Origin of the sequence: Streptantibioticus ferralitis (genome assembly GCF_029223525.1) — a bacterium.
Lineage (GTDB): Bacteria > Actinomycetota > Actinomycetes > Streptomycetales > Streptomycetaceae > Streptantibioticus_A > Streptantibioticus_A ferralitis.
Genome location: NZ_JARHTQ010000015.1, coordinates 1 through 57,671 on the forward strand (window position 1 = coordinate 1; position 57,671 = coordinate 57,671).

The following is a 57,671-nucleotide window of genomic DNA, read 5'->3' on the forward strand; positions in this document are numbered from 1 at the left end:
CCCGAGGGCGTCGGGGGGCCCCCCCGCCCGCGCGGGGCCGCGGCCGCCCCCCCCCGCGGGTGGCGGGCGGCGCCCCTCCCCGGTGAGCGCGCTCCCGCGCCGCGCGGGGGGCCGGCGCGCCCCCCCCCCCGGGGGGGGCGGCGGCGCCCCCCCGCGGGGGGGGGGCGGGGGGTAGAACAACGTCTCGGACGTCGAACATGCATACTTTAGCCCCACCGTGTCCCGATTTGTCGACGAGACCGTAACAGGGGTTAAGTGCCCTGCGGCAAGCGGGAATTCGGTGGTCATGAACCACGACACCACCCCCCTCGGCCCCCGCCCCCTCGTCCATCTCGAACGCACCCAGCGCCGCGTGATGACCGCACGCGAACTCCGCGCCCACGGCGTACCCGCGAACGTGCTCGCCGAGCGCTGCCGCCCCGGCGGCCCCTGGCAGCAGGTGCTCCCGCAGGTGTTCCTGCTGCACTCCGGCCCCGCCACCGGCGAGGAGCGGCTGCACGCCGCACTGCTGTACGCCGGCCAGCCGACGCCCGGCCTGGACCGCCGGGCAACGCAGGCCATGGTCACCGGGCTCGCGGCGCTCGCGCTGCACGGCTTCCGTGCCGTCCCCCCACTGTGCGCCCTCGACCAGATCGACGTCCTCATCCCCCGCCAGCGCCGACTGCGCGCGGTCGGCGATCTACGGATCCGCCGCGCCAACTCCCTGCCCCGGCCGGTGTCGATCCTCGGCCTGCCCTGCGCACCGGTGCCCCGGGCGGTCGCCGACGCCGTCGCGGGACTGGGCGACCCGGAGACCGTACGGGCACTGCTCACCGAGTCGGTGCGCGCCAGAGGCTGCGAAGCCGCCTCCGTCGTACGGGAGTTGAACAACGCACGGCTGCTCTGCCGGCCACACGTGGTGCGCGCGGTGGACGCGCTGCTCGCCGAGGGCCGGGCCATCGCGGAGAGCCGGCTCTACAAGATGGTCCGCCAGTACGGTCTGCCGGACCCGCTGTGGAACGTCGACCTACGGCTGCCCGGCGGCCCGCACCTGGGCAGCGTGGACGCCTACTGGCCGGACCACGCCGTCGCCCTTGAGCTGGACGCGCGGGCGCCCCGGCAGGACGACGAGGCGCTGTGGCGGCAGCACGCCCGCGCCCGCGAGCAACTGGAACGGCTGGGCATCGACGTGATCATCACGACCCCGAAGAAGCTGCGCGAGTCACTGGAGCAGCAGGCGGCCGTGGTCAGGACCGCGCTGCTGGGCGCCGACGACCGCAATCCGCACGCCTACGTGGCGGTCCTCCCACGGTGATCACGTCATGCTGTTGGCACGTTACATGCGCGTGGCAGGATGGCGTCAGTCTTACAAGACCGCGCATCGCACCCCATAAGGAGCTCACGTGCCGGGCACCAACCTCACCCGCGACGAGGCGCAGCAGCGCGCGCGCCTGATCGCTGTCGACTCCTACGAGATCGACTTGGACCTCCGCGGGGCACAGGAGGGAGGCACGTTCCGGTCGGAGACCGTCGTGCGCTTCGACTCCGCCGAGGAGGGCGCGGACTCGTTCATCGACCTGATCGCACCGAAGCTGCACCAGGTCGTACTGAACGGTAAGGAGCTGAATCCGGCCGAGGTCTTCCACGACAGCCGAATCGCCCTGCCGTCACTGGCCGCCGGGCGCAACGAACTGAAGGTCGTCGCCGACTGCGCCTACACCAACACCGGTGAGGGCCTGCACCGCTTCGTCGACCCGGTCGACCAGCGGGCCTACCTCTACACCCAGTTCGAGGTGCCGGACGCCCGCCGGGTGTTCGCCAACTTCGAGCAGCCGGACCTGAAGGCGACTTTCGCGTTCTCGGTCACCGCCCCCAAGGGCTGGGAGGTGATCAGCAACGCGCCGGTGAAGGCCACCGCCACCGGGCCGGACAGCGACACCGCCCAGCACGTCTTCGAGCCGACGCCGCGCATCTCCTCGTACATCACCGCGCTGATCGCGGGCCCGTACCACAGCGTGCACAGCAGCTGGGAAGACAAGGGCGGCCTGCGCGAAGCGCGGTCGGTCGAGGGCGGTGGCGGGCGACGGGAGGGCGAGCGGCGCAGCGTGCCGCTGGGCATCTACTGCCGTCCCTCGCTCGCCGAACACCTCGACGCGGACGCGATCTTCGAGGTCACCCGGCAGGGCTTCGACTGGTTCCAGGAGAAGTTCGACTTCCCGTACCCGTTCGCCAAGTACGACCAGCTGTTCGTGCCGGAGTTCAACGCGGGCGCGATGGAGAACGCGGGCGCGGTCACCATTCGCGACCAGTACGTCTTCCGCTCCAAGGTGACGGACGCGGCGTACGAGTCGCGGGCCGAGACGATCCTGCACGAGCTGGCCCACATGTGGTTCGGCGACCTGGTCACCATGGAGTGGTGGAACGACCTGTGGCTGAACGAGTCGTTCGCCACCTACACCTCGATCGCCTGCCAGGCGTACGCGCCGAACAGCCGCTGGCCGCACGCCTGGACGACGTTCGCCAACTCGATGAAGACCTGGGCCTACCGGCAGGACCAGCTGCCGTCCACCCACCCGATCATGGCGGAGATCCGCGACCTGGACGACGTCCTGGTCAACTTCGACGGCATCACCTACGCCAAGGGCGCCAGCGTGCTGAAGCAGCTGGTGGCCTACGTGGGGATGGAGGAGTTCTTCGAGGGCGTACGGGCGTACTTCAAGCGGCACGCCTGGGGCAACACCCGGCTGACCGATCTGCTGGGCGCGCTGGAGGAGACCAGCGGCCGCGATCTGAAGGCCTGGTCGAAGGCGTGGCTGGAGACCGCGGGGATCAACGTGCTGCGCCCGCAGATCGAACTGGACGCGCACGACGTCATCGCCGCCTTCCACATCAAGCAGGAGGCCCCGGCGCTGCCTGCGGGTGCCAAGGGTGAGCCGGTGCTCCGGCCGCACCGGATCGCGATCGGTGTGTACGAGATGCGGGACGGCAAGCTGGAGCGCACCGAGCGGATCGAGCTGGACGTCACCGGTGAGCTGACCGAGGTGCCGCAGATGGTGGGCCGCCACCGCCCGGCGGTCGTCCTGCTCAACGACGACGACCTGTCGTACGCCAAGGTCCGGCTGGACCCGGACTCGCTCGCCGTGGTCACCCGGCACATCGCGGACTTCAGCGAGTCGCTGCCGCGCGCACTGAGCTGGGCCTCGGCGTGGGACATGACCCGCGACGGGGAGCTCGCCACCCGCGACTACCTGGAGCTGGTGCTGCAGGGCGCCGCGAAGGAGTCCGACATCGGCGTGGTGCAGTCGCTGCACCGGCAGGTCAAGCTGGCGCTCGACCTGTACGCGGCCCCCGAGTGGCGGCCGACGGGGCTGGCCCGCTGGACCGAGGCCACCTTGGAGCAGCTGCGGGCGGCCGAGCCGGGCAGCGACCGCCAACTCGCCTGGGCACGGGCGTTCGCGGCCACCGCGCGCACCGACGAGCAGCTGGACCTGCTGGCCGGGCTGCTGGACGGTTCGCAGGTGATCGACGGCCTGGTGGTCGACGACGAGCTGCGCTGGGCGCTGCTTGAGCGGCTGGCGGCGACCGGTCGCGCGGACGAGGCGGCGATCGACGCCGAGCTGGCCCGGGATGCCACGGCGGCGGGCGAGCGGCACGCGGCCACGGCCCGGGCGGCCCGGCCCACGCCGGAGGCGAAGGCCGCCGCGTGGGCGTCGGTCGTGGAGTCGACTGCGTCTGATGCAAAGGCGGGGCTGCCGAACGCCGTCCAGGAGGCCGTGATCGGCGGGTTCGTGCAGACCGACCAGCGGGAGCTGCTGGCGCCGTACACGGAGAAGTACTTCGCGGCGGTCAAGCACGCCTGGGAGACCCGCTCGCACGAGATGGCGCAGCAGATCGTCGTCGGCCTGTACCCGACGCTCCAGGTGTCCCAGGAGACGCTGGACGCCACCGACGCCTGGCTGGCCTCCGCCGAGCCGAACGCCGCGCTGCGGCGGCTGGTCGTCGAGTCGCGCGCGGGCGTCGAGCGGGCGCTGCGGGCGCAGGCGGCGGACCGCGCGGCGGGCGCTGCCGCGCAGGGATAGCCGAAAGGGGTGCGGGGGTCAGCCCCCGCACCCCTTTCCGTCTGCCGAGGGTGCTAGCTCTTGGCCTTCTTGCGGCTCTTGTCCGTGACGATCACCAGGCCCGCGATCACCACGAACAGCAGCACGGGGACACCCACGTAGAGCCCGAGGGTCTGGCCGATGCTCAGGCCGGGACCCGGGTCCTCGCCATCGTCGTGGATGAGCGCGAAGGCAGGGGACGACATCAGCAGCATCAGCGTCGTACCGGCGGCTATCGCACCGGCGCGCAGGGCGTTCTTGTTGACCACGTTCCCAACGTAGCGAAGGTTCCTGAGCGCCGCGCGGCCGGGGTGCCCTAACGGTTCAGCCCGTCCCGTACCTCGTCCACCAGGGCGTACAGCCGCGCCGAGGCCGCCAGCTGGTCCAGGCTGACCGGGCGGCCCGCCGCGTCCGCCATCGGCAGCCGCCAGTTCGGGTACTGGTCGGACGTCCCCGGCAGATTCTGCGGGCGGCGGTCGCCGACCGCGTCCGGAAGCCAGATCCCGACCATCCGGGCTGGCGTGCGCAGCAGGAACCGGTGCACGGCCTTGACCGCGCCCTCCTCGTCCCCGGTCCCCTCCGGCAGCAGCCCGAGCCTGCGCAGCAGGGCCAGCCACTGCGCGATCTCGGCGGCGTCCTCGGCCTGCTCGACGGCGAGTGGCCGGGTCAGCAGGCCGAGCCGGTGGCGCAGGTCGACGTGCTCACCGGTGAGGCGGGCGGCGGTGCTGGGCAGGTCGTGGGTGGTGACGGTGGCCAGACAGGCGGAGCGCCACTGTTCGGGGGGCAGCGGCTGACCGTCGCCCTCGTGGTCGCGTTCGAACCAGAGCACCGAGGTGCCCAGGACCCCGCGTTCGGCGAGCGCCTCCCGTACCCCCGGCTCGACCGTGCCAAGGTCCTCGCCGATCACCACGGTTCCGGCGCGGTGCGCCTCCAGGGCGAGAACGCCGAGCATGGCCTCGGCGTCGTAGCGGACATAGGCGCCCTCCGTCGGCGGGCGGCCCTGAGGCACCCACCACAGCCGGAACAGGCCCATGATGTGGTCGATGCGCAGTCCGCCCGCGCGGCGCAGCACGCCACGCAGCAGATCGCGGTACGGCGCGTATCCGGTGGCGGCCAGTGCGTCCGGGCGCCACGGCGGCAGTGCCCAGTCCTGACCGTACGGATTGAACGCGTCCGGCGGCGCGCCGATCGACATGCCGGGTGCGAGCGCGTCCCGCAGCGCCCAGGCGTCCGCGCCGCAGGGGTGGACGCCGACCGCGAGATCATGGACGATCCCCGGCCGCATCCCGGCGTCGGCGGCGGCGGTCTGCGCCAGCTCCAGCTGACCGTCCGTCAACCACGCCAGCCAGCAGTGGAAATCGACCCGGTCGAGCACCTCGGTGCGGGCTCGCGCGGTCTGCGGTGAGCGCGGATCACGCAGCCCCGCGGGCCAGGAACGCCAGTCGGGGCCGTGGAGTTCGGCGAGCGCGCTCCAGGTGGCGTGATCGTCGAGGGCCTGGCCGCGCTCGGCCAGGAAGTCGCAGTACGCGGCGCGCCTACCGGGGGTGAGCGGCACCGTTCTGACGAGTTCGAGCGCGGCGCTCTTGAGCCGCCACACCGCGTCGCGGTCGATCGGTTCGCGCTCTTCCAGCACGGTTTCGCGGAGTTCGGCGGCGCGGGCGAGCAGTTCGGCGGCCCGCTCCCGCGCGGCCGGTGGCAGGTAGGCGTACTCGGGGACGTCCTCGACCCGCAGATAGACGGGATCCGGAAAGCGGCGCGAGGACGGCCGGTACGGCGAGGGATCCGCGCCGGGGACCGCGGAGTGCAGCGGGTTGACGGTGATGAATCCGGCGCCGAGCGCCCGCCCGGCCCAGGCCGCGAGGTCGGCGAGGTCACCGAGGTCCCCCATGCCCCAGGAACGGTCGGAGAGCAGTGAGTAGAGCTGCACCAGGAACCCGTAGCCACGGGCCTCGGGTCCGGGAATCCGCTCCGGTACGACGATCAGCGGGGCGACGGCGGAACGTCCCTCCGGCACCCGCACCCGCAGTGTGTGGTAGCCGAGCGGCAGCGTGTCCGTCTCGCCGGAGAGCTGCTCCCCCGTCTCCAGCTCCACCGTGTACAGCGTGCCGTCCGGCAGCTCCGGCAGCTCCGGCAGCCGGGAGCGCGGCGCCGAGCCTGCCCGTAGCACCAGGCAGGGCGGCAGCAGGCGGGTGCGCAGCCGCTGCTCATGGGCGGCGAGTGCCTGGTGCACCGCCTGCGGGGTGGCGGCGTCGACGCCGAGCGCGGCTAGTACCGCGACCACCGTCGCCTCGGGAACGCGGAGCACCCGGCCCGGCGCGGGCTCGTAGCTGGTGTCGACGCCACACAGCGCGGCGAGCCGCGCCAGCGGATGACAGTCGGCGTCCCGCGCTTCCCCGTTCGGTCCGCCCATCAGATCTCCATCGACCCCAGGCTCGCGCCGGTGGTCACCGCGGCCACCGGCTCACTGGTCAGCGCGGGCTCGGCGGGCAGCGGCGGCTCGCTGGTCAGCGGCACGTCCTCGGCCATCGCGGGCTCCGAGGTGAGCGGCTGCTCAGGGCAGCCACAGTCGCACTCGGAGAAGGCGGACAGGAGCAGATCGGCGGGAACGGCCACGGAGATCCTCCGGCGGTCGGTAGGGACAGCCGGAAATCCTCCGGCCGTCGGTAGGGGTGGACACGTCAGCCCTACCCACTGCACGCGGTGCCATCCGTCCCGAATTCGACCACTCCCCGCCCGCGCCATGGGGCGGCCGCCTCCACCTGCGCGGCGAGCGCCAGCAGCGGCCCCTCGGCGCCGTGCGCCGCGCCGAGCATCATGCCGATCGGCAGGCCCGACTCCGACCATCCCAGCGGCAGCGAGAGAGCGGGCAGACCGGAGATGTTCCACGGCCCGGTGAACGGCGTGAAGGCGATCTGCGCCGCGAAGTCGGCGGCCGGGTCGGCGTCGTCGCGCAACGCGCCGACCGGCTGCGGTAGTTGGGCCAGCGTCGGAGTGAGTACCGCGTCGTACGTCTCGACGGCGGTCGCGAACTTCCGGCCGATCGACTGCATCGCCATCAGCGCCCGTGCGTAGTCGAGCCCGCTCGCGGCCTGCCCCTGCGCGCGCAGCCAGCGCGTCATGGGCATCAGTTCCGCCTCCCGCTCGGCGGGCACCGGCGGCAGCGCGGCCAGTACGGCCCACACCGGGGTGAAGGCGTCCCGGTCCCCGGGGGCGAGCGGCTGCGGCACGTCCAGCACCTCATGGCCGAGTTCGGCGAGCAGCACGGAGGTCTTCTCGTAAGCATCGAGGATCCGCGGGTCAACGGTCACACCGGGGACGTCCGGCTGCGCCCAGCGGGCGATCCGCAGGCGGCGCGGGGCGCGGTCCAGCGCGTCGCACCAGTCGAGGAACGGGCGCCGCGGCGGCGCGAGGGGAGCCGGGTCACCCGGGATGTGCGCGGACATGACATCGAGCAGCGCGGCGGTGTCCCGTACGGTACGGGCCAGTGGCCCGGCCACCCCGAGCCCGCTGACATCACCGAGCGGCGCCGGGCTGACCCGGCCCCGGCTGGGCTTGAGGCCGACGATGCCGCAGCAGCTCGCCGGGATCCGAATGGAACCGCCGCCGTCCGAGCCCTGCGCGGCGGCGGCGAGCCCCGCGGCGACCGCGGCCGCCGCGCCGCCACTCGATCCGCCCGCGCCCCGGGTGAGGTCGTACGGGGTACGAGCGGGCGGCCCGACCCGGCTCTCGGTGTAGGCGGGCAGCCCGAACTCGGGTGTGTTGGTCTTGCCCAGCAGTACGGTCCCGGCTTCCTGGAGCAGTTCGCCGAGCCGGGTGGACGTGGTCGCCACCTGGTCCGCGAAGACGGCCGAGCCCGCGGTGAACCGCAGCCCGGAAACCGGCGTGAGGTCCTTCACCGGCACCGGCACCCCCAGCAGCGGCGGAAGCTCGCCACCGGCGGCCAACCGCCGCTCGGCGCGCCGGGCGTCGTCGAGCGCCCGCTCCGGAGTGACGGTGAGGTATGCGCCTACGGCGTCGTTCAGCCGGTCGATGCGGGTGAGGTAGTGCTGCGCCAGCTCGACCGGGGAGAGTTCCCCGTCCCGGATGGCCCGGGCCTGCTCCAGCATCGTCAACTCATGCGGTTGCGCCATGGGCTTGACGTTACGCCTCTTACCCGGAGGATTCCGGGGGTTTCGCCCCCGGACCCCGCGGCCATGCGTTTGACGTTACGCGTACCAACCAGATGATCCCGCGGGTTTCACCCCCGAACACCCTGGGTCAGTTCGGGGCATTGCCACCCCGGATCAGGACGAAGGGACGTAACCGACATAATGATCAGGCGCGTTGACAGCCCGCCGAGCCGGTGATGGGCTCGACGCCATCGTGTGAAACCGTCCCCCCTCCCTCACGCGTCCCGCAACGCGCTGCCCTCCTCACCCCCCGCTCTCCGCTTGGAGGAACCGTGCATCCCCGGCGCTTGAAGCCTGCCGTGGCGACGTTCATCGCCGCCGTCATCGGCAGTGTGCTCTCAGGTGCGCCCTGCGCGGTCGCCGCACCGGCGACCGGTCTCACACCGCTGACCACGCCGGACGGCGAAACCGCCACGGGGCAGCCGCCCTCGGTGTGGCCGAAGCCACAGTCGCTGCGCGCACAGGGCCAGTTCGCACCGGTCACCTCCACCGTCGCGCTGGTCGCCGACGCCCATGCCGACGGTTATGCGCTCGACTGCCTGCGGGAGGCCCTGCGCGCGGCGGGTGCGGGTGACATCCGCGACATCGCCCCTGGCGGGCCGCTCCCCGCGCACAGCCTGGTCGTCTACGCCGACGGCCCGGGCGCGGACTCCGCGCTGCGCACCCTCGGCGCGCCCGACCGCGGGGATCTGCCTTCCGGCGGCTACCGGCTCGCCGTCGGCCGAGCCGACGACCGCGACACCGTGGCGCTCTCCGGCGTCGGCCCCGACGGCCTCTTCCACGCCGCGCAGACCCTGCGCCAGCTCACCCGGACCAGCGGTTCGCAACACGGCTTCGCGGGCGTGGTCATCCGCGACTGGCCGTCCACCGCGGTGCGCGGTATCACCGAGGGCTTCTACGGTCAGCCGTGGACGAACGACCAGCGGCTCGCCCAGCTGGACTTCATGGGCCGCACCAAGCAGGACTTCTACCTCTACGCGCCCGGCGACGATCCGTACCGTACGACGCAGTGGCGTGAGCCCTACCCCGCCGCGGCGCGGGACGACTGGCGTGCGCTGGCGGCCCGCGCCCAGCGCAACCATGTCACCCTGGGCTGGGCGATCGCCCCCGGCCAGTCGCTGTGTTTCTCCTCCGATGACGACCTGAAGGCGCTCGCCCGCAAGGTGGACGCGATGTGGGCGCTGGGGGTGCGCGCCTTCCAACTGCAGTTCCAGGACGTGAGTTACACCGAGTGGCACTGCTCGTCGGACGCCGCCGCGTTCGGCAACGGCCCGGGCGCCGCCGCCCGCGCCCAGGCCAAGGTGGCGAACGCACTGGCCCAGCACCTGTCCTCGCGCTACGGCACCGGCGCACCGCCGCTGTCCGTACTGCCCACCGAGTACTACCAGGACGGCTCGACCTCCTACCGCAGCGCACTGGCCAACGCGCTCGCGCCGAGCGTCGAGGTCGCGTGGACCGGTGTCGGAGTGGTGCCCGCGAAGATCACCGGCGGCCAATTCGCCGACGCCCAGGCCGCGTTCCGGCATCCGCTGCTCACCATGGACAACTATCCGGTGAACGACTATGCGCAGGACCGTATCTTCCTCGGTCCCTACGCGGGTCGTGACCCAGCCGTGGCCGCCACCTCGGCGGGGCTGCTCGCCAACGCCATGCAGCAGCCGTCAGCCGGCCGCATCCCGTTGTTCACCGCCGCCGACTACGCCTGGAACCCCAATGGCTACCAGCCCCAGCAGTCCTGGCAGGCGGCCATCGACGAGCTCGCGGGCCAGGACCCGGCCACCCGCGCGGCGTTGAGCGCGCTGGCCGGGAACGACGCGTCGTCCCCACTGGACTCAGGCGGCGAGTCCGCCTATCTGCGGCCGTTGATCGACGCCTTCTGGAAGGCCTACGCGGGTACGGACGACTCCGCGTTGCAGACGGCGGCGAACCGGCTGCGTTCCGCCTTCGACACGATGCACCAGGCCCCGCAGCGGTTGGGCGGCCTCGCCGGAGGCGCCTTCGGCACCGAGGTGCGGCCCTGGCTACAGCAGTTGGGCCGGTACGGCCAGGCGGGCGCGGCCGCCGTCGACATGCTGCTGGCGCAACGGCGTGGTGACGGCGTGCAGGGCTGGCGGCAGCAACTCGTCGTACAGCGCGCGCAGAACGCCATCGCGCAGTCCACCGCCACCGTGGGCAGCGGCGTGCTGGGCCCGTTCCTGACGAAGGCGGTGGACACCGCCAACGCCTGGACGGGGGTGCGTGCCGACCGCCCTCAGGCGGTGACCTCGCTGGGCTCCGCGCGCTCCACCGATCCATCGCTGATGACCGACGGCAGCGACGCGACGTACTGGTGGAGCGACCGCCCGCCGCAGCCGGGCGACACCTTCGGCGTGGACCTCGGCTCGGCCCGCCGGGTGAGCCAGGTGAGGATCTCGATGGGCTCCGGCGACGACTCCCCCGCGGCTGAGGACTACCTGCGGGACGCGGTGCTGGAGTACTCGGCGGACGGCGGGACGTGGCAGTCCGCCGGTTCGTACCAGAACCAGCAGACCATCACGGCCGCGCTGCCGCACGGCGCGACCGCCCGCTATGTGCGGCTGCGGGCCGCATCCGCACAGCCGAACGCGGTGGCGGTGCGCAGCTTCGACGTCACCGCCGTCGGCGCGTTCCAGCCGAAGGTCGACGGACCCGCCGCCACCGACGGAACACCGCCGTCCGCCGTGGCCAGCGGCAATCCGACGGTCCCGTACCAGGCAGCCGGCACCGACGGCGGCGCGCTGACCATGGCCTTCGGATCGGCCCGCGCGCTGGACGGCCTCACCGTGCTGACCGCGCCCGGCAGCGGCGCGCAGGGCACTGTGGAGGCGGAGGTCGACGGTCGCGGCTGGCAGCGCATAGGACAACTCGGCGACGGCTGGACCGAGTTGGCCAGCCACGGGATACGCGCGGACGCGGTACGGATCAGCTGGGCGTCCGGTGCGACGCCGCCCGCCGTCTACGCGATGGTCCCGTGGTTCACCGACGCCCCCGCCGCACGGCTGACCGTCGACCAGCCCACCGCCGACGCGGACATCGGCGGCGGCCAGATCACCGTGGACGCGCAACTGTCCTCGCTGCGCCCGACGGACGTCCACGGCACGGTCGAGGTGAAGGCCTCGAAGGGGGTCAGCGTGCGGGCGCCCGGGCAGGTGGTGCTGCGGCGCGGGGAGTCGCAGACGGTGCCGCTGAGCGTGTCCGTCAACGCGGACGCCAAGGCCGGTCCCTACCAGATCCTGGTGTCGTACACCGCCGACGGCGGCACGGTGACGCAGCCGGTGACCGTGCACGCGTACCCGCGCACCAGCGGCCCTGACCTGGTGCGCGGCGCGCAGGCCAGCTCGTCCGGCGATGAGACGGCGCGGTTCCCGGCGTCGGCGGTGGCCGACGGCCGCCCGGACACCCGCTGGTCCTCCCCGGCGCAGGACGGCCAGTGGGTCCAGGTGGAGCTGTCCCGCCCGGCACGGATCGGTCGTGTCGTCCTGCGCTGGCAGGACGCCTACGCCAGCGCCTACCGGGTACTGGTGTCGTCCGACGGCCGGTCGTGGCGCACGCCGGCGGCGATCACCAACGGCCAGGGCGGCACGGAGACGGTGCGGATGGATGAGGCGGACACCCGCTTCATCCGCATCCAGTGCGACCAGCGGGCGACGCGGTACGGAATCTCGCTGTGGGAGCTGGAGGCGTACGCGGTCGAGGGCGCCCGGTAGCGCTGCCACCTGGGCCATTCGCCGGACGCACCCGGGCGCGTCGGCGATTGGCGCCGCCCGCGGTGTGCACCATCGGACAGCGTGCACCACCACGGCTATCTCTGGGTCGGCGACAAGGCCGTCTTCGATGACGACGGCCTGCGGCGGATGCCGGTGGCGCCGTGGCCGGCGGACGACCCGGAGGAGACGGTACGGCGCCAGGCCGCGTACCGGGCGTGGACGGAGGCATTCATCCGGTCCGAGGTGCCGCCGCTGGAAACGGCGCACTGGCTGATGAAGTCCCCATCCCTGATCCGGGGCACCTGGGACGACCCGGCGGCGGCAGCCGCCTGGCTGGGCGGGGTGCTGCGGGAGCAGGCGCCCCGGTTCGCCTCGGAGCACGACCGGGATCCGGCCCGGCTGGCGCGCCAAGTGGCCCGCGCCGCCGCCGCGTTGGCGTCCGGCGGCGACGTTTCTGTCGGCTGCTATCTGACCACGCCGACGTTCCTGTCGGTGGCGGTTGTGACGTGCTCACCCAACCGCGCCGAGCCGGATCTGCCGTGTCCTATTCCTCATCCGCCGGGTCCTCCACACCCTCCACGAAGTGATCGAACTCCCCCGCCTTGACCCCCAGGACGAAGGCGTCCCACTTGGCGGGCGTGGTCACGGCAACGACGTCCGGCTCCTCGGTCTCACGGATGTAGATCATGCCGTCTTCACCGGTGGTGACCTCTAGTGACACACATCCCCTTCCCCCTACAACTTCCGCGCGACGCCGCCATCGTTCTCGATGCGACCGGGGGCACGCAATGCCGTTCCCGGGAGACGGGTCCAATTTCCTGGTACGCACAACGGGTACGGGCGCATACCCGTACCGTGCGCGCGAAGGTGCACCTCGGCGGGGTTCACCGCACGCACGACAAAACCCCAGACCGCGCTCGGCTGCGGTCTGGGGCCCGTGGCCTTCCGGACACACGAAGGCCCGGATATCAGGCAGAGATGCCGTCGATCCGGGCCATGGCGTCGTCCGCGCCGTATGGCTGCAGATATGGCAGCCAGCGCGGGTCCCTATGGCCCGTGCCGATGATCCGCCAGGCCAGGCCGGACGGCGGCGCCGGTTGGTGGCGAAGCCGCCAACCGAGTTCGGCGACATGGCGGTCGGCCTTGACGTGGTTGCAGCGGCGGCAGGCCGCGACCACGTTGTCCCAGGAGTGCTGACCACCGCGGCTGCGCGGAATGACGTGGTCGACGCTGGTTGCGGCGCATCCGCAATAGGCGCATTTGCCGCCGTCCCGCGCGAAGAGCGCCCGACGGGTGAGAGGAACCGGCCCCCGAAAGGGGACGCGCACGAACTTGGTGAGTTTGACGACGCTGGGCGCCGGAAGGACGCGGGTCGCGCTGTGCATCAGGGCGCCGGACTCCTCGAGGCATACGGCCTTGTTGTTGAGTACGAGGATGAGCGCGCGGCGGAGCGGTACGACGCCGAGCGGCTCGTACGACGCGTTGAGGACAAGGACATGCGGCACGGATGCCTCCCTTATACGCCGGCGGCGCGTGGCTCGCGCCGGGACGATCTCTCCCAGTGTCGCCGCAAGCCTGGTCATGGCGCCACCATGACCGGGTAACGACCTCAGGGTGTTTTCCCGCACACTTCCTTACATCCGAGCATTACGGACAGCGCGCCAAGCGACCAGCGCTGATCAGGCACGATCAACGCGGCAGGATGACAGCATTCCCCCGTTAGGGTGGTTGTCCGGTCCACCTCAGCGTGGCGGACCGGCCCGCCTCCCGCAGTCGGGTGTGTCCCATACGGAAGGTGTCTGCTGTGCTCCGCCCCTGGTCCGTGATCGCGGCTGCCGACTCGACTCCCGGCACCGCAAGCTTCGACCATGCCCAGAAGTCGGCCACCAACGCCGCGACCTGGGTGGAGAACAACTGGGCAAGCTGGCTCACCACCGGACTGCAGATCGTGCTCATCGTGGTCATCGCGATGGTGCTGCGCGCCGCGGTCCGCCGCATGATCACCCAGCTGATAGCCCGGATGAACAAGCACACCGAGCACCGCCAGATCGGCGCGCTGGGCGGGCTGCTGGTCAACACCGAGCGCCGGCGGCAGCGCAGCGAGGCGATCGGCTCGGTGCTGCGCAGCGTCGCCTCGTTCCTGATCATGGGTACCGCGGCGCTGATGGTGCTCTCCCTGATGAAGATCGACCTCGCGCCGGTGCTGGCCAGCGTCAGTGTCGCGGGGGTGGCGGTCGGCTTCGGCGCGCGCAACCTGGTCACCGACTTCCTCTCCGGCGTGTTCATGATCCTGGAGGACCAGTACGGCGTCGGCGACGTGATCGACGCGGGCGTCGCCCAGGGCACGGTGATCGAGGTCGGCCTGCGGGTGACGAAGCTGCGCGGGGACAACGGTGAGATCTGGTACGTGCGCAACGGCGAGGTCAAGCGGATCGGCAACCTCAGCCAGGGCTGGGCGACGGCCGTGGTGGACGTCCAGGTCGGCTACCGCGAGAACCTGGACCGGGCACGTGAGGTGATCGCCCGGGCCGCGGAGGAGATGAGCAGGGAAGCGCCGTGGGACGAGACGCTCTGGGAGCCGGTGGAGGTGCTCGGCCTTGAGTCGGTCTCCGCGGACTCGGTGGTGATCCAGACCCAGGCGAAGACCATGCCGGGGAAGGCCACCACCGTCGCGCGCGAGTTGCGCTGGCGCATCAAGAAGGCGTTCGACGAGGCGGGCATCGTGATCATCGGCGGCGCGCCGATCGCCCTCACCGAGGAGGCGGCCACCGACCCGGCCGCCGCGGTCTCCGCCCCCTCGGCGCTGTCCAACCCGAACTCACCGCAGTCGACGGCCAGCGCACCGCTGCCACAGGAGCCGTCGGCGGGGACGCATCTGGAGAAGTGACCCAGGTCTTCCTTTGTGGCGCCCGGCGCGATGCCGGGCGCCACATGTCTTTCCGTAACGCTTCGGGTTGCCCGGTGCGCACCTCTTGACGGGGCAATCGGCGGGGCTTAACTTTCCAGTCACCGATAGGAAAGTTTCCTAATAGTGCGTCCACCTCAACCCGCAGTGGCCGTACCGTTGCGTTCGCCTACGATCACCAAGGACCCGCGAGGGAGGGGATCAGGACCGTGGCCGGGACTCCGGGAACACCGCGCGTGCTGCGCGCCATGAACGACCGGGCAGCGCTCGATCTGCTGCTGGAGCACGGCCCCCTCTCCCGCACCCGGATCGGCGAGCTCACCGGCCTGTCCAAGCCCACCGCCTCCCAGCTGCTCGCCCGGCTGGAGGCGGCGGGCCTGGTCGTCGCCACCGGCACGACCGCCGGCCGGCCCGGCCCGAGCGCCCAGCTCTACCGGGTGAACCCGGACGCCGGATACGTGGCCGCGCTCGACGTCACCCCGGACCGCATCCTCGCGGCCGTCGCCGACATCGGCGGTGAGCTGCGCGGGCAGCACACCATCGTGACCAAGGGGCGACGCGCCTCCAGGACCGTCAGCCAGGTCACCGAGGCGGTCGACGCGGCGGCCAGGGCGGCCGGCACCGTCCGGTCACGGCTCAACCGCGTGGTCATCGGCATCCCCGGTGCGTTCGACCCGGTCTCCGGCAAGCTGCGGTACGCGGGTCATGTGCCCGGGTGGCACTCCCCCACCCTGCTCGACGAACTGCGCGAGGCGCTCGGCGTGCCGCTCGCGGTGGAGAACGACGTCAACCTCGCCGCAGTGGCCGAGCAGCGGATCGGCGCCGCGGTCGGCTGCGAGGACTTCGTGCTGTTCTGGGCGGAGGAGGGGATCGGCGCGGCCATCGTGCTCGGCGGTCGGCTGCACCGCGGCGCCACCGGCGGCGCGGGCGAGGTTGGCTACATGCCGCTGCCCGGGGCGCCCGTACTGCACAACGTCAGCCGCGCCAACACCGGCGGCTTCCAGGAGCTGGCGGGCGGTGAGGCCGTCGTCAAGCTGGCCCGCCTCAACGGCCTCAAGGCCCGCACCCCGCAGGAGGCGGTCGCCAGAGCGGTCGCGGAGGTCGCCGACAACCCGGAGAACCAGGACGCGCTGGCGGTACTGGACGAGTTGGCGGTGCGCTTCGCCACCGGTCTCGCCTCGATCGTCGCCGTGCTCGACCCGCAGCTCGTCGTGCTCTCCGGCGGTGTGGCGACCGCGGGCGGCGAGGTACTGCGCTCCCGTATCGAGGACCAGCTCCGCCAACTGGCCATCCCACAGCCCCGGTTGCTGCTCTCCACACTGGAGGGCAATCCGGTGCTGGTGGGCGCGGTGTCGCGGGCGCTTTCCGCGGCCCGCGACGAGGTTTTCGACACCACGACCGGCTGACCGTTCTTCCGGGGCAAGCCCCCAGCCCCGGCATCTGCGGCGAGGCCCAAAAAGCGTCTCCCCCTACCCCCTTAGCCTCCGTCTGCCTCCCTGGAGGGCGATATGTCCAGACTTACCAGGCTATGCTCCTTCGTCGCGGCCGCCGCCTCGATATCGCTGCTGGCCGGTGCCTGCACCGGCCAGAGCGGTGGGCAGGCCGATGACGACCCCACCAAGGACGTCACCGTCAACTTCTGGCACGCATGGAGCCAGCCGAACGAGCTGAAGGCGATCAACAGCGATATCGCCGCCTTCGAGAAGGTCCACCCCAACATCCATGTGCATGTAGTGCCCAACGTCAACGACGACAAGATCAATCAGGCGCTGCGCACCGGCGGTTCGGACTCCCCCGACGTCGTCTCGTCGTTCACCACCGACAACGTGGGCAAGTTCTGCTCTTCCGGAGCGCTGGCCGATCTCGGTCCGCTCCTGAAGAAGTCCGGTATCGATCCGGCGAAGACCTTTCCCAAGCCGATGCTGGACTACACCGCGTACCAGGGCACCCGGTGCACCCTGCCGCTCCTCGGCGACGCGTACGGGCTGTACTACAACAAGGACGCCTTCAAGGCGGCCGGGATCTCCGCACCGCCCAGGACGATGTCGGAATTCAAGGCCGACGCCGTCAAGTTGACCAGGTCGCAGGGTGATTCGTACGCGCAGCTCGGCTTCATGCCGGACTTCCACGGATACGAGTCCACGCCCGCCCACTACGTCGCCCAGTGGAGCCCGACGTACTTCGACGCACAGGGCAGGTCGCAGACGGCGAAGGACCCCGCGTTCACGAAGATGTTCGCCTTCCAGAAGGATCTGGTGAACTCGCTGGGCGGCTTCACGAAGTTGGAGAAGTACCGCAACACCTTCGGTGATGAGTTCGGCGCCAAGAACCCGTTCCACACCGGCCAGGTCGCGATGGCCACAGACGGCGAATGGCGGCTCGGCATGGCCAGGGACGCCGGGGTGAAGTTCCCGATCGGCGTGGCGCCGATGCCCGTGCCGGACGACCAGGCGAACACCTACGGAAAGGGCTACATCACCGGAACCATCGTCGGCGTCGCCGCGCACAGCGCCAAGCAGAACGCGGCCTGGGAACTGGTGAAGTTCCTGACCACCGACACCAACGCGGTGGTCGACTTCTCGAACGCCATCCACAACGTGCCGTCCACCCTGGACGCGCTCAAGTCACCGAAACTGGTGAGCGACCCGAACTTCAAGACGTTCCTGGACATCGCGCAGAACCCGAACAGCAACACCACCCCGGCCAGCCCCAACGGCGGCCAGTACCAGGTCACGCTGCAGGACTTCGCGTACTCCTACGAGGCGGGGAAGGCCACCGATCTACCGACCGGTCTACGAGGTGTCGACCAGCAGGTGGACCGCGACATCGCCCAGACGAAGTAGGAACGGGCGGACAGCCCATGACCCCCCTGACGCTACGGGCCAAGCGCCGCCGGTCGGCGCTTGTGACCCTCGGTTTCCTCGCCCCGTGGATCATCGGTTTCAGCGTGTTCTTCGCGTATCCGCTGATCTCCACCGTCTACTTCTCGTTCATGCACTACGACGGATTCCGGCCGCCGACCTGGAACGGCACCAGGAACTGGAGTTACGTCTTCACCCAGTACCCGTTCTTCTGGCCGGCGTTGCGCAACACGATGTGGCTGGTCCTGGTGATGGTCACCACCCGCGTGGTCTTCGGACTGGGCATCGGGCTGCTCATCACCAAGATCAAAACCGGTACCGGGCTGTTCCGCACCGCGTTCTACCTGCCGTACCTCGCCCCGCCGGTCGCCGCGACCATGGCCTTCGCCTTCCTGCTCAACCCGGGCACCGGTCCGGTCAACCATCTGCTGGGTGACATCGGTCTGCCGCAGCCCGGCTGGTTCAACGACCCGTCCTGGTCGAAGCCGGCGCTCACGCTCCTCGCGCTGTGGGGCATCGGCGACCTGATGGTCATCTTCATGGCCGCGCTGCTCGATGTGCCCAAGGAGCAGTACGAGGCCGCCGAGTTGGACGGCGCGGGTCCCTGGCAGCGGTTCCGCTTCGTGACCCTGCCGAACATCTCGCCGATCGTGATGTTCGCGGTGGTCACCGGTGTCATCCAGACGATGCAGTACTACACACAGCCCATCGTCGCCGGAAAGGTCGCCAGCGGCATCATCGGCAACGCCGGGCAGCAGTTCGAGCCCGGCTACCCCGAGAAATCGACGTTGACGCTGCCGCAACTCGTCTACAACCTCGGCTTCCAGCGCTTCGACACCGGCTCCGCCTGTGTTATCGCGCTCATTCTGTTCGCGCTCGCCATGGCTTTCACCGCTTTGCTGATGCGCCGCCGTGGCGGCCTGATCCAGGCGGGAGACTGACCCGCGATGACCGATGTCCTCACCCCGCCCGCGACGGTTTCCCCGTCCCTTTCCGATCCGGCACGAGCAGTGCGCCGCAAGGCGGTTCTGCGGTGGATCGCGGTACATGCCCTCGGTGTCGCGGCGGCACTTTTCTTCGTGCTGCCGTTCGTCTTCGTTCTGTTCACGTCGCTGATGAGCGACAACCAGGCGCTGACCAGGGCGCTGTGGCCGCACCCGTTCGTGTGGCACAACTACGTCACCGTGTTCCGCACCCCGGGATTCCTGACCTGGTGGAAGAACAGCCTGATCTACGCGGGCGCGGGTACCGCCCTCACGGTGGTTTCCAGCATTCCGGTGGCGTACGCGCTCGCCAAGTTCCGCTTCCGCGGCCGGAACCTGTCGCTGATGATGGTGGTCGCGACGATGATGCTGCCACCGCAGGTCATCGTGGTGCCGATGTACCTGTTCTGGGCCAATCAACTGCACCTGACCGGCACACTGTGGCCGCTGATCATCCCGATGGCGTTCGGCGACGCGTTCACCATCTTCCTGCTGCGGCAGTTCCTGGTCACCATTCCCAACGAGTACGTGGACGCCGCACGCGTCGACGGCTGCGGCGAGTTGCGCACCCTGCTGCGGGTCGTGCTGCCCATGGCGAAACCGGCCGTTGCCGCGGTCGCCCTGTTCCAGTTCTTCTACTGCTGGAACGACTACTTCGGCCCGCAGATCTACGCCAGCGAGAATCCGGCCGCCTGGACGCTCAGTTATGGATTGGAGTCCTTCAAAGGCGCTCACCAGACCAGTTGGAACCTCACCATGGCGGCCACGATGCTCGTCATGGCTCCGGTGATCATCGTCTTCTTCTTCGCGCAGAAGGCGTTCGTCGAAGGCGTCACGCTGACAGGAGTGAAGGGCTGACCACGAACATGAAGCTCGCAGTCGTGGGGGGCGGTTCCACCTACACCCCCGAACTCATCGATGGATTCGCCCGGTTGCGCGACACCCTGCCGGTCAGCGAACTGGTGCTGATCGACCCGGCGGCCGAGCGTCTGGAACTCGTCGGCGGCCTCGCCCGCCGGATCCTCGCCAAACAGGGCCACCCGGCCCAGGTCAGCACCACCGACGACCTGGACACCGGGGTCGAGGGCGCCGACGCCGTACTGCTGCAACTGCGCGTCGGCGGCCAGGCCGCCCGCAACCAGGACGAGACCTGGCCGCTGGAGTGCGGCTGCGTCGGACAGGAGACCACCGGCGCGGGCGGCCTCGCCAAGGCGCTGCGTACGGTACCCGTGGTGCTCGACATCGCCGAACGGGTGCGGCGGGCCGCGCCCGACGCATGGATCATCGACTTCACCAACCCGGTCGGCATCGTCACCCGTGCCCTGCTCCAGGCCGGTCACAAGGCCGTCGGGCTGTGCAACGTGGCGATCGGGCTCCAGCGGAAGTTCGCCGCGCTGCTGGAGGTACCGCCCGAGCGGATCCACCTCGACCACGTGGGCCTCAACCACCTCACCTGGGAGCTGGGCGCCCGCCTCGGCGGCCCGGACGGCGAGGACGTCCTGCCCAAGCTGCTCGCCGAGCACGCCGACACCATCGCCGACGACCTGCGCCTGCCGCGCGCCGTACTCGACCGCCTCGGTGTGGTCCCCTCGTACTACCTGCGGTACTACTACGCGCACGACGAGGTGGTACGGGAGCTGGGCGGCAGGCCGTCACGCGCCGCCGAAGTGGCCGCGATGGAAAGGAAGTTGCTGGCGCTGTACGCCGACCCGGCGCTGGACGAGAAGCCGGAACTGCTCGCCAGGCGCGGCGGCGCCTTCTACTCGGAGGCGGCGGTGGCCCTCGCCTCCTCGCTGCTGCGCACCGTGTCCGTCCAACCGGGCGGCGACGTCCAGGTGGTCAACGCGTACAACAACGGCACGCTGCCGTTCCTCCCCGACCACGCGGTGATCGAGGTACCCGCGGCGGTCGGCCCCGCCGGCGTGCGCCCGCTCCCCGTGCCCGCCCTCGATCCGCTGTACGCCGGGCTGATCGCGGGCGTCACGGCGTACGAGGAGCTGGCGCTGGAAGCGGCGCTGCGCGGCGGCCGTGACCGGGTGTTCAAAGCGCTGCTGGCACACCCCCTGATCGGACAGTACGAGCACGCGGACGGGCTGACCGACCGCCTGATCGCGCACAACCGGGAGCACCTGGCGTGGGCCTGACCACCTCCGAGCCGTCCCTGCCGGGCGGCGTGCTCGCCATCGACGCGGGCAACAGCAAGACCGACGTGGCGATCGTCACCGCTGACGGCTCGGTGCTCGGCACCGCGCGCGGCGCAGGCTTCCACCCGCCGGACGTCGGCGTCGCCAGGGCCGTCGCGGGACTCGCCCCGCTGGTCGCCCTGGCGGCCCACGAGGCCGGACTGCCCCTGGACGAGCGCCCGCTGGTCACGCAGGTCTCCGCGTGCCTGGCCAACGCCGACTTCCCCGTGGAGGAGCAGCAGCTCGAAGTGGCCCTGCACGGCTACGGATGGGGCAGCCGCACCCGGGTGGCCAACGACACCTTCGCGATCCTGCGGGCGGGGGCGGTCGAGCCGCGGGGGGTCGCGGTGGTGTGCGGGGCGGGCATCAACTGCGTGGGGATGCTGCCGGACGGGCGGACCGCCCGCTTTCCGGCGATCGGCCGGATTTCCGGCGACTGGGGCGGTGGCGGGCATCTGGCGGAGGAGGCGCTGTGGTGGGCGGCGCGGGCCGAGGACGGGCGCGGTGAGCCGACCGCGCTGGCCGCGGCGCTGCCCGCGCACTTCGGTCTCGGGTCGATGTACGCGCTGATCGAGGCGCTCCATCTGAAGGAGGTCGCCGCGTCCCGCAAACACGAGTTGGCGCCGCTGCTGTTCCAGGTGGCGGCCGAGGGCGATGCGGTCGCGGCGCGGATCGTGGCGCGGCAGGCCGAGGAGGTCGTCGCCCTGGCGACGGTCGCGCTCGACCGGCTGGGGCTGCTGGCCGAGGAGGCGGTGGTCGTGCTGGGCGGCGGAGTGCTGGCGGCCCGCCATCCGCTGTTGATGGACGGCATCGTCCACCGTCTCACCGCCGCCGCGCCGAAGGCCGTACCACAGGTGGTCACCGCGCCCCCGGTGCTGGGCGCGGCCCTGCTGGGCCTGGACCACGTCGCGGCGCCGGCGCAAGCCCACGCCCGATTGCGGGAACACTACGCGGTGGACGTCAACCAGTTGACAGAAAACTGACCCAAGTCGGTCGAAATGCGGACAGAAACCCACCTGGTGTAGCTCGTTTGCTTGCGGTACCGCACCGGGAACCAATGAGGAGCAACCCGGCGTGATAGCACGGAGGAGGCGCGTCCGGGTTGCGGTCAGGGCAAGATCGTAAGAATCACTAGGTAGATGTCAGTCCTGGTGTCCATACTGGCTGGCTGAGAAGAGTTGTTCCCTCAGGGCCGAGAGGGGGCGATGCGCGGTCAGCGCCCATGGGGGAGGGTCAGGGTGACACATACGCCGACCAGCGGTAGCACGGTGTCGGGGCCCGCATGGCTGCCCGGACCTCGCCGGGCCGCATGGGCCGAGAGCGTCGACCGGCTGAGGGACGCGGCGACCACCGAACCGGGACGACTGCGGATCATCGGCGCGGTACTGGCCCTGCTGGTGCTGGTGTTCGGCGCTGTTACGGCATGGCAGATCAGCGCGCGGTCCACGGCTGCCCGGGATGTGGCCACCCGCAGCGAGCCGCTGAGCGCCGACGCCGCCGAGATCTACCGTTCACTGGCGGACGCCAACACCACGGCGGCGGGCGGCTTCCTGGTCAGCGGCCAGGAGCCGGCGGCGGTGCTGCGGCGCTACCAGAACGATGTGCACACCGCGGCCCAGCTGATAGCCAACGCGGCGGCGAACAGCCAGGGGTCGGCCGACACCCAGAACCAGGTGACGCTGCTCAACGAGCAACTTCCGGTGTACACCGGTCTGGTGGAGACCGCCCGCGCCAACAACCGGCAGGGGCTGCCGTTGGGCGGCGCCTATCTGCGGTACGCCAACGACCAGATGAACGGCACCCTGCTGCCGACCGCGAAGAAGCTCTACCAGGTCGAGACCGGCCGCCTGCACGATGACTACGCCGCGGCCGAGTCGCTGCCCTGGGCCGCCTGGGGGCTCGGCGTCATCGCCCTGGCGGGCCTGGTGTGGGCGCAGCGGCGTACGTACCTGCGCACCAACCGGGTGTTCAACCCGGGGATGCTGGCGGGCACGGCGGCAGCGGGTCTGGCGCTGGTGTGGCTGGTGGTCGGCCACACGTGGGCCCGGGTGGACCTCGGCGACTCCTGGGACCACGGCGGCAAGTCCCTCCAGGTCCTCAACCAGGCGCGGATCGGCTCCCTGCAGGCCCGGGGCAACGAGAACCTGACGCTGGTGGCGCGCGGCGCGGGCGCCGCGTACGAGGACGCGTACGAGAAGGGCATGACCACGCTGGACGGGCCGCGCGGGCAGAAGGGCGCGGGCGGCCTGCTGTCCGAGGCGCTCTCGCTCGCCGACGACTCCGGCGGCCGCACACCGGTCCAGCAGGCGGTCGACGGGGTGGCCGAGTGGCGGTCCCGGCACGCCGTCGCCAACGGTGATGACACGAACGGCGATTACGACTCCGCGCTGGCGTACGTCATCGGCGGCAAGGACTCCTCCGGCAAGGAGATCACGCAGACCACCGGACAGTCCTTCGACGCCGTGGACAAGGGTCTACAGCAGGCCGTCGACCATGAGACGGGCGAGTTCCAGCAGACCGCGGGCGACGCCCGGGACGCACTGACCGGGCTGCCGGAGGGCGCCGCGGTGCTGGCGGTGCTGGCCGCGGCGGGCGCGGTCCTGGGCATCGGCCGACGACTCTCGGAGTACCGGTGAGCGGACGAGGGCAGCGAAGCGGAGAAGGGAGAGAGCCGATGAACGGATCGAGCGGTACCGGGAGGTCCTGGCGGCGCCTTCCCCACCGGCGCCCGCGGCTGCGCGGCTGGGGCGGCGTCGCGGCCATGGCGGGTGCGTGTGCCGTCGCGCTCACCGCGACGGTGCTGCCCCTGCTGCCGTGCGACGCGGCGTCCCAGGGCGCCCAGCCGTCGCAGGGCCCCGGTCTGGCGCGGGCCCAGCAGGTCTCGGTGGATGACTCGTGTGCCCATCCGGAGGCGAGCCTGCGCCCGTCGTCGGCGTCCGGGGACGCGGTGCGGCGGATACAGCAGCGCGGTTATCTGGCCGTCGGCGTCGACCAGAACAGCTATCTGTGGGGATACCGGGACCCCGAGACCGGCCAGATCGTCGGCTTCGACATCGACCTGGTGAAGGCGATCGCCAAGGACGTCCTCGGCGGCGACGCGAAGATCGTCTACAGGACGATCCCGACCGACCAGCGCATCACCGCCCTCCAGCAGCACTCGGTCGACATGGTGGTACGCACCATGTCCATCACCTGCGCCCGGATCAAGCAAGTGGCCTTCTCCACCGCCTACTTCGAGGTCGGCCAGCAGTTGCTGGTGCCCAAGACCGGCACCAGCGTCACCGGTTTCAACGACAGCCTGAACGCCAAGCCGGTCTGCGCGGCCTCCGGTTCGACCGCGGAGGCGCTGCTGGAGAGCCAGTCGCACGGTGCGCAGCTGCTCCGGGTGCCCAACCAGCTGGACTGCCTGGTGCGACTGCAACTCGGACAGGTCGACGCGGTGTTGACAGACAACGCGCTCGCCGCCGGTCAGGCCGCCCAGGACCCCGCCGTACACCTGATCGGCCAGCCGCTCACCCAGGAGACGTACGGCGTGGCGATGAACCTGGGCGACACGGACCTGGTACGCCGGGTGAACAAGGTGCTGGACGACTACCGCGCGGGCGGTGCCAACAGCCCGTGGATGCAGTCGTACAACAAGTGGCTGGCGCACAATCTGCCGGGCGTGACCGGCCCTCCGGCGCCGGTCTACAAGGACTGAGCTCTGCAAGGACCGAGCTCGACAGGGACTGATGCTCCACAAGGACGGGACTCCACGAGGACCTGGGCGAGAGGTGGCAGCGGTGCGCGGCACAAGACCAAGAGGGGAGTTCGATGGCGGCAGCGGGGCCTAGTGGTCCGGTGATGAGCCGGGAGGAGGTGGACCGCGCGATCGCGCGGCTCGGCTCGGAGTACGAGGCCATCGAGTCCTCGCTGCTCGCCCTCCAGGACCATGCGGGCCGCAGGCTGCTCGAAGGGGCCGAGTTGACCGGTGAGACGAAGGAGCGGTGGGCCGCCGCCGAGCCCGCCATCCCGCTGCTGTGGGCGCACTTCGACGCCTATGGCACCGCGCTGCACGCCGCCCGTGAGCTGCGCGGCCGCCGCCGTTGGCCCTCCCCCGGCGATCTGGCGGAGCTGACGGATCTGCTGCGCGGGTCCGGTGTCACGGTCTCCGGCGGCGCGCTGCCGGATCTGGCGCGCACGCTGACCGGCCCGGCCAGACTGAGCGAGCAGATCAGCCTGGAACAGCTCGTGGAGCGGATGAACGGCTGGTACCAGCAGGTCATCGAGGTCGTCTCGGCCTCCGACGCGGTCTGGTCCGCGCTCCCCGCCCGCATCGATCTGCTGTCCGCCGAGGCTCAGAGGGTCCGGTCGCTGGCCCGATCGGTCGGTGTGATGCCCGGCGAGCACCCGGCGGGGGACGATCTGGAGCGGTTGATCGCCGATCTCGCCGCGCTGCGCGCCGAGGTGGTGGCCGATCCGCTGGCCTTCTGGCTGACGCCCAGGGGCGTCGCCGGCGGCCGCCCCGACACCCGCCGTTACGACCGCGCCGAGCACGAGCTGGAGGACATCCGCCGCGAGGTCGAAGCGGTGCTGCACGTACGGGACGACGCCGAGCACCGGCTGCTGCGACTGCGCGATGTGCTCTCGCGCGCCGACCGCACCCTCACCGAGGCCCGCGCCGCGCGCGGCGAGGTGCTGGCCAAGATCGCCGCGTCCGAGGTCCCCGCGGTCAACGGCCCGGCCAATGTGCTGCGCGAGCAGTTGGCGGCCGCCGCCGAATACCACCGGGCGGGCCAGTGGCACCGGCTGTCGCCGCTGCTCGACGGCCTGGAGCAGAGCGCGGACGAGGAACTCGATCGGGCTCGCGCCTCGTTGACCGCGGTGACCGCGCCGCTAGCGGTCCGGGCCGAGCTACGCGGGCGGTTGGACGCGTACAAGGCGAAGGCGGCGCGGCACGGGATGGCGGAGGATCCGCTGCTCGTGGAGCGGTACGACCAGGCACGGCGGCTGCTGTGGAGCGCGCCGTGCGACCTGCGGGCGGCGGAGCACGCGGTGCGGCGCTACCAGCAGGCGGTCGCGGAAGTGCTGGTGCCTGGACAAGGCGGTCCCTCGGACCGTGGAGGAGAATCCCGATGAAGTGTGGACGGCCGGGCTGCGACGGGACGTTGGAAGACGTCGGCGGCGGCGAGCTGTACTGCGATACCTGCGGACTGGCCCCGGTGGCCGGTAACGGCGCTGGCGCTGGCGGAACCGGAAGCTCCGCCGCGGCTGTCCATTCCGCCCCCAGCAGCGGCGCGAGCGTGCCCTCGTCGCGTACCTCGGGGGCCACCTCGTCGCGTTCGTCGTCCTCCCGGCGTTCGGTTTCCGGACGGTTGTCGGGAGTTACCTCCGGCCGCTCGGTGTCGGTGCGCAGCTCGCGGTCCGGCAGCAGTGGTTCGGCGCGCGGCAAGCTCGGCGCGGGGCTGGTGTCGGTACCGACGATTCCGCCGCCCGATCCGCGGGCCGCGGTACTGGCGAACCCGGAGGTCCCGGAGCGCAAGCGGTACTGCAGCAAGTGCGAGGCGCAGGTGGGCCGTTCACGCGGCGACCGGCCCGGCCGCACCGAGGGGTTCTGCACGAAGTGCGGCAACCCGTACTCGTTCAGCCCCAAGCTGCGCGCGGGCGATGTGGTGCACGGGCAGTACGAGGTGGTCGGCTGTCTCGCACACGGCGGTCTGGGCTGGATCTACCTGGCCGTGGACCGGGCGGTCAGCGACCGCTGGGTGGTGCTCAAGGGCCTGTTGGACACCGGGGACGAGGACGCGCTGGCGGCGGCCGTCTCCGAGCGGCGGTTCCTCGCCGAGATCGAGCACCCCAACATCGTCCGCATCTACAACTTCGTCGAGCACCTCGACCAGCGCACCGGCACCCTCGACGGCTACATCGTCATGGAGTACGTGGGTGGCAAGTCGCTGAAGGAGATCGCCAACGACCGGCGGGCCGCCGACGGTCGCCGCGAGCCGCTGCCGGTCGACCAGGCGATCGCCTACGGCATCGAGGCGCTTGAGGCGCTCGGCCATCTGCACAGCCGCAACCTGCTGTACTGCGACTTCAAGGTGGACAACGCGATCCAGCAGGAGGACCGGCTCAAGCTCATCGACATGGGCGCGGTCCGCCGGATGGACGATATGGACAGCCCGATCTACGGCACCATCGGCTACCAGGCGCCCGAGGTCGCCGAGGTCGGTCCATCCGTCGCCTCCGACCTCTACACGGTCGCCCGTACCCTCGCCGTGCTCACCTTCGACTTCCAGGGCTACACCAACGTCTTCGCGGACAGCCTGCCCGATCCGGAGCACATCGAGGTCTTCTCCCGGTACGAGTCCTTCTACCGGCTGCTGGTGCGTGCCACCGACCCCGATCCCGGGCGGCGGTTCGCCTCCGCGGACGAGATGGGTGAACAGCTGACGGGTGTGCTGCGCGAGGTCGTGGCACTGCGTACGGGCAAGCCGCGCCCGTCGCTGTCGACGCTGTTCGGGCCGGAACTGCGGGTGGTCGACACCGGGTTGGTCGCTCCGCGCGAGGGCGAGGTGTCCTCGCTGGGTGCGCGGCCGCTGCCCGCCGGGCGCGGCGGGCTGCTCCGCGTACCGCGCCAGCGCCGCCCGGCGGCGGGCGCGAACGGCGCTTCCGCACCGGGCCGACTCCCCACCACCGTAGGGGTCGGCGCCCCCACGTCCGCGGGCGGCGCCGCGCCGGGCGGTACCGGCCCGGCCGCGCAGGGATCGACCGCACCAGGTCAACTGCCGTCCACGGCCGAGGCGGAGAGCTTCGGCCCCGACTCCCCGCACATGGTGACCGCACGCGGCGGAACCGGCCTTTCGGCCCAGGGCCCGGGCGGGATCGTCGCCGGACTCGACGCACATGCGGCGGCGCTCGCGCTGCCGGTGCCGCTGGTGGATCCGGGCGATCCGAACGCCGGTTTCCTGGCCGGGCTGCTCGCCGCCGCGCCCGCCGAGTTGATCGCGGCGCTGGCCGCGGCGCCCACCGATTCGGTGGAGAAGCGGCTGCGCGAGTTGCGTGCCCGGCTGGAGATGGGCGACCGGAGCAACGCCGCACACGCCCTGACGGCGCTGCAGGAGCAGCACCCGGACGACTGGCGGGTGGTCTGGTACCGCGGGCTGTGGGCGCTCACCGAGGGCGACCACGAGTCCGCGGCGCTCGCCTTCGACGCGATCTACGACGCGTTCCCCGGCGAGTCCGCGCCGAAGCTGGCGCTCGGCATCTGCGCCGAGGTGCTGGGCCAGTTGGACAACGCCGCCGAGTACTACGGGCTGGTGTGGACGACCGACCAGGCGTACGTCAGCGCGGCGTTCGGCCTCGCCCGGGTGCGGCTCGCGGCGGGCGACCGGCCCGCCGCCGTACGGGCCCTGGAGTCGGTCCCCGAGTCCTCGATCCACTACACCGCGGCCCGGGTGGCCACGGTCCGCGCCCGGCTGCGCGCCCGCTCCGCCCAGGACCCGCTGCTCGACGACCTGACGGCCGCCTCCGCGCAGGTGGAGAAGCTGGGCGCGCTGGGGCTGGACGCGGTCCGCCGCGAGGAGTTGGCCACCGAGGTGTTGGGGAGCGCCCTCGACTGGGTGTTGGCGGGGCGGCACGGTACGCCGAGCGGTACGGTGCAGGTCGCCCTGCTGGGCAATGCCGCCCAGGAACAGGAGTTGCGCTTCGGGCTGGAGCGCTCGTACCGCGTCCTGGCCCGGCTCGCCCAGCGTGGCGAGGAAAGGATCGAACTGGTGGAGCGGGCCAACCGCTTCCGCCCCCGGACGTGGGTGTAGCCAATGCCGCAACTGACCGTCTGCCCGTCCTGCGCCGAACGGCTGGAACCCGAGGACAAGTTCTGCGGCAACTGCGGCACGAATCTCGCCGCCGCGGCGAGCGCGCCCGTCACGCCCGAACCCGAACCGGCACGCAAACCGTGGCAGCCGCCGTCCGGCCCGGACGGCGCGCTCTTCGCACCGCGGGCCGGGGAGCCGGCTGACGAGACGGCCGCCCGCGACCCGTACGGCCACCAACCCGAGCGGCCGGCGACGGGATACAGCCCGCCGCCACCCCGCCAGGAACCGGCGGCAGGTGACTACGGGCTCGCGCCGCCCGAGCGGTCCGGGTCCGCCACCCCGTACCGCACGCCGCAGCCGGACCACTCGGCCGCCGGTGTGGTGCCGCGGGCCGGGGCCGCGGACCCGCGTGAGGTGCTGCTCGCCGAAGCGGACCCCGCGGCCCGGATCTGCGTGGCGTGCGGCACCGGCGCCGTTGACGCCGACGGCTACTGCGAGCACTGCGGCCACGCGCAGCCGCGCGAACGCGACCACATGGAGCAGGAACTGGCCGGGGTGGCCGCGGTGACCGACCGGGGTCTGCGGCACCACCGCAACGAGGACGCCTTCGCGGTCTCCGAGATCGCGCTGCCGGACGGCACCCCCGCGGTCATCGCGGTGGTCTGCGACGGTGTGTCCTCGGCGGCCCGCCCCGACGAGGCATCCGCCGCCGCGTCCCAGTCGGCGGACGCGTCGCTGCGTGCCGCGCTCGCGGACGGCGTCGCGCCGCGCGACGCGATGCACGAGGCGCTGCTCATCGCCGCCGAGTCGGTCAACTCCCTTGCCCAGGGCCATGAGTCGGACCCGGGCCACAACGCACCGGCGTGCACCTGTGTGAGTGCCATCACCGCCGGTGATCTGCTCACCGTCGGCTGGATCGGTGACAGCCGGGCGTACTGGATCCCGGACGACCGCACCGCCGAGCAGCCCGCCCGGCTCACCGAGGACGACTCCTGGGCGGCCCGGATGGTCGAGGCGGGGCTGATGTCCGAGGCCGAGGCGTACGCGGACGCACGGGCCCACGCGATCACCGGCTGGCTCGGCGCGGACGCCGTGGAACTCGATCCGCACACCGCTTCCTTCCAGCCCGACCGGCCGGGTGTGGTGGTGGTGTGCACCGACGGGCTGTGGAACTACGCCGAGTCAGCCGCCGAGTTGGCGGCGGTGGTGCCCGCCGACGCCCGCAGCCAGCCGTTGCGCTGCGCACGGACGCTGGTCGGGGTGGCGCTCGACGGAGGCGGCCACGACAACGTGACGGTCGCGGTGCTGCCGTTCCCGGTGCCGGAGCCGAGCTGACCGCGCCGTGCGCGCGCAACCGTTCGTACACCGCCGCACGCTGATGAGCCACATGCCGACAAAAGGCGTCAAGGAGCCCGTCGATGGCCAATTTCTCGAAGTCGCAGGTCCCGCAGTTCACCGCGGAGGTCTACCAGAACGAATACCTGCCGGAAGGCGCCAGTGAGGTCAACGCGATCGTCACGGTGACCTCCACCGGCGGCGGCACCACGGGCAGGCAGCCGGGACCCAGCGGGTCGAACGCCGCTGTGGTGATCATGGTGGACTGTTCCGGGTCGATGGACTATCCGCCGACCAAGATGCGCAACGCCCGGGACGCGACGGCCGCCGCGATCGACACCATCCGCGACGGTGTGGCGTTCGCGGTGGTCGCGGGCACCCACAAGGCCGAGGAGGTCTACCCCGGCAACGGCCGGGTGGCGACCGCCGACCCCGCCACCCGCGAGCAGGCCAAGCAGGCGCTGCGCAAGCTCAAGCCGAGCGGCGGCACCGCGATCGGCACCTGGCTGCGGCTCGCCGACCGGCTGCTGTCATCGGCTGATGTCGCGATACGCCACGGGATCCTGCTGACCGACGGCCGCAACGAGCATGAGAAGCCGGAGGAGTTGCGAGCCGCCCTGGACGCGTGCGCCGGCCGGTTCACCTGTGACTGCCGTGGTGTCGGCACCGACTGGGAGGTCAAGGAGGTCACCGGGATCGCTTCGGCGCTGCTCGGTACCGCCGACATCGTCGCCGACCCCGCCGGTCTCGAAGCGGACTTCCGCCAGATGATGGAGACCGCGATGGGCAAGGAGGTCGCGGATGTGGGCCTGCGGCTGTGGACCCCGCAGGGCACGCGGATCAAGTACGTGAAGCAGGTCGCGCCCACCGTGGAGGACCTCACCGACCGCCGCGTCGAGGCCGGGCCGCGGGCCGGTGACTATCCGACCGGTTCCTGGGGCGACGAGTCGCGCGACTACCACGTGTGTGTGGAGGTGCCGCCCGCCGGTGTCGGCCAGGAGATGCTGGCCGCACGGGTCTCGCTGGTGCTGCCGTCCGGCGACGGCGGCGCACCACAGGTGTTGAGCCAGGGCCTGGTACGCGCCGTGTGGACCGACGACATGGCCGCCTCCACCAAGATCAACGCCCAGGTCGCGCACTACACGGGCCAGGCCGAGCTGGCCCAGGTGATCCAACAGGGCCTGGAAGCCCGCAAGGCGGGCGATCTGGACTCGGCTACCGCCAAGCTGGGGCGTGCGGTGCAACTCGCAGCGGAGTCCGGCAATGAGGACACCGCGAAGCTGCTGGCCAAGGTGGTGGACGTGGTCGACGTGGCGACAGGTACTGTGCGGCTGAAGCAGAAGGTCGCGGACGCCGACGAGATGACTCTGGAGACGCGTTCCACAAAGACCGTCCGAGTGAAGAAGTAGGCACCTGGGCACACTTGGGTGCGATGGGAGGGGGACTTACCGACATGCCGACCTGTCCTAACGGCCACCAGTCGCAAAGCGACGACTGGTGCGAGGTGTGCGGGCTGCGCATGTCCGCGCCCGCGTCCGGCCCTGGCCTGCCGGCGGCTCCCCCTCCCCCACCGTCCGCCTTCTCGCCCGCCGCGGTCGACCCGGACGCGACCGTGGCCGCCGAGCCCTGCCCGAGCTGCGGCACGCTGCGCGAGGGCCAGGCGGCGTTCTGCGAGGAGTGCCGCTACAACTTCCTGAACCACACCGTGTCGTCGTTCCCGCCGCCGCCCCCGCCGCCGTACTCCCGGCCGAACTACCCCCCGCCGTACGAGCGGACGAGCTCACGCCCCTCGCAGATGAACCGCCCCGCCGAACCGCTGCTGCCGGGCGCCACGGTCTCCGGCGTGGCCGAGGGAGGTGGCGACGGCGGTGACTTCCTGCTGTCCCCGCCGAGCGGCGGCAGGTCCGCCACATCGGAAGCCTCCGCGACGCCCGAACCGCTGGTACGGCACGAGGAGTCCGAGCGGCCGGGCGCCACGGCCACGGAATCAGCGGATCCGGCGACCGGCAACTGGACGGCGATCGTGGCCGCCGACCGCGAGTACTTCACGGCGATGATGGCGCGCAGCGAATCCGATGGCGCGGGGCTGTACTTCCCCACGTACTCGCCCGAGCAGTACGTTCCGCTCACCGGCGCACAGGTCACCGTCGGCCGCCGCAGGCACAGCACCGGTGAGGCCCCGGACATCGACCTGTCCCGTCCGCCGGAGGACCCCGGCGTCTCCCACAAACACGCCGTACTGGTCCGCAAACCGGACGGCGGCTGGTCGGTGATCGACCAGGACTCGACCAACGGCACCACGGTCAACGGCGGCGCCGATCCCATCGCCCCGTTCCAGCCGGTCGACCTGGCCGACGGCGACCGGGTGCACGTCGGCGCGTGGACGACGATCACCCTGCGGCGCGGCTAGGCGGTTCGGGGTTTGCCCCAAGGGCGTTGGGAGGCTCGCCGCAGGGGGTTTGGGGGGTGCCCCCAAGAAGACTCCCGCCGCAACGGCGAGCAACCACGACGACGCGGCCCGGCGGTGCTCAACCGGCGCACCCCCTCGAAGGCACGCCGGGCAGGCTAGCGCAGCGGCCACGTGTGCGGGCCGTCGGGTGTGTCCAGCCAGGCCCATTGGCGCGAGCCCGCGATGGTGACGCCGAAGCGTTCCCGTTCCGGATAGCGCTCGCGCCGCCAGAGGTCATAGGTCTCCTCGACCAGCGCCCACAGATCACGGGGCCCGATGACCAGTACCGTGCCGTCGCGCTGCGCGCGGGCCGCGCAGCCGTCGGGCGCGGTGAGCGCCACGCCGCGCCCGCCGAACGCCCAGTTGACGTCCAGCTCGCCTGCCGCCAGGGCGAGGACGAACCGGAAGACGTCGTCATCCAGCACCCACGGCGGGGTGTGGGTGCCGCGCACCCGCTCGTTCGCCCCGCCCGCACCCACTGGCTCCGGAGCCGGCGCCGGGCGCTGCGGGGCGCCTTGCCCCCGCAGCGAGACGAAGTACGCGGGTGTGCTCAGGAAGCGGCCCTCGGCGTACGTGGCGTCGGCGACGCGCAGTGCGACCAGACCGTCCGCGATCGGTGCCAGCACCATGCCGCCCGGTTGGCATTGCCGCAGCCATGCACCGGGTACCGAGGACAGCTCGCAGGTGGCCATGATCCGGTCGAACGGAGCGCGTTCATGACAGCCCAGCGCGCCGTCCCCGGTGAGCACCGTGACCCGCCCGGGCCCCTCGGCCCACGCACCGAATCCGGCGGTCGCCAGATGCTCCCGGGCCGCCTCGGTGATCTCCTCATCGAGATCGACGGTGCTGACGGCGTGACCGCCGAGGCGGTGGGCGAGCAGTGCCGCGTTGTAACCGGTCCCGGTACCGATCTCCAGTACCGTCTGCCCCTCCCGCATATCCAGTGCCTCCAGCATCGCCGCCATCAGCGAGGGCTGACTGCTGGACGAGACCAGCACGCCCTCGTGGACCTTGGTGACCAGCGGGATGTCGTCGTAGGCCCCGGACAGCCAGCGGACCCGGCGGCGTGGGTCGGGGTCGTCCTCGGACAGCCGATCCCAGCCCCGGCCGCCAGGGTACGGGCGGTAGTAGTAGGGCACGAAGACATGCCGCGGCACCTGCTCGAACGCCGCTCGCCATGCCGGGTCCCGCAGCATCCCGGCGTCCATGATCCGCCGTACCAACCGCGTACGGAGCAGCTGCGCGGTGTGCGCCCAACGGTCCGATTCCACGCTTCCACTGTGGTACCCGCGGACCTACGACCCAAGTCGTCCGCCGGGCCATCTGCGACCATGGAGGGACGCCGCGAATCGGAAAGCATGGCAAGGAAGGTTTCAGTGACCGAGATCCCGCGCGGAACGGTACAGCAGCAGACGTTCTTCGACGCCGTCGGCGGTGAGCCGACCTTCCGTCGTCTGGTGCACCGCTTCTACGAAGGGGTGGCGGGCGACCCGATCCTGCGCCCGATGTATCCCGAGGAAGACCTGGGCCCGGCAGAGAAGCGCCTCACGCTGTTCCTCATGCAGTACTGGGGCGGTCCGCGCACCTACAGCGAGAACCGCGGACATCCCCGGCTGCGGATGCGGCACGTGCCGTTCCAGGTCGACCGCGCCGCCCATGACGCGTGGCTCGCCCACATGCGCGACGCCGTCGACGAACTGCAGCTGGCCCCCGAGCACGAGCGCCAGCTGTGGGACTACCTGGTGTACGCCGCCAACTCCATGATCAACACCACCGGCTGACGTCGGCTGACGAACGTTGCCCCTTTTCCGGGGGCAACGGCTTTCCGGGTGGCTTTCCGGGGCCTTCGGGCCCCGCTTCTCGGTGTCGGCCAACCGCGCTTCCCCGGGGAACGGCGAATTTTCGGGAGGCCCCCGGACCCGGCCGAGTCGGCAACACTTTCCCGTCGCAACGGCGAGCAACCACAACGGCGTGGCTCAGCGGCGCCAAACCCACCGCAACCCCCCAAAAAACCCGCCAAGGGCCCGGCGCACGCACCAAGACCGCCGGGCTGACCGCCGAATCCAAAAATCCGCCGGAAGGGCACTAAAGCGGGGTGACCGCCAGCCCCGGCCCGGTCGAACGGCGCACCGCGATCGAACCGTACGGCGTGCCCAGCCGCAGCCAGGGACCGGACGCGAACAGCGCACCGCCCTCCGCACCCGCTGAACCGCCGGTCCCGGCCGAAACCCGTACCGGCCGAAGGAACCCCAGCGCGTTCGCGGCATGCACCGCGCGCAGCGGCAAAGGGGTGTCGCCGAGGTGCCGAGACCAGATCTCCTCAGCGAGCGCGTCGAGTTCACCGCGGGTGCGCCGGTCCGGTTCCAACGCCTCGGTACGGGCGCGGAATTCGGCGATGACGCGAGCCGCGGCGGCCCTCAACTGCTCAGCGTCGAACTCGGCGATCCGCTGCCAGCCGCCTCGCGGAGGCAGCACACCGGCCCAGGACGGCCCGGTCACCCCCGGCGGAACGGCGGCCACCACCGCCGATTCATCGACACCGTCCAGGAGTTGGCCCGCCGAGACCGTCACGTCGAAGGCGTACGACTCGGCGAGCGCACCGGTGCGTACCGCCAGCACGCCGCCGAACGGCGGCTGGCCGAAGACCGCGAGCGCCGGGCCCGCCGCCTGCAGCCGTACCACCGCCGACTTGTCCCAGCGGACCAGCCGGACGAGGAAGGCGGCGAGATCCGCCGCCTCCCCGAGGTCAGCCAGCCGCACCTGGCCGGGGAGCGCCGTCATACGGCGACGGCCTCCTCAGCCTGGTCGTCCTCGAGGAACGCCTCCAGGAACCCACGCTCCTCGGCCGTGATGCGGCGTGGCCGCCCCGCGGCGAGGTCGTAGGGCACCACGACGGTCATCGCCCGCACGTACACCTGCTCGTCGTCCTTGACCTCGTACGAGTAGCGGACCGAAGCCGCGCTGATCTTCGTCACCCAGGTCTCGACGGTCACCGGCTCGTACCGGTGGACCAACGGGCGCAGGTAGTCGATCTCATGGCGGGCGACCACGGACCCCCCGGAGAAGGAGTCACTGCCTTCTCCGGGTGCCAGTCGGAACGTGAGGTCGATCCGTGCCTCCTCCAGGTAGCGGAGGAAGACCGCGTTGTTGACATGGCCGAAGGCGTCCATGTCCGACCAACGCAGTGGACAGCGGTAGATATGGCGGGCCATCCCCCAGTCCGTCCCTCAGCCCCGGGTGAGCTTCTTGTAGGTGGCACGGTGCGGACGAGCCGCCTCCGCGCCGAGCCGCTCGATCTTGTTCTTCTCGTACGACTCGAAGTTGCCCTCGAACCAGAACCACCTGGAGTTGCCCTCGTAGGCGAGGATGTGGGTGGCGATCCGGTCCAGGAACCAGCGGTCGTGGGAGACGACCACCGCGGCGCCCGGGAACTCCAGCAGCGCGTTCTCCAGCGAGGAGAGCGTCTCGACGTCGAGGTCGTTGGTCGGCTCGTCGAGCAGCAGCAGGTTGCCGCCCTGCTTGAGGGTGAGCGCGAGGTTGAGGCGGTTGCGCTCACCGCCGGAGAGCACGCCCGCGGGCTTCTGCTGGTCCGGGCCCTTGAAGCCGAACGCGGACACATAGGCGCGAGACGGCATCTCGACCTGGCCGACGTTGATGTAGTCCAGCTCGTCGGAGACGACGGCCCACAGCGTCTTCTTCGGGTCGATGTTGGCGCGGCTCTGGTCGACGTAGGAGATCTTGACCGTCTCACCGACCTTGATCTCACCGGAGTCGGGGGTCTCCAGGCCCTGGATCATCTTGAACAGGGTGGTCTTGCCCGCGCCGTTCGGACCGATGATGCCGACGATGCCGTTGCGCGGCAGTGTGAACGACAGATCGTCGATGAGGACCTTGTCACCGAACGCCTTGGAGAGGTTGTTCACCTCGACCACGACACTGCCCAGTCGCGGGCCCGGCGGGATCTGGATCTCCTCGAAGTCCAGCTTCCGCATCTTGTCGGCCTCGGCGGCCATCTCCTCGTAACGCGCCAGACGCGCCTTGGACTTGGCCTGCCGCCCCTTGGCGTTGGAGCGGACCCACTCCAGCTCCTCCTTGAGGCGCTTCTGCCGCTTGGCGTCCTTCTGGCCCTCGACCTTGAGGCGGGACGCCTTCTTCTCCAGGTACGTGGAGTAGTTGCCCTCGTACGGGTGGGCACGGCCGCGGTCGAGCTCAAGGATCCACTCGGCGACGTTGTCCAGGAAGTACCGGTCGTGGGTGACGGCGACGACGGTGCCGGCGTACTTGGCCAGGTGCTGCTCCAGCCACTGCACGGACTCGGCGTCCAGGTGGTTGGTGGGCTCGTCGAGCAGCAGCAGGTCGGGCGCCTCCAGCAGCAGCTTGCAGAGCGCGACCCGGCGCTTCTCACCACCGGAGAGGTTGGTGACCGGCCAGTCACCGGGCGGGCAGCCCAGCGCGTCCATGGCCTGCTCAAGCTGGGCGTCGAGGTCCCAGGCGTTCGAGTGGTCGAGCTGCTCCTGGAGCTTGCCCATCTCCTCCAGCAGCTCGTCGGAGTAGTCGGTGGCCATCAGCTCGGCGATCTCGTTGAACCGGTCGAGCTTGGCCTTGGTCTCGGCCACGCCGTCCTGGACGTTCTCCAGCACGGTCTTGGACTCGTCCAGCGGCGGCTCCTGGAGCAGCATGCCGACCGAGTACCCGGGCGAGAGGAACGCATCGCCGTTGGAGGGCTGCTCAAGACCGGCCATGATCTTGAGCACGGTCGACTTACCGGCCCCGTTCGGGCCCACGACGCCGATCTTCGCTCCGGGCAGGAAGCTCAGGGTCACATCGTCGAGGATCACCTTGTCGCCGTGCGCCTTACGCGCCTTGCGCATGGTGTAGATGTACTCAGCCAACAGAAACCGTCCGGCAGATCTGGGAGTGGGCAGATACACCCCATCTTGCCGTACGCGGCCCGGACGACGGAAACCCGATCCGGGCGGCGGGGTGGCCGCCGCCGCGAGGCCCGCGGTATCCGGGGGCTGAACGCCGAAAGCCCCGGCACACCTTTCGTGTGCCGGGGCCCGGCTTACGGGACCGGGTTACCGGTCAATACTCACTGGCCGGCCGGAGTCGACTTCCGCTTGCGGAGGAAGAAGACGGTGCCGCCGCCGATCACGACGAGCGCGACAGCCGCACCCGCGATGTACGGGGTGGCGTTGCTGCTACCGGTCTCGGCGAGGTTGCTGCCACCGGTCGACGTGCCGCCCGTCGAGGACGAGCTGGGCGCCGGAGATGGCGAGGAGCCGCCGCCGCTACCGGCGGTCTTGCAGTTGAGGATGCCGCTGAAGGTCTTCGAGAAGCCCTTCGGGCCGCTAATGCTGATCTTGTAGCTCTGGCCCTCCTTCACCGGCACGGTGATGGTCTGCGCCTTGCCCGCGCCGACCGTGTACTCCTTGCCCGCGAGCTGGAAGGTGAAGGCCTCGTCGCCCTTGTTGGTGGCGGTGACGTCCACGCCGCCCTTGGCGCAGTCGACCATGGCGGACAGCGCCGGGATCGCGCCCTGCTTGGCCCAGGTGGCGGTGGCCTGCGCGGTAACCGTGCTGTCGCTGGAACCGGCCAGGATCTGGACCTGGCTCACCTTGTACTGGCCCACGCCGGTGAAGACGCGGCCGACCGGGACCTTGGTGGTCGCCTGCACGGTCAGTGCGGCGTTGCCGTCCGCCGTACCGGCCGGAACGTTGAAGTACAGCTGCGAGCCGTCGGTCGCGGTGGTGACCGACTTGCCGTTCTTGTCGACCACCTTCACGCCGGTGGCCGCACCCTGCGGGGCCAGGCTGACCTGCGCGGTGCTGGCGTCGGTGTGCACGGTGACCGGGCCGATGCGGTTGCCGGACTTACCGGAGACGGCGGGCGGCGTCAGGGTCAGCGACGCCTGCGGCTCGGCGCTGCTCTGCGCGCTGTTGTAGAGGTAGTCGGCCAGCTTCTCCGCGTCGGGGTTGTTCGCGGTGACCGACGACGACGCGGTGTTCATGTGGTCCGAGTACCGCCAGATGGCGACCTGCGTACCGGCGGCGGCGAGCTGCGGCGAGAGCGACCCGGCGCCCGCCTTCTTCGCCAGCGCGGTGAGGTCGTTCACCTGCGGGTAGGAGTTCTGCAGGATCCACTTGATCTTGCCCGCGCCCGGGTTGGCGCCCAGCGAGGAGGCACCCCAGGAGACCTCCTGGTATTTGGCGCTGTCCTGCGTGGGGTTGTGGATGTCGATGCAGTACGTCTGGATGGAGCCGCCGTCGTTGACCGACATCTCGAACAGGCCGGCGCCGACCTGCTGGTCGTGGCCGTTCTCGTGGATGGTGGCCGAGTCGTAGGTCTTGAGATTGCCAAGCGTGGCGGTGGCGCCGCCGGCAGCCGGGTCGGAACCATCCGCGACCGCCGACCCCGCGCCGACGATCGAACCCGCTGCTACCAGGCCGGATGCCAGCACAGCGGCGGCAAGGCGGGCAGCACGCCGCCTCCCTACAGTGAACATGGATTTCCCCTCCGGGCGAGACAGAAGTGTCAAGGGGCCCGTCTCGCCAGCCAGATCCGATCCCCCGTGGCTACTCGACGGATCCTAGGAACCAAGCGCACCGGCACCACCGCTAATCCCATTCGATAACCGATCCGAATCTGAATCGTTATCCAAATCACGCATGCTCCTGGAATTATCGATAAATCGGCCAGCCGACTTCACTACAGCTATTTCCCTAGAATTATGGCGAATAGCTGCAAAATTCCACGCTCCCGCCTTCACTGCTTTATCTGGCAGTGAAAGGTGCGAACCATACCGAAGCCGCTGATCCGGACGTTCAGAACGGTGCGAGCTCAAGCTGCGCCGCTCCGGCCTGCACGGCTTCGGCCTGCGCGGCTCCGGCCTGCGCGGCTTCGGCTGGGGCTTGTTCCTGGGCCGCCGCCGCTGGCTCCGTAGCGGATTCCGGCCGCTGTTCCGCCGACTCCGGGCGGGCCTTGACCACCCGTCGGAATGCCGACGTCCCCCGACTGAGGTCATGACCGACCGTCACCGCGTCAATGTCCGCCGAAACGAAGCTGCGCCCCTTGTCCTCCCGCTCCCGCACCCGTAGCCGCCCCCGCACGACCAGGGGTTCACCGACCCCCACCGACGCCGCCACGTTCTCGGCCAACGACCGCCACGCCCAGACGGTGTAGAAGCTCGAATGGCCGTCGGTCCAGCGCTCCCCCGCGCGGTCGTAGCGCCGCTCCGTCGTCGCCAGCCGGAACCGTGTCACCGACGCCCCGGTCGCCGTCACCTTCAACTCCGGCCGCGTCGCGGCGTTGCCGACCACCGTCACCAGCGTCTCGCCCATGTTCATGGTCCTGCCCTCCCCTTCATCTGCCGAGTCGTTGAGGACAGCGTGCACCCGGCCGGAAGGGGTGTGCCGCGGCGGCGTGAAATCTGTGGACCCCCCGCCGATTGTGGATAACTCGCCCACCCGAACGTGTGGTTCACCGCTTCCCACGCACCGGAAGCGACCGCGCCGCCCCCCTCGTCAGCGCCCCGCCACCACCCCATACCGCTCCCGTACCTCGCGGTACCGCAGCAACTCGGCGGCCAGCGGCTCAAGTACCAGCGCCCGGCCGCAGTCGGCCGCGGCGTCCCGCAGCCGGGCTTCCGTACACCGCCCGAACCGCCGCGCGGGCCCCCGCCCCCCGACCCGGCACATCCACGTCAGCACCGGCCCGCCGAACGCGCCAACCGCCAAGACCAGCAGGGGAATCCACACCGGAACCCCACGCGCCCACGACGCGCTCGTCACCAGCCCCAGCGCCCCGGTCACCGCGAGGACCAGCAGCATCCGCTGCACCGCCGCGGCGATGGACCACCACTTCGGACGTTCCCATTCCGCTTCCTCCGCCCGGGCCGCCGCCTCATCCAGCGCTTCGGACAAGCCCCGCGCCCCCCGTCGCGCGGCCTCGCGTACCGCCTGTGCCCAGGGCTCCGGCAGTCCTTCCGCCGCCGCGTCGGCGACGGCTCGTACCGCCTCCGCCACCACCGGTCGCGCCGCCAGCGGTGGCTCCTCACGCCACCCGGCGGCCCCCTGCGCCACCTGCCCGCGTCGACGTGCCCGCGGCCACGGCAGCCCGCAAGCGCGCCCGGCGGCCGTGCTCCACTGCCGTTCCGCCGCCTGCCCCACCGCGGCGGCGCCCACCGCGTCCGCCAGCTGGTCCGCGAACGCCTCACATGCCCGATCCGTCAATCCGGCCGTGCCATCACCGATGTACATCGGCCGCAGCCGCTCCGCAGCCTGCTCGACATCCGCCGCCAACCGGCGGTTGGCGGCACCGCGTTCGGCGACCAGCTGCCCGATCACCGCCCGTACCTCGCCGACGCCCTCACCGGTGAGCGCCGAGGCGGCCAGCACGACCGCCCCCGCCTCGCCATGCTCGCCCACCGCGATGCCGTCCTCGTCCAACAGCCTGCGCAGGTCGTCCAACACCTGCTCGGCGGCGTACGCCGGGAGCCGGTCCACCTGGTTCAGCACGACAAGTGTGACGTCGGCGTGCCCGGCCATCGGCCGCAGATAGCGCTCGTGCAGCACGGCGTCCGCGTACTTCTCCGGATCGAGCACCCACACCACGACGTCGACCAGTTCCAACAGCCGGTCCACCTGGTTGCGGTGGCCAAACGCGGCCGAGTCGTGGTCGGGCAGGTCGAGAAGCACCAGGCCCTCCACCGCGTCGTCGCGCGCCCCGTCCATCCCCAGCCGCGTATGGACACCGTCGAGCAGACTGCGGCGTGCGAAGCGGGAGTTGTGCGGGATCCCCAGGCGGTCGAGCAGCGGTTCTGCGCCATGCGAATCCCAAACATACGCAAGCGGTGAAGCGGTGGTCGGCCGCCGTACCCCGACCTCGGCGAGATCCAGCCCGGTCAGGGCGTTGAACAGCGATGACTTACCGCTGCCGGTGGCCCCGGCGAGCGCGACGACCGTATGGCTCAGGGAGAGCCTGCGCCGTTCCGCCGCCCGGTCCAGGACCGCGCCCGCGTCGGCCAGCGCGTCCGCCTCGACCCGGGTACGGGACAGACCCAGCAGCTCGCCCAGTGCGTCGACCCGCTGTTGCAGCAGGTCGCCGGAGTTTCCAACAGCCGCTCGCACGATGGTCAGCTCACCTTCTGCAGTACGGAGAACGTGGCGATGAGGGTTGCCTGCTGGCGCGGCGACACATCCAGGGCGTCGAGCGGGGCGAGTCGGAGTTCACGTTCGGCCCGCAGCAACTCGTCGACCATGGCGCTGAGTTCGTCCGCCGCGCGGTCGCGCATCCGCAAGGCGGCGAGCGCGCCGAGCCGCTCGGCCAGTTGCTCTCCCGCACCCCGGCCGCGCCGTCCGCCCAGTAGCGCGACACCGAGCAACGCGGCGATGTCCTCGGGGTCGGCGGGCGCTCGCTCGCCATCGCGGGCGAAACGCACTTCCTCGTACGCGAGGTCGGTGAGCGCGGTGCGCCAACGCCGCACCGCCCCGGCGATACGTTCCGCCATATCGCCTCCGCCCGCGGACCCGTCCTGCGGCCTGGGGAAGACCACATCCGCCGGGTCGAGCCGCCACCGCTCCGCCGCGGTCTCATCGGCCAGGTCGACCGCCGTACGCAGCAGGGCGGCGCACCCGTCAGCCAACGCGGACTGCAACGCCTCGGGCCCGCTGGCCGGATACCCGCGCCAGCGCGCGAGTGCCGCTCCGCAGAGCACCTCACCGCGCTCCACGGCTTCGGTGACCCGCTCCGCGGCGCAGCGGTACGCTCCGGCCACATGGCCGGTGAGCCGTACGACGGCGGCGTGTTGCGCCGCGGACGCCCCGGCGAGCGCGGGCATCCGTTTGCGCAGCGAGGTCAGGACGCCGGTGGCGGTGCGGCGCGCCGCCGCACCGCGGGTGGCGGCATCATCCGCACAGTGCCGCAGCCATTCGCGCAGTTCGTGTACGGCGGTACGCGGCAGCAGCCCGCCGCCGTCAGCCGATTCGGGGAGTTCGGGAACCGTGAACCGGGGTACGTCGCCGAGTCCGGCCTTGGTCAACAGCGCGGCGTAGTGCCGGGAGACCTCGTCCGCGATCTGGTGCGGCACCCGGTCCAGCACGGTGCCCAGCGCCACGTCGTACTCCTTGGCCGAACGCAGCAGATGCCAGGGAACCGCGTCCGCGTAGCGGGCGGCGGTGGTGACGAGGATCCAGATGTCGGCGGCGCAGAGCAGTTGGGCGGCCAGTTCGCGGTTGGCGGCGACGAGCGAGTCGACGTCGGGCGCGTCAAGCAGCGCGAGGCCCGGCGGCAGAGCGTCGGCGACCTCCAGCCGAAGACACGGCAACTCGGCGTCGTCCGCCAGGGAACCACGGTGCGTTCCGCCCGTGGCGTCCTCGAACCGTCCTTCGCGGTGGCCCGCGCCATGGCGAGGTCTCGCGGGCCGCCCCGCGTCCAGCTCCCAGCAGTCCTGCCGAGGCAGGCCGGCGACACTCTCCCGCGCGAACCCCGGCAGAATCCGCGGATCAGCGAACCATGCGCGGTCCCGGGGATGGCATACGAGGACGGGAGTGCGGGTAGTAGGCCGCAACACCCCCGCCTCACTCACCCGTCGCCCCACAAGTGAATTGACCAGCGTCGACTTCCCAGCCCCGGTCGACCCTCCGACAACGGCAAGCAACGGCGCCTCAGGCGCGCGAAGCCGCGGCATCAGGTAGTCGTCCAACTGGGCCAGCAGTTCCTGCCGAGTACGCCGGGCACGCGGCGCCCCTGGCAGCGGCAACGGAAAACGCGCGGCGTCGACGTGGTCGCGCATTACCGACAGCGCTTCGATCAGTCCAGGCTGTACGTCGAGGATCGCCACATGCGAAGAATGCCCAATTTTGGTCGCTTTTTGAAGCGTATCTTGCCCCTGTCCGCCTTCTTCGACCCACCCAGCCGAGCCCCGACACGCAAGTGACACCTGGGGCGCCGGGATAACGAGTGCACAACACCCGCCACGCGTGGCGTAAAAAACGCTGCAAGATTCGGACTAGCCTGCGATTATCAGATCGCTTCACCGAACCTACACAACGTGTCTCGGACGTGAAGCAACCGGTATGAGGTCCGCAGCCCTCTATCCTTGTCCCCGGCAAGGTCACGGAACCACCGAGCCCGCCAGACCACGGCCAGCACGGTCGGAACCGCAGGCACACCGGGGACGGACACAGCCGCGGCCGCAACCCGGCCCCCGTAGCTCAGTGGATAGAGCAGGCGCCTTCTAAGCGCTTGGCCGCAGGTTCGAGTCCTGCCGGGGGCACTACACAGAAGGATGCCGTCGGTCGGTAACGCTCCGTCGTCATCTTGCTCTCCTTGTGCTCGTGGGACGTACGACCTCGCTGGAAGGGGACGACCACCGCCTCGCTCGTGGTCTGGCTCACGGCCGGAATTGTTTCGCCAGTCAGGGTGATGCGGCAGGTGGCCAGGTTTGTGGTCCTGTCGTAGTGGATCTCCAGCCGGAGCGCTTCGAACAGCTGGCGGCACAGCTCGTCCGGCATCTTCGTCAGGTCGACAGGAGTGATCGGCAAGCGGCTCAGCAAGTCGGGGTTCGGAGCCTGCTGCACCTCATCTTCGAGCCTGGCGAGCTGCTGCTCCAGACCGATGCGGTGCTTGCGCAGCTCGGCCCGACGCTCGTTGATGTCGCGGATGAACTCTTGGTCAGGCTGCTCCACCAGCTCCAGGTTTCGGACGAGGCGCTTGCTCTTGGTGTTGTCCTCTGCGATGGCCCGATGCAGGGAGGCGATGCGCTCCGCCCGTTCCTGTCGCTGGACCGTGTCAAGGGTCTCGAGGTTGGTGTCGAGTAGTTCTTGGCGGTACTCGCCGAAGACGCGGGTTGCCAGGAAGTCGTTCAGCCCTTCGACCATGCCTGCCTCGGGCACCCAAACGCTCGCGGGGTGTCCATCAGGTCGGTAGCTCTTCTTCGGGGCGCAGACGTAGTAGCTGACCTTCTTGCTGGTCTTGCCGTAGAAGCGACGGCCGCACAGCGTGCAGAACAGGTAGCTGCGCAGCCGGTACGTCCGCTTGGTCTGGGGGTGCCTGTTCGTTACGGCGGCGCTTCGGGAGCGCTCCCTCAGTTCGCTGACCTGCTGGGCTTGTACGAATGTCTCTAGGTCGACCAATGCCTCGTGGACAGGCTCGGGAGACCAGATCCACTCTTCGACCGGATTGGGACGGTTCCTGCCGTTGCCCTTGCGGGCCCTCCGGTTCCAGACCATATGACCGGTGTACTTCGGGTTGGTGATGATGTCGCGGACATTGGAGTAGGTCCAGCGCCCCACGGTCATCTCAGCCCGGATAGGCGTGGGTGGCGGGTTGATGATCAGGTCGAGGTTCAGGCGGTCCGCGATCGCCTGGTAACCCAGACGCTCGACGACTCGCCAGCCGAACAACTTGCGCACCACGAGGCCCTCGACCGGGTGGACTTCGAGCAGTGTCTTCTTGACGCCCTTCGCTCGCTTGGCCGGTACAGGGTGAGGCACAGGCTTGGCGCGGTAGCCGTAGCATGCCTTACCGATGTTGTAGCCGTGCTCGGTGTGGACTTCGAAGCCCGCCCAGGACTTCTCCAGCATCTCCGTGACGTACCACTCGGCCACACCCTGCTTAACCCGTCGCGTCAGGATTTGCGTTGCCGTGCGGGCCTTGCGCGCGCCGGCGTCGAGGTTGATCGGCTCGTCGGAGGCGAGGAGGAGCACCCCGGCCTGCTCAAGGCGGTGCTCGATCTCGGTGGAGAAGTAGGTGCGCCGGGAGATCCGCTCGATGGACTCGCAGATCACCACATTGAAGCGGCGGTCCGGGCGAGCTGCCTCGTTCAGCAGGTCCTGGATGCCTCCGTCCCGCGGGATCGGGATCTGGAATTGCTCGTGCGCATGGCCACGGCCTCGGGCGGCCAGGTCCATGCGGCCGGATTCGATGTCGTAGAAGTGTGCGACGATCACGGCATTGTCGGGGAGCACCTTCTGGCTGTTGCGCAGTTGGCGCGGCAAGGACAGGGTTGGGTCCTGCTGGTCGTCTGTGGAGGTGCGCCCCGCAAACGCGACGAGGATCAACTGGTCCTCGGGGTTCACCTCTGGCTCTGCCGAGCCGTACCGCCTGCGTGATCCGCCTATGCGGCGTTGCTCTGCCCAAGCTCGGATCGCCTCTGGGCTATCACCCATTCCATGACCTCTCGAATGACGCGAGTTTGCTCTATGCGCAGCCGCTCGCCCTCGGCACCTCCGAGGATCTTCACCTCGAACAACAGTCGGGGAGGTTCGTCCGGCAGGAGGTGCCCAGTGTGTTCGTCCCGGCGCTCCGGGCTATCAGCCATGGCTTATGCCCCTCCCGCTCGGTATTCGGGTAACCATCTGAGGGCCAGGAGCCGTCCAGCACGGGCGTGCCCCCACGCGCATGACTCCGTTGCCTCGCCCTGCTGGCACCGGGACACGTCCGTCGAGGGGCCGCCCCCCGCAGCTAAAGCAGCTGGTCAGGCCCTCTTGAGGGCCCGGGAGCCTAGCACCGAACAGGCGAAAAAGGAGGCCCCGATACAGTTCCAGTTCCGTCAGTGGAGGTGGAGATCCTGCGGGTTGCTGCTTTGCAGCTGCGGGCTTCACGCTGTCTCCTCCTTCCCTACGGGGGTCGCCGCGCCGGGGCAGCAGACTTGACGCGCCAGTCGGGCGGTCGCGCCCGCCTGAAAAGCCGCGTTGAGGTCGATTCCGATGTAGGAACGGCCGAGTTGGCGGGCTGCCAGGCCGGTCGTGCCGGTGCCGCTGAATGGGTCGAGGACTACCCCGCCCGGTGGGCACCCGGCGGCGATGCAGCGCCGGGGGATCTCGATGGGGAACGCCGCCGGGTGTGCCTGGTGCCGCCGAGGGGTCACAGGGACGGACCACACGTCGCCGGGATTGCGGCCTCTCGCTGTCCGTACGGCTCGGTCGTCGTCTGCGGGTGGCGGCCAGATGCCGCGGGCGGTGTGGGGCTTGTTGCCGCCGCGGTGGGCTCGGCGGGACGGGGACCGGTCTCCGGTGTAGGGCTGTCGGATCGGGTCGAGGTCGAAGTAGTAGTACGGCTGCTGAACGAGCAGGAAGATCGTCTCGTAGTGGCAGCTCAGCCGGTCGCGGACGGGGAAGGGCGCGGCGTTGGCCTTGTGCCACACGATGGCGTTGCGCAGGATCCAGCCGTCGCTTTGGAGGGCGAGGGCGACGCGCCAGGGCATCCCCAGCAGGTTCTTGTGGGGGACGTCGGCTGCGGGCCGGTAGCGGGGCTGGCGGTACTGGCCAGGGCGGGTGCACCAGTAGCCGTCGCTGTTGGTGGCGTAGCTGTCGCCGAGGTTGAGCCAGGCGGTCCCGGTCGGTGACAGAACGCGTCTCAGCTCGGCGAAGACTTTCCGCAGCTGGGTGACGTAGGCGTCCGCGGTGGATTCGAGACCATACTGACCGTCGGTCCAGGATGCTCCGCAACTCGTGCAACAGCGTGGAGTGTTCGCGGTCTGGACGGCGATTTTCACGACGGCGTTCGCTGGGTGCGGACAGTCGGGGCTCCCGCCGCTCCAGGTTCCGGTGGCGTAATCCCGCAGGCGCCAGTACGGCGGTGAGGTGACCACGCAGTCCGCCGAGTTGGCCGGCAGGGTCGCCAGGACCTGCTCGGCGTCGCCGGTCAACAGGTTCACTGTGCTGCTGTCGTTCGAGAACGGCTGGCGGCTGGCCCCGCTGTGAGTAGCGGGCATGGAATTGGCGGTGGCCGGTCCCGGCTCCATGGGCCTGGTGTGGTGCTGCTTCATGCCACCCTGCCCGTTGCATTACGGCGCGGCCGACCGTATCCGGGGGCTTTCTCCTTCGGAAGCAAGCCGAGGCGGTTCAGGGCGATGTCGTGGAATGCGGAATTCAAGTCGACCCCGATGTAGGAGCGTTCCAATTGGCGTGCGGCGAGTCCGGTGGTTGCGGCGCCGCTGAACGGATCGAGGACGACGCCCTTGGGCGGGCACCCTGCCGCAATACACCGCAGTGGGATGTCCACAGGGAAGGTCGCGAAATGCGCGGCCTTGAGGGGGCGGGTCGAAAGCGACCAAACGTCGCCGGGGTTCTTGCCGTTGGCGTTGGCTGCGGAGTGGCGTTCGCCGGTGGGGCGCAGAGCTTCGCCGGGAAGTTTCGCGAGGAAGGGTGCGATGCTGCTGTACTTGCCGTTTCCGTAGATGCTGTTGCCGCGGCGGCGGGCCGTTGCGCCGATTCCGGCGTGGCGGCCTTTGTTCGCTCCGCCGATGACGAGGCCTTCGGTGAGTACTTCAGGGCGTGCCAGGGGTTCGCGGATGGGGTCGAGGTTGAAGAAGTAGCGTTGCTGTTTGACGAAGAGGAACAGCAATTCGTGGCGGCTGGATAGGCGGTCCCGGACTGATTCGGGCATGGCGTTGGGCTTGTGCCACACGATGGCGTTCCGCAGGATCCAGCCGTCGCTTTGGAGGGCGAAAGCCACCCGCCAGGGCATGCCGATCAAGTTCTTCCTGGGCAGTGCCTTGGTGCGGTCCACATCCGCGCGCTGGACGGAATCCCGCAGGCGCGCGACGGCGGCACGACTGGTGAGTGTGCTGGTGCGCATCGGATTGTTGGTGTGTCCGGGTGGGGTTGAGCTGTAGGAGTCGCCGAGGTTCAGCCATACCGTGCCGGTGTCCACGAGAATCCGGTGGAGTTCGGTGAAGACGACGCGCAGGGTTTCGACGTATTCCTCAGGGGTGGCTTCCAGCCCGTATTGCCGGTCTTCGCGGATGGCTCCGCAGCGCTGGCACGTTCGCGGATTTCCTCCCCGGTGGGCGGCCGAGGCCGGATATCCGAGGCTGGGGTGTTTGGTCTGCGCGGTGTTGGTGCCGCGACCGGCCGAATGGGCGCAGGACGGGTTGCCGCCGATCCATCGCCCGGTGCCGTAGTCGCGCAGTCCCCAGTAGGGGGGCGAGGTGACCACGCAATCGACGCTGCGGTCGGGGAGTTGACTCAGGACGTCGCGTGCGTCGCCGGTGTAGAGGGTGACGTCCTTGCAGGAGAAGTACGGCGTGATCATGCGGCACACCTCTGCGCGGCAGTGGTGTGGGCACGTTCGTAGCGCGGCAGTGGGGCCAGCGGCGGGCAGTGGAGGGCGGCGGCTTGGGCGGCTTCGGCCGGGGCTCGGAAGATCAGTGCCTCGTGGTGGGCGGTCAGGCTGATCGGGTGGCCGGTGGTGCGTTGGTTGCGGGCGGCGGCTCGGCGCTGTGCCAAGGAGGTGTGCGTGATGAGACGGTCGGCACGCAGCTCGGCCAGGAGGGCTATGCAGCGCTCGGTGGGCAGAAGTCCGGCTGCTTTTCCGGTGGCTAGAACGTCGCCGACCAGGTCGAGGAGGTAGCCGCGGTGGCGCTGGTGGTGGACGGTGACGATGACGTGGCCGCCGGGGCGTAGCAGCGGCCGGCACTGGAGCAAGATTGCTCGCAGATCTGTCACCGACCGGTCTGCGGGGTCTGCCGGTGGGCGCGGCTGATCGGCGCGGTCGGGACAGGGAGAGCGCAAGGCGGTGAGAAGCAGGTCGACGTGGCCGGTCAACCCAGCCAGCCGTGCGGCGGCGGGAGTGGGCGGACCGTCGAGGACCATGCCGTCGGTGGTAGCGCCGTCGCGTTTGGCGGTGGTGACGTTGCCGCGGGCTATGGGCCACCACCGGCGGTGGCTGGTGATGCCGACCGCGTGGCGGCCTGCGCGGAGGGCTTCGACCAGGACCGTCCCGGCCCCGCAGTTCGGGTCGAGGACGGTGTCGCCGGGGCGGGTGTACACGGCGACTGCGTGGGTGGCAATGGCCGGAGGCATACCTGCGGCGTCGCGCGTGGTGTCGGGCAGGTAGTGGCCCTCGGCGAGCTGGGTCTGGGTGTCCTGCTGGCCGGTGGCCCAGACCGAAGCAGCGGGGCGCGGCAGGGGCCTCGGTTGCACGGGGCGGCTCATCGGCTGCCTTCCTTCGTGCCGTGTTCCTCGGGCTGGGGGTGGGCGAAGATCAACAGGTCGGAGTGGACCCGGGCATGACGCGGTTCACCGGTGGGCGCCGTCAGCGTCATGGCGGCCCAACTGGCGGCTGGGCTGGCCAGTGCGCCGTCGCGGATGGGGACTTCGAGCAGCGCGATGCGATCGATTTCGGCCAGCCCGGCATGGCGCGCGGTGTGCGCCAGCAGACTGCTGGGGTCCGTCCACCGCCCGTCGACGTGGTCACCGTGGGTGATGAAGGCGAGGATCCCGGTCGGGGTCACAAGTGCGTGCCAGGGGAGGGTGAGGATCCAGTCGGTGGCATGTGGATCGACGATCGCGATCACCGCCTCGACGGGGTCGGTGCCCGACCCCGTCGGCCGGTCGGGGGGCGTGGCGAGTCGGTGGGCGGTCGGTGGCGAGTCGGCTGACCGGCGTGCGGGTCGGTCGGCCGACTCAGGGGCGGCCGGTGGCTGGGCGGCGGCCGGCCGGGCGTCGGCGACATGGTCGGCAGTGCGCACCTCGGTCGGCCGACCGAGTCGGGCTGCGGTCTCAGCGGCGTCGATCAGTCCGGGCGGCATTCCGCTTACCGACTGGCATCGCCCGGCGGTCGTCGCTTGCCCGCACTCGCCGTCGGGCTCCCCGTCGGGGGTCGGGGCGGCGAGCAGCAGCACACTGTCCCCCGGCGCGGTGTAGGTGGTGACGATCTTGTCGATGGTGTTCGGCAACCAGGCCAGGGCCTTCACCTCCGGATGATGGTCTTGTGCCACCGGCCAGACGGATGCCGGGCGGCTGGGACGCTGGCCAGTACGCCGACGGGCGGATCGGCGCGGGTGGCTGAGCGCGGGGCGACGGGCTGCCAGCGGGCTCGGCGTGGCGGGTTCGGCGGCGCGGTGAGCGTGGCGCGGTAGGGACACCGTGTTCTCCTTCGAGGCGCTGTCGCTTGCGCGAGCTGACACCTCAAAAGGCCGGGATTCGGCGCCGTTTTGGACACGACGAAGCCAAGATCTTTTATGGCCTGCCCCCCGATGGCACGGTCGGCGATTCAGACGCCGCCCCTACCGACCGGGCAACCTGCCGCGCATATACCGAGAGTCAGGAGAAGGCAGATCACCATCCCCATGGCCAAACCTCGCCGGATTTCTGAATCGCCAGATGCCACAACCGGAACGCCCCCCAAAGACGGCGGCTGGATTTCGTCCGGCTACTCCGGAACCCAGATGGAGAACGCACCAGGAAGGCATGGGGTAGGCAGCATCCGCATGCGGCCGACCAGCACGCGCGGCTACTAAGACTCACCTAGATCACAACTAAAAGCGCAGGTCACACGCTACTAAGCCGCCACTAAAGCCCGGTCGCGTACCGCCGGTCGACACCCACGGAACGATCACCCAACTCGACTGTGCAGCAACACTTTTAAGCGTGTTTTAGTAGCGGTGACCAACGACCAAGGCAGAACTCTTGTTCTTTTCCTGGCCTTTTCTTGTCGTGGGCCTGGCTCGCTTGAGGCGCCATCTCTTCCCCGTTCGAGGAGGCGCCACATCATGGTTGTTCATCGCATCGCAAACGGCAGCGACGACCACGGCTCAGAACGCGAACTTCCTTTGGATGTTGCGCGGGAGTGCTTCACCTTGCTGGTGACCGGGCCGAACCCACTGTCCCTGGACGGCCGCGAGTTCCGCGGCCTGCCGAACCGGCTGATCCCGCTCGATGAGTTGCGGGACCGGATGCTGCGGCGGCGCTGCCCGCGTGCCACGCGCGATACCGTGTGGGCGCACCTGGTGCGCCGTTCGCACCAGGAGGGCGCGACGTGGACGCTGGCGTGTGCGGGCATGGCGGTGCCCGCGCTGAGCGGTGTGGCGCGCTGGCTCTCGTCCCGCTTCCCTGGTGATCCGTTCGATGTCCACGCCGAGGTCCTGTCGGGCTTCCTGAGCGCGCTGTCGACCATCGATCTCGGCCGACCGCGGGTGTTGGTGCGGCTGCGGTGGGCGGCCTACCGCCAAGGGTTCGCGGCGCTGTCGGAAGCGCTGGACGCTCCCACTCCGGTCGCACCCGGATTCCGCTCCGCTGCGCCCCGACCGCCGTGGGGCCACCCCGACTTGGTGTTGGCCAAGGCGGTCCGCTCCTTGGTCCTGACCCGGACCGAGGCCGACCTGATCGGCGCAACCCGACTCGACGACATGGCGATCGCCGACTGGGCGGACCGGCACCAGACCACACCGGGGGCCGCCTACAAGGTCCGTCAACGGGCCGAGGCCCGGCTCGTCGCCTTCCTCCGCGACGAGGCCCGCGACGTCGACCCCGATGACCCGGTCGCCGCCTCCGCGATCGACGGCCTGTCGAACGCCGGGCCCGCTTCCGACCGCGCCAGCGGTCCAACGCACCCCGCCCCGTCACAGTCCGTAACGCCCCCTTCGGCCGGCGACGTGTCGGACCGGGCCGAGAAATCTTCGATCGGCGTGTCCAAAAAGGGGCTTGAATCCGGCCTTTTGAGGTGCGGGAGCACCACGCCCGCCTCGACGTCCACGCCGCCCTCGGAGGTGCGCCGATGCGCCTGATACCTCTCTCCCACCGCCTCAGCCGCGCCACCGTCCGGGCGACGGTCACCGGGTGGCGACCGGTCCCCTGGCTGCGCCGGTCGCTGCTGCTGGCCGGGCTTGCTCTCCTGGCGCCGCTGTTCGCCGCTTCGGCGGCACACGCCGAAGCGGTGCAGGCCCTGGCGCTGGCTGGTTCGGTCAATGACGTCCTCAACAACGTCCGCAACTGGATCATGGGCATCCTGGCGGGCCTGGCCACCGTCTTCTTGTCCATTGGCGGGGTCCGGTACGTCATGGCGGGCGGCGACCCCAGCGAGGTCGAGAAGGCCAAGACGGCGTTCAAGAGCGCAGGTTTGGGTTACGCGCTGGCTGCGCTGGCGCCGCTGGTGGTCCAGATCCTCAAGGGGATCGTGGGGGCCTGATGTCGACCGCGGTTTTCACTCGTTCGCTTCCTGACCCGGCTCCGCCCCGTCCCACGATGGCGGACGGCGCGGGGATGCGGGGAGCCGGTCGGCGGGCTCGCCGCTCCCAGAGGGGCAGCGGGCGGCGTCGCTGGCGCACGATCGCCGTCCTCGGCGGGTTGGTGCTCGTCGTGGCGTCCGTCGTGCTCGCGCAGGCCGACCCGCGTCCTTCCCCCGCACCGGGGCCCGCACCGACGGCGTCCGCGCCGGCGACACCGGCGCCGTCGACCACGGCGTCCCCGTGTGCGTCTTCGGCCTGCCATCCGCGCCCTGGAGCGTCGGCCCCGTCCAAGCCCTCATCGCCGCCGTCGCCGACCGCGCTGCCTTCGCCGAGCGCGTCGAACACCGGTAGCGGGGCCGGCGGGATCACCGGATGGATCACGGGTGCGATCACCGGGGCCATCAACTCCTTCTTCAAGGGCGTGGTCGTCGCTGCCCTCAACCCTCTGCTGAACCTGCTGGGCAAGACGCTGCTGACCACCCCAACACCCGCCTCGTTGCCGCGGATCGGGGAGTTGTGGAACAACTCCTGGGCCATCGCGATGGCCTGCTACGCGCTTCTGGTGACGGTCGCCGGTGTGGTGGTCATGGCGCACGAGACGGCTCAGACCCGCTACTCGATCAAGGAGATGGCCGCACGGATCCCCTTGGGCTTCATCGCTGCTGCGATGTCGCTGTTCCTGGCGGGCCAGGCCATCACGATCGCCAACGCCCTCTCCCAGGCCCTCATGGGCCCCGGAGTCGACGAGAACAGCGCCGCCATCACGCTGCGGAACATCGTGCTCAACCCGCTCAACGCCCTCGACAACAGCTTCTACCTGGTCCTGCTCGGAGCCGTGTTGGCCGGGATGCTGGTCGCGGTCCTGGTCACCTACGCCGTACGAGTCGCCCTGACCGTCATGCTGATCGCCGGAGCACCGATCGCGCTGATGTGCCACGCCCTGCCACAGACCGACGGCATCGCGCGGTGGTGGTGGAAGTCCTTCGGCGGCGTCCTGGCCATCCAGATCGTCCAATCCGTCGCGCTGATCACCGCGTTGCGGGTGTTCCTGGCGCCGGGCGGGTTCACCCTGCTCGGCCCCACCCCGGACGGGCTGGTCAACATCCTCGTCGCGCTCGGGCTGATGTACATCCTGTTCAAGATCCCCTTCTGGATCCTTAGCGCGACCCGGCTCAGCAATAGGCGCTCGCTCGCCGGGAGCCTCGTGCGCACGGTCGTGATGGCCAAGACGTTCGGCCTCCTGCGCAGCGCGGCGGGCAAGGGCTCCCGCCCGCGACCCTCCCGAAACCCGCGACCCTCGGGACCGCCTCCACCGCAGCGCGGCGGGAGGGGTCCCCGGCCTGGGCCCCGACCTGGCTCGCCGAGGACACCGCGTACGCCGCTGCGCCCGCCAGGCTCCCCGCTGTTCATCTCGCCCAACCCGCCCTCGCCCACGGCCCACCGAGCGACCGGGCGGGCAGCCGGACCGCCGCCCATGCCCGTCTTCCAGGCCCCCGGAGCACCGGCTAACGGACCCAGCGTCCCGCCGGCCTCCCCACCGCCCAGGCCGAGTGGCCCACCCGGGCAGCCGGTCTTCCGGGCGCCCGGCACCACCCAGCCTCCGCCCCGAGCCCCGCGGCGCACCACGCCGCCCGGACCGCCGACGTTCCGGCAGCCGAATCCGCAACCGACACCCCACCCGAGCCGGGCCAACCAGCCTCCCGCTCCCGCCACTTTCCAGCCTCCGGCGGCGACCAGCACCCCGCGGCCGGTGCGCCGCACCTACCCACCGGCTCCCACAACTTTCAGCTCACCCCCACCGGCCAGCACCCCGCCCAGGAGGCGCACGCCTCCACCACCACCGTCCCGGAGCGGTCAGAACTCGCAAGGAGGTGACCGGCGATGAGCCAGATGGTGCGGATCCCCGCGGACGTCGACCGGGAAGACCGGGTCCTGGCCAGCCTCACCGCCCGACAACTGCTGATCCTGGCGGTCACCGGCCTCGTGCTGTACGGGGGCTGGTCGGTCACCCGTGCCTTCCTGCCGCTGCCCGTCTTCGCGGTGGTGGCACTGCCCATCGGCGCCACAGCCGCCGTCCTGGCCCTGGGGCAGCGGGACGGCCTCTCCCTGGACCGGCTCGCGCTCGCCGCGCTCCGGCAACGCGTGGCCCCCCGCTACCGGGTGGCCGCTCCCGAAGGCATCCACCCCGCCCCCGGGTGGCTTGTCAACCGAGTCACCGCAGGCCAACAGAGCGAGCACGCGGCCATCTCGCCAGCGGCGTTGCGGCTGCCGGCCGAGCAGATCAGCGAGGCCGGGGTGATCGACCTGGGCAGCGATGGACTGGCCGTCGTGGCGGTGTGCAGCACGGTCAACTTCGCGCTGCGCACCCCCGCCGAACAGGAAGGGCTGGTAGCGGCGTTCGGCCGGTACCTGCACTCGCTCACCGCACCGGTCCAGATCCTGATCAGGGCCGAACGCCTCGATCTGTCCGGGCAGATCGCCGAACTGCGGCAGTGTGCTCCCGGCCTGCCACACCCCGCGCTGGAGCATGCGGCTGGCGAGCACGCCGACTACCTGCACCAGCTCACCGGCACCACCGACCTGTTGCGCCGCCAAGTCCTGCTCGTCCTGCGCGAACCCGTCCACGCCACCGGCCCGGTCGACGGGCTCGGTGGCGCCTCCCCCCTCTCCGCGCTCACCCGGCGCCGCGCCGCCAACCAGCAGGGCGAACCCGTCGACCACGCCACCCGCCGGGCGGCCGAAGCACGCCTGGTCCGCCGACTCGCCGAAGCCAGCGAACTGCTGTCCCCGGCGGACATCATCGTCACCCCCCTGGACCCCGGCCAGGCCACCGCTGTACTCGCCGCGGCGTGCAACCCCGACAGCCTCATCCCCCCGTCCTCCCGCCTCGCCGGAGCCGACGAGGTGATCACCACAGCGGCATCCGAGGAGCCGTGGGCCGAGCAGGGAGACGAACAAGGCTGGGCGGATGAGCCCTGGAACGACACCCACGGAAGGAGGCGCACGACGTGAAACGCCCCCGCCGCACACGATCCTCGCTTCCTGATCAGCCTCCGAGCCTGGCCGCGCCGTCGGTGGGCGGGGCCGGGGCATTCACTCCCGATGCGCTCGCCGTCGCGCCCCGGCATCTGGAAGTCGGCGGCGAACACGTAGCCTCCTTCGCGATCACCGGCTTCCCCCGGGAGGTCAGTGCAGGCTGGCTGCAACCGTTGCTGACCTACCCGGGACGGGTGGACGTCGCGCTGCACGTCGAGCCGATCGACCCGGTCACCGCGGCCAACCGGCTCAAGCGGCAGCTGGCCAAGCTGGAGTCCGGACGCCGATACGCCGACGAGAAGGGCCGGCTGATCGATCCGCAGGTGGAGGCCGCGACCGAGGACGCCTACGACCTGTCCGCCCGGGTGGCCCGCGGCGAGGGCAAGCTGTTCCGCCTCGGCCTGTACCTGACCGTGCACGCCTCCAGCACCGAGGAGTTGGCCGACGAGGTAGCCGCCGTCCGCTCGCTGGCCGCGAGCTTGCTGCTGGACGCCAAGCCGACCACCTACCGCAGCCTGCAAGGCTGGGTCACCTGCCTGCCGATGGGCCTGGACCTGATCAAGATGCGGCGCACCTTCGACACCGCCGCCCTGTCCGCCGCGTTCCCCTTCACCAGCCCCGACCTCCCTCCGGCCGACCCCACGTCGGTCGCCGCCCCGAGCGGGGTGCTGTACGGGTACAACGTCGGCAGCCAAGGTCTCGTGCATTGGGACCGGTTCGCCCTGGACAACCACAACGCGGTCATCCTCGGCCGCTCCGGGGCCGGCAAGTCCTACCTGGTCAAGCTGGAGTTGCTGCGCTCGCTGTACCGCGGGATCGAGAACCACGTCATCGACCCGGAGGACGAGTACGCCCGCCTGGTCGCAGCCGTCGGCGGCACCTACGTCCACCTCGGCGCCGAGGACGTCCGTCTCAACCCGTTCGACCTGCCCGTCCACACCCGCCCCGATGGGCGCCGCACCGCCCCGAAGGACGCCCTGGTCCGCCGCTCGCTGTTCTTGCACACGGTCATCGGTGTCCTGCTCGGCTCCCCGCTCGCCCCGGCGGAACGCGCAGCGCTGGACCGCGCGATCGCCGCTACCTACCAACGCGTCGGGATCACCTCCGACCCGCGCACGTGGACCCGCCCCGCGCCCTTGCTCGCCGACCTCGCCGAGGCGCTGGAGACCTGCGCCGATGCCACGGCTCAACAGGTCGCGGCCCGGCTGCACCCCTTCGTCCACGGCGCGTTCGCCGGCCTGTTCGCAGGTCCCACCAGCACTCGGCCCGAGGGCCACCTGGTGGTCTACTCCCTGCGCGACCTGCCCGACGAACTCAAAGGCATCGGCACGCTGTTGACCTTGGACGCGGTGTGGCGGCGGGTCTCCAATCCGGCGGTGCGCAAGCCCCGTCTGGTCACGGTCGACGAGGCGTGGCTGCTGATGCAGCAGAGCGCCGGGGCCGACTTCCTGTTCCGCATGGCCAAAGCCAGCCGGAAACACTGGGCCGGCCTCACCGTCGCCACCCAGGACACAGCCGATGTTCTCGGCACGGATTTGGGCAAAGCTGTGGTGGCCAATGCCGCAACCCAAATCCTGTTGCGCCAGGCACCGCAAGCCATCGACGAAATCACCCGCACCTTCAACCTGTCCGAGGGTGAACGGCAATTCCTGCTCTCAGCCGACCGCGGCCAGGGGCTGCTGTCCACGGGCACGCAACGGGTGGCTTTCCAGAGCATCGCGTCCCCCGCCGAGCATTACTTGGTCACCACGAATCCCGCCGAACTCGCCGCCTACGCCGAATCCCATCCCACGGCAGACCCCGAGGACTCCTTCGTGGACCTCGGGAGCGATGGGTGGGCCGGAGATGACTTCGACTCCGAGCCGGACGGTCAGATCGACCTCGAAGCGGCCTGATACACCCGCCACGTACGTCATGCCCCTGTCTCACAGGGGGCACCGAACTCTTCTGCTCTTTGCGTCGAAGGGCGGTCCATGTCTCCTTCCGAATCGACTCTGGCACCACTCCCACGGCGACCTTCGCGATTGCTGACCCAGAACCGGGAGATGCGCGCGATCGGCGTGTGGAATTGGACCCTGCCCGCGTGGGCTGGACGCCTTCCCGATGGCCGAACCTACAACACCTGCCCTTCTGCTGGAATTTGCCGCCACGTGTGCTACGCCCGGCACGGCACCTACCTGTGGCCGACCGTGAAGGCCAAGC

General features: G+C 70.6%; 46 protein-coding genes, 1 tRNA gene and 1 pseudogene (1 of these 48 running past the window's edge). 29 read left to right on the forward strand and 19 right to left on the reverse strand.

What is annotated here, in order from left to right; genetic code table 11:
• The first annotated feature begins 286 nt into the window (after positions 1 to 286).
• The gene (locus P2L57_RS22055; RefSeq protein WP_275817194.1) at positions 287 to 1,294 is read left to right on the forward strand and encodes a hypothetical protein; all 1,008 of its coding nucleotides are present in this window, start codon (positions 287 to 289) and stop codon (positions 1,292 to 1,294) included.
• 88 nt (positions 1,295 to 1,382) lie between these two features.
• Positions 1,383 to 4,058 carry an aminopeptidase N gene (gene pepN / locus P2L57_RS22060; protein WP_275817197.1) on the forward strand — a complete coding sequence of 892 codons (2,676 nt, stop codon included), beginning with the start codon at positions 1,383 to 1,385 and terminating at the stop codon, positions 4,056 to 4,058.
• 53 nt (positions 4,059 to 4,111) lie between these two features.
• Here pepN and P2L57_RS22065 read toward each other — a convergent pair whose 3' ends face one another.
• From P2L57_RS22065 to P2L57_RS22080, 4 genes are all read right to left on the reverse strand, one after another.
• A complete protein-coding gene (locus P2L57_RS22065; protein WP_275817199.1) occupies positions 4,112 to 4,345 on the reverse strand; it encodes a hypothetical protein in 234 nt (77 codons plus the stop codon).
• A 47-nt stretch (positions 4,346 to 4,392) separates the two neighbouring features.
• Positions 4,393 to 6,486: a 4-alpha-glucanotransferase gene (malQ, locus tag P2L57_RS22070; protein ID WP_275817201.1), complete on the reverse strand. Its 2,094-nt coding sequence runs from the start codon at positions 6,484 to 6,486 to the stop codon at positions 4,393 to 4,395.
• Positions 6,486 to 6,689, reverse strand: coding sequence for a hypothetical protein (locus P2L57_RS22075; RefSeq protein WP_372515852.1), 204 nt, complete (start codon positions 6,687 to 6,689; stop codon positions 6,486 to 6,488). Before P2L57_RS22075 ends, malQ begins: the two co-directional genes overlap by 1 nt.
• A 71-nt stretch (positions 6,690 to 6,760) precedes the next feature.
• Positions 6,761 to 8,206: an amidase gene (locus tag P2L57_RS22080; protein WP_275817203.1), complete on the reverse strand. Its 1,446-nt coding sequence runs from the start codon at positions 8,204 to 8,206 to the stop codon at positions 6,761 to 6,763.
• 326 nt (positions 8,207 to 8,532) lie between these two features.
• Between P2L57_RS22080 and P2L57_RS22085 the strand changes: the two genes are divergently transcribed.
• A complete protein-coding gene (locus tag P2L57_RS22085) occupies positions 8,533 to 11,970 on the forward strand; it encodes a beta-N-acetylglucosaminidase domain-containing protein (RefSeq protein ID WP_275817205.1) in 3,438 nt (1,145 codons plus the stop codon).
• 81 nt (positions 11,971 to 12,051) lie between these two features.
• Positions 12,052 to 12,576 (forward strand): hypothetical protein, encoded by a 525-nt coding sequence (locus P2L57_RS22090; protein ID WP_275817207.1) that lies wholly within the window; start codon positions 12,052 to 12,054, stop codon positions 12,574 to 12,576.
• Here the strand turns inward: P2L57_RS22090 and P2L57_RS22095 are convergent.
• Together P2L57_RS22095 and P2L57_RS22100 are read right to left on the reverse strand one after the other, a co-directional pair.
• Complete coding sequence (locus P2L57_RS22095; RefSeq protein ID WP_275817209.1) at positions 12,515 to 12,691, reverse strand: DUF397 domain-containing protein; 177 nt, start codon at positions 12,689 to 12,691, stop codon at positions 12,515 to 12,517. The genes P2L57_RS22090 and P2L57_RS22095 overlap by 62 nt on opposite strands.
• Positions 12,692 to 12,938: 247 nt before the next feature.
• Positions 12,939 to 13,475, reverse strand: a complete 537-nt coding sequence (locus P2L57_RS22100; RefSeq protein ID WP_255931552.1) for an HNH endonuclease — start codon at positions 13,473 to 13,475, stop codon at positions 12,939 to 12,941.
• A gap of 299 nt (positions 13,476 to 13,774) precedes the next feature.
• Between P2L57_RS22100 and P2L57_RS22105 the strand changes: the two genes are divergently transcribed.
• The 14 genes from P2L57_RS22105 to P2L57_RS22170 all read left to right on the forward strand — a co-directional run bounded on the left by P2L57_RS22105 (position 13,775) and on the right by P2L57_RS22170 (position 32,440).
• Positions 13,775 to 14,857 (forward strand): mechanosensitive ion channel family protein, encoded by a 1,083-nt coding sequence (locus tag P2L57_RS22105; protein WP_372515865.1) that lies wholly within the window; start codon positions 13,775 to 13,777, stop codon positions 14,855 to 14,857.
• Between the two features lie 266 nt (positions 14,858 to 15,123).
• Complete coding sequence (locus P2L57_RS22110) at positions 15,124 to 16,281, forward strand: ROK family transcriptional regulator (protein WP_275817213.1); 1,158 nt, start codon at positions 15,124 to 15,126, stop codon at positions 16,279 to 16,281.
• 102 nt (positions 16,282 to 16,383) lie between these two features.
• On the forward strand, positions 16,384 to 17,718 hold the full coding sequence (locus P2L57_RS22115) for an ABC transporter substrate-binding protein (protein ID WP_275817215.1): 1,335 nt from the start codon (positions 16,384 to 16,386) through the stop codon (positions 17,716 to 17,718).
• 17 nt (positions 17,719 to 17,735) lie between these two features.
• Positions 17,736 to 18,677 carry a carbohydrate ABC transporter permease gene (locus P2L57_RS22120; protein WP_275817217.1) on the forward strand — a complete coding sequence of 314 codons (942 nt, stop codon included), beginning with the start codon at positions 17,736 to 17,738 and terminating at the stop codon, positions 18,675 to 18,677.
• A gap of 6 nt (positions 18,678 to 18,683) precedes the next feature.
• A complete protein-coding gene (locus P2L57_RS22125; RefSeq protein ID WP_275817219.1) occupies positions 18,684 to 19,577 on the forward strand; it encodes a carbohydrate ABC transporter permease in 894 nt (297 codons plus the stop codon).
• Positions 19,578 to 19,585: 8 nt separating this feature from the next.
• Positions 19,586 to 20,863 (forward strand): 6-phospho-beta-glucosidase, encoded by a 1,278-nt coding sequence (locus P2L57_RS22130; RefSeq protein WP_275817221.1) that lies wholly within the window; start codon positions 19,586 to 19,588, stop codon positions 20,861 to 20,863.
• Complete coding sequence (locus P2L57_RS22135; RefSeq protein WP_275817223.1) at positions 20,854 to 21,885, forward strand: N-acetylglucosamine kinase; 1,032 nt, start codon at positions 20,854 to 20,856, stop codon at positions 21,883 to 21,885. Before P2L57_RS22130 ends, P2L57_RS22135 begins: the two co-directional genes overlap by 10 nt.
• Positions 21,886 to 22,107: 222 nt before the next feature.
• Positions 22,108 to 23,538, forward strand: a complete 1,431-nt coding sequence (locus P2L57_RS22140; protein WP_303656566.1) for a GlnX family signal transduction membrane protein — start codon at positions 22,108 to 22,110, stop codon at positions 23,536 to 23,538.
• A gap of 38 nt (positions 23,539 to 23,576) precedes the next feature.
• Entirely contained in the window at positions 23,577 to 24,602 is a 1,026-nt protein-coding gene (locus tag P2L57_RS22145) for a glutamate ABC transporter substrate-binding protein (RefSeq protein ID WP_275817227.1), read from the forward strand.
• A 113-nt stretch (positions 24,603 to 24,715) separates the two neighbouring features.
• On the forward strand, positions 24,716 to 26,020 hold the full coding sequence (locus P2L57_RS22150; RefSeq protein WP_275817229.1) for a hypothetical protein: 1,305 nt from the start codon (positions 24,716 to 24,718) through the stop codon (positions 26,018 to 26,020).
• Positions 26,017 to 28,695, forward strand: coding sequence for a serine/threonine-protein kinase (locus P2L57_RS22155; RefSeq protein ID WP_275817231.1), 2,679 nt, complete (start codon positions 26,017 to 26,019; stop codon positions 28,693 to 28,695). Before P2L57_RS22150 ends, P2L57_RS22155 begins: the two co-directional genes overlap by 4 nt.
• A gap of 3 nt (positions 28,696 to 28,698) precedes the next feature.
• Positions 28,699 to 30,030, forward strand: a complete 1,332-nt coding sequence (locus P2L57_RS22160) for a PP2C family protein-serine/threonine phosphatase (protein ID WP_275817233.1) — start codon at positions 28,699 to 28,701, stop codon at positions 30,028 to 30,030.
• Positions 30,031 to 30,113: 83 nt separating this feature from the next.
• Entirely contained in the window at positions 30,114 to 31,439 is a 1,326-nt protein-coding gene (locus P2L57_RS22165) for a vWA domain-containing protein (protein ID WP_275817235.1), read from the forward strand.
• A gap of 44 nt (positions 31,440 to 31,483) precedes the next feature.
• Positions 31,484 to 32,440 carry an FHA domain-containing protein gene (locus P2L57_RS22170; protein ID WP_275817237.1) on the forward strand — a complete coding sequence of 319 codons (957 nt, stop codon included), beginning with the start codon at positions 31,484 to 31,486 and terminating at the stop codon, positions 32,438 to 32,440.
• A gap of 155 nt (positions 32,441 to 32,595) precedes the next feature.
• Here the strand turns inward: P2L57_RS22170 and P2L57_RS22175 are convergent, their stop codons facing one another.
• Positions 32,596 to 33,750, reverse strand: a complete 1,155-nt coding sequence (locus P2L57_RS22175) for a methyltransferase domain-containing protein (RefSeq protein ID WP_372515854.1) — start codon at positions 33,748 to 33,750, stop codon at positions 32,596 to 32,598.
• Positions 33,751 to 33,855: 105 nt separating this feature from the next.
• Here P2L57_RS22175 and P2L57_RS22180 point away from each other — a divergent pair, with 105 nt between their 5' ends.
• Positions 33,856 to 34,260, forward strand: a complete 405-nt coding sequence (locus tag P2L57_RS22180; RefSeq protein ID WP_275817239.1) for a globin — start codon at positions 33,856 to 33,858, stop codon at positions 34,258 to 34,260.
• Between the two features lie 304 nt (positions 34,261 to 34,564).
• Here P2L57_RS22180 and P2L57_RS22185 read toward each other — a convergent pair whose 3' ends face one another.
• The 7 genes from P2L57_RS22185 to P2L57_RS22215 form a co-directional block, all read right to left on the reverse strand.
• Complete coding sequence (locus tag P2L57_RS22185) at positions 34,565 to 35,260, reverse strand: DUF8185 domain-containing protein (protein ID WP_275817241.1); 696 nt, start codon at positions 35,258 to 35,260, stop codon at positions 34,565 to 34,567.
• Positions 35,257 to 35,691: an acyl-CoA thioesterase gene (locus P2L57_RS22190; RefSeq protein ID WP_275817243.1), complete on the reverse strand. Its 435-nt coding sequence runs from the start codon at positions 35,689 to 35,691 to the stop codon at positions 35,257 to 35,259. Before P2L57_RS22190 ends, P2L57_RS22185 begins: the two co-directional genes overlap by 4 nt.
• Positions 35,692 to 35,706: 15 nt before the next feature.
• Positions 35,707 to 37,371, reverse strand: a complete 1,665-nt coding sequence (gene ettA / locus P2L57_RS22195; RefSeq protein ID WP_275817245.1) for an energy-dependent translational throttle protein EttA — start codon at positions 37,369 to 37,371, stop codon at positions 35,707 to 35,709.
• A gap of 200 nt (positions 37,372 to 37,571) precedes the next feature.
• Positions 37,572 to 38,984 carry a Cys-Gln thioester bond-forming surface protein gene (locus P2L57_RS22200; RefSeq protein WP_275817247.1) on the reverse strand — a complete coding sequence of 471 codons (1,413 nt, stop codon included), beginning with the start codon at positions 38,982 to 38,984 and terminating at the stop codon, positions 37,572 to 37,574.
• Between the two features lie 319 nt (positions 38,985 to 39,303).
• Complete coding sequence (gene ssb, locus P2L57_RS22205; RefSeq protein ID WP_275817504.1) at positions 39,304 to 39,819, reverse strand: single-stranded DNA-binding protein; 516 nt, start codon at positions 39,817 to 39,819, stop codon at positions 39,304 to 39,306.
• Positions 39,820 to 40,002: 183 nt separating this feature from the next.
• Positions 40,003 to 41,607, reverse strand: a complete 1,605-nt coding sequence (locus P2L57_RS22210; RefSeq protein ID WP_308292501.1) for a GTPase — start codon at positions 41,605 to 41,607, stop codon at positions 40,003 to 40,005.
• A gap of 5 nt (positions 41,608 to 41,612) precedes the next feature.
• The gene (locus tag P2L57_RS22215; protein ID WP_275817506.1) at positions 41,613 to 43,271 is read right to left on the reverse strand and encodes a dynamin family protein; all 1,659 of its coding nucleotides are present in this window, start codon (positions 43,269 to 43,271) and stop codon (positions 41,613 to 41,615) included.
• 410 nt (positions 43,272 to 43,681) lie between these two features.
• On the opposite strand from P2L57_RS22215, the gene P2L57_RS22220 reads away from it, so the two are divergent.
• Positions 43,682 to 43,754 (forward strand) — tRNA-Arg (locus P2L57_RS22220).
• Between the two features lie 184 nt (positions 43,755 to 43,938).
• A complete protein-coding gene (locus P2L57_RS22225) occupies positions 43,939 to 44,298 on the forward strand; it encodes a hypothetical protein (protein WP_275817249.1) in 360 nt (119 codons plus the stop codon).
• A 288-nt stretch (positions 44,299 to 44,586) separates the two neighbouring features.
• Here P2L57_RS22225 and P2L57_RS22230 read toward each other — a convergent pair.
• A pseudogene (locus tag P2L57_RS22230) lies at positions 44,587 to 45,063 on the reverse strand (recombinase family protein); the annotation flags it as partial.
• Here P2L57_RS22230 and P2L57_RS22235 point away from each other — a divergent pair.
• Positions 45,019 to 45,591 carry a hypothetical protein gene (locus P2L57_RS22235; RefSeq protein ID WP_275817251.1) on the forward strand — a complete coding sequence of 191 codons (573 nt, stop codon included), beginning with the start codon at positions 45,019 to 45,021 and terminating at the stop codon, positions 45,589 to 45,591. The pseudogene P2L57_RS22230 and the gene P2L57_RS22235 overlap by 45 nt on opposite strands.
• A gap of 488 nt (positions 45,592 to 46,079) precedes the next feature.
• Here the strand turns inward: P2L57_RS22235 and P2L57_RS22240 are convergent, their stop codons facing one another.
• From P2L57_RS22240 to P2L57_RS22255, 4 genes are read right to left on the reverse strand one after another with little or no spacing between them, the layout of a single operon-like run.
• Positions 46,080 to 47,249 carry a DNA-methyltransferase gene (locus P2L57_RS22240; protein ID WP_275817253.1) on the reverse strand — a complete coding sequence of 390 codons (1,170 nt, stop codon included), beginning with the start codon at positions 47,247 to 47,249 and terminating at the stop codon, positions 46,080 to 46,082.
• Positions 47,246 to 48,517, reverse strand: a complete 1,272-nt coding sequence (locus tag P2L57_RS22245) for a DNA-methyltransferase (protein ID WP_275817255.1) — start codon at positions 48,515 to 48,517, stop codon at positions 47,246 to 47,248. The genes P2L57_RS22240 and P2L57_RS22245 overlap by 4 nt, the downstream gene beginning before the upstream one ends.
• Complete coding sequence (locus P2L57_RS22250; protein ID WP_275817257.1) at positions 48,514 to 49,419, reverse strand: DNA methyltransferase; 906 nt, start codon at positions 49,417 to 49,419, stop codon at positions 48,514 to 48,516. Before P2L57_RS22250 ends, P2L57_RS22245 begins: the two co-directional genes overlap by 4 nt.
• Positions 49,416 to 50,180 carry a hypothetical protein gene (locus tag P2L57_RS22255; RefSeq protein ID WP_275817259.1) on the reverse strand — a complete coding sequence of 255 codons (765 nt, stop codon included), beginning with the start codon at positions 50,178 to 50,180 and terminating at the stop codon, positions 49,416 to 49,418. The genes P2L57_RS22250 and P2L57_RS22255 overlap by 4 nt, the downstream gene beginning before the upstream one ends.
• A 197-nt stretch (positions 50,181 to 50,377) precedes the next feature.
• On the opposite strand from P2L57_RS22255, the gene P2L57_RS22260 reads away from it, so the two are divergent.
• The 7 genes from P2L57_RS22260 to P2L57_RS22290 all read left to right on the forward strand — a co-directional run.
• The gene (locus tag P2L57_RS22260; RefSeq protein WP_275817261.1) at positions 50,378 to 50,581 is read left to right on the forward strand and encodes a hypothetical protein; all 204 of its coding nucleotides are present in this window, start codon (positions 50,378 to 50,380) and stop codon (positions 50,579 to 50,581) included.
• 397 nt (positions 50,582 to 50,978) lie between these two features.
• Positions 50,979 to 51,992: a hypothetical protein gene (locus P2L57_RS22265; protein ID WP_275817263.1), complete on the forward strand. Its 1,014-nt coding sequence runs from the start codon at positions 50,979 to 50,981 to the stop codon at positions 51,990 to 51,992.
• A complete protein-coding gene (locus P2L57_RS22270; RefSeq protein ID WP_275817265.1) occupies positions 51,983 to 52,393 on the forward strand; it encodes a pilin in 411 nt (136 codons plus the stop codon). The genes P2L57_RS22265 and P2L57_RS22270 overlap by 10 nt, the downstream gene beginning before the upstream one ends.
• A gap of 56 nt (positions 52,394 to 52,449) precedes the next feature.
• Positions 52,450 to 54,318 carry a TrbL/VirB6 family protein gene (locus P2L57_RS22275; RefSeq protein ID WP_275817267.1) on the forward strand — a complete coding sequence of 623 codons (1,869 nt, stop codon included), beginning with the start codon at positions 52,450 to 52,452 and terminating at the stop codon, positions 54,316 to 54,318.
• Positions 54,315 to 55,445, forward strand: a complete 1,131-nt coding sequence (locus P2L57_RS22280) for a PrgI family mobile element protein (protein WP_275817269.1) — start codon at positions 54,315 to 54,317, stop codon at positions 55,443 to 55,445. Before P2L57_RS22275 ends, P2L57_RS22280 begins: the two co-directional genes overlap by 4 nt.
• On the forward strand, positions 55,442 to 57,364 hold the full coding sequence (locus P2L57_RS22285) for a VirB4 family type IV secretion system protein (protein ID WP_275817271.1): 1,923 nt from the start codon (positions 55,442 to 55,444) through the stop codon (positions 57,362 to 57,364). The genes P2L57_RS22280 and P2L57_RS22285 overlap by 4 nt, the downstream gene beginning before the upstream one ends.
• Before the next feature lie 78 nt (positions 57,365 to 57,442).
• Positions 57,443 to 57,671, forward strand: partial view of a GP88 family protein gene (locus P2L57_RS22290; RefSeq protein WP_275817273.1) — the start only. 620 nt of this gene lie beyond the right edge of the window; the window shows 229 of its 849 coding nt (coding positions 1-229); it begins with the start codon at positions 57,443 to 57,445; the stop codon falls past the right edge of the window.

What these genes read in the sequence shown, in the direction of transcription:
- P2L57_RS22055 (WP_275817194.1), top strand. Translation starts at nt 287, where the DNA reads ATGAACCACGACACCACCCCCCTCGGCCCCCGCCCCCTCGTCCATCTC.
- malQ (WP_275817201.1), bottom strand. Translation starts at nt 6,486, where the DNA reads ATGGGCGGACCGAACGGGGAAGCGCGGGACGCCGACTGTCATCCGCTG.
- P2L57_RS22080 (WP_275817203.1), bottom strand. Translation starts at nt 8,206, where the DNA reads ATGGCGCAACCGCATGAGTTGACGATGCTGGAGCAGGCCCGGGCCATC.
- P2L57_RS22110 (WP_275817213.1), top strand. Translation starts at nt 15,124, where the DNA reads ATGAACGACCGGGCAGCGCTCGATCTGCTGCTGGAGCACGGCCCCCTC.
- P2L57_RS22115 (WP_275817215.1), top strand. Translation starts at nt 16,384, where the DNA reads ATGTCCAGACTTACCAGGCTATGCTCCTTCGTCGCGGCCGCCGCCTCG.
- P2L57_RS22120 (WP_275817217.1), top strand. Translation starts at nt 17,736, where the DNA reads ATGACCCCCCTGACGCTACGGGCCAAGCGCCGCCGGTCGGCGCTTGTG.
- P2L57_RS22125 (WP_275817219.1), top strand. Translation starts at nt 18,684, where the DNA reads ATGACCGATGTCCTCACCCCGCCCGCGACGGTTTCCCCGTCCCTTTCC.
- P2L57_RS22130 (WP_275817221.1), top strand. Translation starts at nt 19,586, where the DNA reads ATGAAGCTCGCAGTCGTGGGGGGCGGTTCCACCTACACCCCCGAACTC.
- P2L57_RS22140 (WP_303656566.1), top strand. Translation starts at nt 22,108, where the DNA reads ATGCGCGGTCAGCGCCCATGGGGGAGGGTCAGGGTGACACATACGCCG.
- P2L57_RS22145 (WP_275817227.1), top strand. Translation starts at nt 23,577, where the DNA reads ATGAACGGATCGAGCGGTACCGGGAGGTCCTGGCGGCGCCTTCCCCAC.
- P2L57_RS22150 (WP_275817229.1), top strand. Translation starts at nt 24,716, where the DNA reads ATGGCGGCAGCGGGGCCTAGTGGTCCGGTGATGAGCCGGGAGGAGGTG.
- P2L57_RS22155 (WP_275817231.1), top strand. Translation starts at nt 26,017, where the DNA reads ATGAAGTGTGGACGGCCGGGCTGCGACGGGACGTTGGAAGACGTCGGC.
- P2L57_RS22160 (WP_275817233.1), top strand. Translation starts at nt 28,699, where the DNA reads ATGCCGCAACTGACCGTCTGCCCGTCCTGCGCCGAACGGCTGGAACCC.
- P2L57_RS22165 (WP_275817235.1), top strand. Translation starts at nt 30,114, where the DNA reads ATGGCCAATTTCTCGAAGTCGCAGGTCCCGCAGTTCACCGCGGAGGTC.
- P2L57_RS22170 (WP_275817237.1), top strand. Translation starts at nt 31,484, where the DNA reads ATGCCGACCTGTCCTAACGGCCACCAGTCGCAAAGCGACGACTGGTGC.
- P2L57_RS22185 (WP_275817241.1), bottom strand. Translation starts at nt 35,260, where the DNA reads ATGACGGCGCTCCCCGGCCAGGTGCGGCTGGCTGACCTCGGGGAGGCG.
- P2L57_RS22190 (WP_275817243.1), bottom strand. Translation starts at nt 35,691, where the DNA reads ATGGCCCGCCATATCTACCGCTGTCCACTGCGTTGGTCGGACATGGAC.
- P2L57_RS22200 (WP_275817247.1), bottom strand. Translation starts at nt 38,984, where the DNA reads ATGTTCACTGTAGGGAGGCGGCGTGCTGCCCGCCTTGCCGCCGCTGTG.
- ssb (WP_275817504.1), bottom strand. Translation starts at nt 39,819, where the DNA reads ATGGGCGAGACGCTGGTGACGGTGGTCGGCAACGCCGCGACGCGGCCG.
- P2L57_RS22215 (WP_275817506.1), bottom strand. Translation starts at nt 43,271, where the DNA reads ATGCGCGACCACGTCGACGCCGCGCGTTTTCCGTTGCCGCTGCCAGGG.
- P2L57_RS22240 (WP_275817253.1), bottom strand. Translation starts at nt 47,249, where the DNA reads ATGAAGCAGCACCACACCAGGCCCATGGAGCCGGGACCGGCCACCGCC.
- P2L57_RS22245 (WP_275817255.1), bottom strand. Translation starts at nt 48,517, where the DNA reads ATGATCACGCCGTACTTCTCCTGCAAGGACGTCACCCTCTACACCGGC.
- P2L57_RS22250 (WP_275817257.1), bottom strand. Translation starts at nt 49,419, where the DNA reads ATGAGCCGCCCCGTGCAACCGAGGCCCCTGCCGCGCCCCGCTGCTTCG.
- P2L57_RS22265 (WP_275817263.1), top strand. Translation starts at nt 50,979, where the DNA reads ATGGTTGTTCATCGCATCGCAAACGGCAGCGACGACCACGGCTCAGAA.
- P2L57_RS22270 (WP_275817265.1), top strand. Translation starts at nt 51,983, where the DNA reads ATGCGCCTGATACCTCTCTCCCACCGCCTCAGCCGCGCCACCGTCCGG.
- P2L57_RS22275 (WP_275817267.1), top strand. Translation starts at nt 52,450, where the DNA reads ATGGCGGACGGCGCGGGGATGCGGGGAGCCGGTCGGCGGGCTCGCCGC.
- P2L57_RS22280 (WP_275817269.1), top strand. Translation starts at nt 54,315, where the DNA reads ATGAGCCAGATGGTGCGGATCCCCGCGGACGTCGACCGGGAAGACCGG.